This window comes from Microvirga lotononidis (assembly GCF_034627025.1).
Lineage (GTDB): Bacteria > Pseudomonadota > Alphaproteobacteria > Rhizobiales > Beijerinckiaceae > Microvirga > Microvirga lotononidis.
In genome coordinates this window covers 4,230,001-4,286,885 of sequence record NZ_CP141048.1, presented here as the reverse complement: position 1 = coordinate 4,286,885, position 56,885 = coordinate 4,230,001, and the positions used below count along the sequence as shown (strand labels likewise).

Sequence of the window (56,885 nt, the reverse complement as noted above, 5' to 3'; positions counted from 1 at the left end):
GAAGGCCGCGACAGCCTCGGTTCCTCCGGCGAGGTTGCCGGCCGCTCCGCCGTCGCCGACGGGAACCGTCCGCTGCACGGCGCGAAGGGCACGCAGCGCTTCCTCATCGACGACGCTGGCGTCGAACGGGATGGTCAGGTCGGGTTGCTGGGTCATGATGCGCGCTCAGCGTTCGTGGAAGGATGCGGCCATGGCCGAATAGATCGGCTTCAGCAGGTATTGCAGCACCGTCTTGGTGCCGGTCGTGATGTCGGCCTGGACGGTCATGCCGGCCACGAGCTGCGCGTGGCGCGGATCGTGACCGACATAGGGCTGTTTGAGCGCGATGCGCGCGCGGTAATGCGGCTGCCGCTGCTCGTCGAGGAAGGTGCCGGCCGACACGCGCTCAACCCTGCCCTCCACGGATCCGAAGCGGGCGTAGTCGAAGGCCTGCACTTTTACGTGCACCTGCTGACCGACCTCGATGAAACCGATATCGCGGGGCAGGAGCCGGACATCGGCCACGAGCTGCGCGTCCTGCGGCATGATTTCGGCCACGAGGCCACCCGGCGGCAGAACCGTTCCGGGTCGATGAACCGCGAGCCCGCGCACGACGCCGTCGATCGGCGCGCGCAGCATGACACGCTCCGCACGATCTTCGAGCTTGCGGACGAGTTCGGTCGTCTCCGCGACATCGAGGGCGACTCGCGCCGCTTCCTGGCGTGCCTCGTCCACCGCGGCCGATTGCGCCTCCGCGATGCGGGCTTCCGCCTCGGCAAGGCTGCGCTGCGCCGTCACACGCTGGCCGTTGAGCCGCTCATGCTCGGCCTTCGCGCTCATGAAGAGCCGCTGGGCCTCCAGCACGGAAAGGCGGGTCGTGAGGCCGTTGCTGGCGAGGTCTTCCCTGATGCCGAGCTCCTTGGAATGCAGGGTCATCTGCTCCTGAACGGAGGAAATCTGCCCTGCGAGGGTCAAGAGATCGCTCCGACGCTGCGCGACCTGCTCCTGCAGAACCGCGACCCGGTCCGCCAGGGCTCGCAAGCGCGAGTTCAAGGCGGCACGTTGCGGCTCGACGAAGATGCCTGAGGTCAGCGGCGCCACGGCCTGCGCGTCTCCTCCGGCGCTGGCAACGATTCCGGCCGAAGGCGATTGGCGTCCGCGAAGGTCGAGCGCCACGATGTGACCGTCTGCAGCGGCCGCAAGGCGCTGCGCCTGAAGCTGCAGGGATTCCAGCCGGTGCCGGGCCTGCGACAGCTCCGATTGCGCCACGGCGTCGTTCATGCGCAAGAGCGGCTGTCCCGCCTCGACCGCCTCGCCCTCGTTCACCAGCACCTCGGCGACGATGCCGCCTTCGAGATGCTGGACCGGCGCGGCTGCAACCATCGGGGCGATTTCACCCGTGCCGACTGCCACTTCGGGCACACGGGTCAGGGCAGCCCAGGACATGCCGGCAGCCACGAGAATTCCGGTGCCAAGCACGACCGCCCGTTCCAGCCCCTTCACGCGCAGCTCTTCGAGGGCCAGCACATGACCATCGGGACGTGGTTGGCGGCTGGCCCGGGGTAGAATGCCCCTGTCGATGCTTGCTGGCAGGATCTCGCCGTTGATGGCAGGTGTCGCGGTCTTGCTCATCATGCAACTTTCGGACTGTTGGCGGCCGACATGTTCGCGAAGGCGGCATTCGCCAGCGATGGGCCGATAGGGGCTCTCGTCGGGCGCGGGCCGACGGGTGCCGTCTGCTGTTCGAGTTCTTCGACCTGTCCATCGCGCAGGCGCAGGACCCGGTCGGCCAGCCGGATATGGCTCGGCCGGTGCGTCGCCATGAGGATGGTGCAGCGGCCGCGACGCGAGGCGATGACGTCGGTGAAGGCCTTGGCGCAGGCATCGTCGAGACCGGCGACCGGCTCGTCGAGGAGCAGGATGGGCGCATCACGCAGCAGAGCCGCCGCCAGTGCGATCCGCTGCAGGATGCTGCGCGGGAGACGTCCGCTCTGGTTGTCGCCGACGCGCGTGTGGAAGCCCTGCGGAAGAGCCTCGATGGCGTCCAGCACACCCGCCTCCTCGGCCGCCGCGCGCAGGTCCGCATCGGACGCGCTGGGACGGGCGAGACGCAGATTCTGGGCCACGGTGCCGTAGAGAAGACCGGGTGATTGCGGCACCCAGCCGATGCTCCGCCGGAGAACCGCCGGGTTGAAGGACCGGACGTCATGGCTGTCGATCCGCACAAGGCCGCCCTGCGGCCGATAGAGGCCTGCCGTCAGCAGCAGTAGGGTCGACTTGCCGCTCCCTTCCGCGCCGGTGACCGCCACGACCTGACCCGGCTGAATGGAGAAGCTGGCGCCGGCGAGAACCGGTTCGGCTTGCGGGAGATAGCGGAGAGTCACGCGCTGAAACACGATGGCGCCCTGCTCCGGCGGAGCCATCCGCGCTTCGAGCGGTGGAGGCCGCTCGGTTTCCAGGGACATCATCCCGTCGACCTGCCGGATCGAGGCCTGCGTCTGCTCCCAACGGGACAGCATGACGAAGCAGGTCTGCATGGGACCGAGAATACGCCAGATCAGCATCATGCCGGCGATGAGTGCGCCGGCCGTCATCGCGCCACCCAGAACCGACAGCACGCCCATCACCACGGCAGCCAGCCCCGACAGCGTCACCAGAGCCTGACTTGCGGCAAGAACGGATCCTGCGAGCGTGCTGACCCGCGCAGAAGAGACGGCTGCGGCCGCCGCCGCAGACGTGTAGCGATCGATCCAACGCTCCTCAGCTCCGACGAGCTTCAGGGTCCGCACAGTTTCGAGCGCCTCCACGGCCAGCGCTTCCCGCATCTGGTTGGCGCGGGCCGCCTGCTCGATAGCGAGCCGCATCGAACCGCGGGAGATCAGGAACAGGATCACGAATCCGACCGCGGTGCCGACAGGTACGACCGCGATCCAGCCTCCCAGCAGCACCATGAGGACGATGACGATCAGCGTGAACGGCATGTCGAGAAACGCGACGGCGAAACTGCCCGTGAGGAACTCCCGGATCGCCGCGAAATCCCGCAGGCGCGACACCTGCGAGGCCGTTCCGGCGCGTTCCACGAGCGCCGTGGGCAAGGACATGAGCTGCGTGAAGACGGCACTGGGGACTAACCGGTCGAGCCGCTCGGCAATGCTGAGGAGGGCACGCTGGCGAACGGCACGAAAAGCTACCTCCAGAAGGACCGCCGCGACCGCGCCGGCCACGAGCATCGGCAAGGTCTCGGGGCTGTAGCCTGCGATGACCGTGTCGAAGACGGACATGGTGAAGAGCGGCACGGCAAGCCCGAGCACGGCCATCAATCCGCTGATGCCGAGAAGCGCCGGCAGATCCCCCCGGAAGCGCCGGGCGATGCCGCTGAACCAGCTCTTGCGCGGAGCCCCGGCCTCCATGTCGATGACCAGCATCAACGTGCCGCGCAGCGTCTTCGGATCGCACGGCTCCACGGTGCCGGTCGCGCCGTCGAGGAGCAGGACGCGCCCCTCCTCATCGCGATACACGATGGCGGCAGGCTCCCCCACCGGGAGCAGGATCGCCGGAAGGCGTCTCGGATCCAGGGCGCCTTGCGACACCCGCTCCATCCGGGTTGGATAACCCAGGATGGCGAGCGTGTTGCGGACATCCGTGAGATCGATATCCGGCTTGACGTGAGGCAGGGCCGACAGGAGATCGTCCGCGCTGCCGGGCCATTCGAGCAGCCAGAGCATCGCAGAGAGACAGCGGGCGAGATCGGACGGGGCCAGAAGATCCTCCGGCAGCTCCAGCGGCGCGCTCGCGCGGTCTTCTCTTGTGAGCCTCATGCCACACGCTCCAGTCGGCCTTCGCGGATCGCATAGACCCGGTCGGCGATGTTCAAGGTGGATGGCCGGTGGGTGACGTTGACCACCGTCACCTTGCCCCTCAGGTCCGCCAGAAGCCTGGCGAGACGTGCGTCGCTGTCCCCGTCGATCTGCGAGGTGATGTCGTCGAGGAGGAGAATGCGTGGCTCTTCGACGAGAGCGCGGACGACGCCGATGCGCTGGGCGGCACCGCGCGGCAGCGGCGTGGCGGCCACGCCGACCTGGGTGTGCCATCCGCCCGGAAGTGCGCTGGCGACCTGATCGAGACCGAGCTCCGTCGCAAGGCGAAGGGCGAGGGCCTCGCGCTGGGGTTGATGCATCGTCAGATTCTGCAGGAGCGTGCCGCGCACCAGCGCAGGATCCGGGGGAACCAGCGCGACCAGCCTGCGGGCCGGCCCGACATCGACTTGGCCGAGGTCCTGTCCGTCGATCAGGACCTGCCCGTCGGAGGCCTTCAGGTCACCGGCGATGAGGCGCAGCAGGGCAGAACGGCCCGATCCGTTGGAGCCGGTGATGCCGACGATCTCGCCGGGTTGCACCTCGAGGTCGGCTCCGTCGAAGAGCCAGTCGGAATAGCGCGGCGTGCGGAACCGGACGTCCCGAAGAAGAATGTGTCCGGACGAAATCTGCAGCAATGGCCTGTCCGGGCTGCGCTCCTGCGGCAGCGCGCCGATTTCGGCGACGCGCCTTTTGCTCTCCCTGAGCGATTGCAGCCGCGACCAGAGGGCGACGCCCCCGAGAAGAGGCTGCATCGTCCGGCCGACCAACATGGTGCATGCGCTGAGGCCGCCGACGCTGAGCTGTCCTTCGAGCACCATCAGGCATCCGAAGGCTGCAACGCTGATCGTTGCGATCTGGGACAGCAGCATGCCGCCCTCCTGCCCTGTCGAAATCGCATGCGACAGCTTGCGGCGCAGCTGGGCGGAGCCGTTCTGGAGGCGTTCATAGCGCCGTTCCAGCAGGGGCTCGGCACCCAGCACCTTCATGGAATGGATGCAGTTCAGAGTGTCGAACAGAAAGTTGAAGCGGCGCTCCTCGGCCAGGGCAAGGTTCTGGGCCGCATGGCGCACGCGACGCCCCGTCAGCACGGCGAGAAGCCCCACGCCCGCGAGAAGCGTCAGGGGCACCAGCACGAGCGGGCCCGCGAGATACCAGATGCCGATGAGATAGAGGAGCGCGAAGGGCAGATCGAGCATCGCCTGCAGGGCGGGACCGGACCACGCCTCGCGCAGCGTCCCGATTGCGGAAAGGCGCTCCGCGTAATAGCCGTTGCCGTGGGCCTCCAGCGCCGAGAGCGGCGCATTGAGCAGACATTGCATGGCCTGACGATGCGCCTGGGCTTCTGACGTCGCGGCGACTCGGGCAAGCACCCGGCCGCGCACATGGCGGAGCAGCGCCTCCAACAGGATAGCCAGCGTCACGGTCGTGGCGAGCACCGTCAGGGTACCGACCGCCTTGTTCGGGAGGATCCGGTCATAGACCTGGAGCAGGGCGACGGGGAGAGCGAGCGCCAGAAGGGTAATCAGCAGGGTCGCTTCGACAACGGGAATCAGGAAACCGATTCCGAAGCGGCCGATCAGGCCTCTGAACGGGCGTGTCAGCCAGGGGCCGGCGGACACCAGCGATGGTGCCGCGGATGAAACGGCGGACCGATCCATAACGCTACCAATGGCCTCGCGGCCTATAAAAGACAGACGATGAAGCTGGTGAAAAAATACCGGGCTCTCACCGGTATGACGGGGCGGCATCATGCCTTTGAAACGGCCTCACCTCTGTGAGCGCTCAACCCGTCATGAGTATCAACATTGTGATATATAGAATTCGGAAATATTTTCTTATTAGTCAACGTAACGTCATATCAGATTTGGCATTAATGATCTGGTAAAGTTAATGCTGCCGGCGAGGCTCTTCCTATAATCTCCGTTTGACCGTCTTGAGAATGGTGGAGAGCGAATACTTGAAGCAGCCGGGACAGCGTCATGGCGGATATGTCAGATCGGCAGCCCGGTATAGTTCTCCGCCAGGGAGCGGGCGGCGGCGTCAGAGCTCCTGAGATAATCGAACTCCGCCCGTTGGATCCGGCGACTGAATGAATCCGTGCCCGGAAACGTGTGAAGGATGGAGGTCATCCACCAGGAAAACCGCTCTGCCTTCCAGATTCTCGACAGCACGCGGGCCGAATAGCCGTCGATCCCAGCGGACGATCGCTCGGCATAGAATTCGATGAATGCCTCCGCCAATGCGCAGACATCGCTTGCGGCGAGGTTTAGGCCCTTGGCGCCGGTCGGCGGCACGATGTGGGCCGCATCGCCCGCGAGAAAGAGCCACCCGAACCGCAGAGGCTCTGCCACGAAGCTCCTCAAAGGTGCGATGGATTTTTCGATAGATGGTCCCGTCACCAAGTTGTTGGCGGTTTTCTCGTCGAGCCTGCGGCGCAACTCGTCCCAGAACCGGTCATCCGACCATTCCTCGACCCTCTCGTCCGCCGGAACCTGAACGTAATACCGGCTGCGGGTGTGGGAGCGCATGGAGCAGAGCGCGAAGCCGCGCTCGTGATGGGCATAGATCAGTTCCTCGGCGACAGGCGGCCTGTCGACCAGAATGCCAAGCCAGCCGAAGGGATAGACCCGTTCGAACGTGCGGATCGCTTCTTCTGGGACGCTGGCGCGGGCCACGCCGTGATAGCCGTCGCATCCGGCGATGAAGTCGCAGGCCAGCTCGTGCTCGACGCCACCCTTGACGTAGCGCACCTTGGGCCTGTCGCCATCGAAATCATGAAGCGAAACGTTCTCCGCCCCATAGATCGTCGTTGCGCCGGAAGCATCGCGGGCCTCCATGAGATCGCGGGTCACCTCGGTCTGGCCATAGACGGTGACCGTTCGTCCGATCAGGGCGTGGAAATCGAACCGGTGCCTGTCGCCGTCGAAGCAGAACTCGACGCCGTCGTGGACGAGGCCATCCGCGTGCAGTCTCCCGCCGACACCGGCCTTGTCGAGGAGTTCCACCGTACCCTGCTCGAGGACACCGGCGCGGATCCGTCCGAGTACATAGTCGCGGCTGCGTCTTTCAAGAATGACGGTCTCGATCCCGGCCATGTCGAGAAGACGCCCGAGGAGGAGCCCGGCCGGGCCGGCGCCAATGATCGCCACCTTCGTGCGCATGTTCACTTCCTCCGCAACGACGGTCTGGGCCGCCTTCTTCACGCCGCTGCAGAATGAACCCGGCCCGTCGAAGGGCCAATAGACAAAGCGAGCAACGGATTGGATATTTCGAACATTCGGCAACGCATGACGGATCGGACCGACTTGGCTCTCAGAGACATCCCTTCTTACGCTCTTTATGGGGAGGCGGCCGAGGATCCGGCAGCGGACTGGATCCATTGCGAGACTATCCAAAGCCGCAGCCGCTTGCACAATTACAGGATTCTGCCGCACCGGCACGAGAAGCTGTTCCAGATCCTCCACCTGGCGCGCGGCACTGCCGACATGGCGCTCGACGGTCAGAGCACAAAAGTAACCGGCCCCGCGATCGTCACCCTGCCCCCGATGACGGTGCACGGCTATAGGTTCTCACCCGACGTGCAGGGAACGGTCCTCACCCTTTTCGACAGCCGATTGGCCCATATCCTCGCCGACATGGATGGGGTGCGTGAGACGTTCCGGTCCGTCCAGTTGATCGGCCTTCAGGATCATGCGGATGCCACGCATGGCTTGGCCGACGATATCCGGTCCCTGACGGCAGAGTTCGCCGGCCGCGCTTCCGGGCGCTCGGAGGCCATTCAGGCGCGCCTGCTGCTCGTCCTGATCACGCTCCACCGGATTAGAGGCTCGGGACAGAAGTCCGGTGCTCACATCCCCGGACGCCGGGCGCTTCAGCATGCCCTCCGCTTTCGAGAACTCGTGGACCAGGATTTCCGCAAGCATCACCCGATCGAAGCCTATGCTCGCAGGCTCGGCCTGACGCCGCCGCACCTCAACCGGATCTGCCGTGAGCATCTCGGCGACACGGCATTGGGCGTCGTTCATCAAAGGATCATCCTCGAGGCCAAGCGCTACCTCACCTTCACCGGCCTGAGCGCCAAGGAGATCGCCTTGGCGCTCGCCTTCGACGATCCGGCTTACTTCGCCCGCTTCTTCAAGCAGAAGACCGGCCTCCCGCCGCTCGCCTTCCGGGCCGTGCAGCAGAGCACGCTCGCTTGAGGCAAGACCCGCGCTCATTGCGACCGGAAGCTGATCCACTTTTGGAATTGATCACACGCCTGATCCCTTGAAGAATGCTCTCCGATAGGGATCGCTGCAACCGGCAGGAGACGGGATGATGAGTGCCGATATGTTCGAGACATCTCTTCGCCACCACAGGCCTCCCGAGGATTGGAGTCATGCGCTGCAGGCGCTCTGGTGGGACGCTCGCGGTGATTGGGAGAGAGCTCACAGCCTTGTTCAGATCGACGAAGCGGACCGTGAATGCGCCTGGGTTCACGCCTATCTGCACCGCAAAGAAGGCGACCTCTCCAATGCGGCTTACTGGTACAGGCGAGCAGGCCATCCGATGGTGACCTGCTCCTTCGACGAGGAGTCTCGGGCGATAGCGGCCGTTCTTCTGGAGCGCTCGCGCGCTGAATAGGCGTCGTTCAAACCCGCTCGCTGGTGTGCCGGAGACATGACCACGTCATGGACATCCCTGACGGGCCTTCTTCATGACGGTGGTGAAGCCTTTGAGAGGAAAAGTATAGGTCGTCTTGTTTCCACGCTTCGAAGTCGCCTCCACGACCGCCACGCGCCCCTTCTCGAGAGCGCGCACGAATTCGATCTCGCGCTCGGTGCGCCGCAGCCACGCATGGTTCCCGCGTGGGATCATGGTGAAGGAACGACCGTCCACCACGACGCGGATCGCCGTCGGTGCGAAGTCGTAACCTGCCTGAAGGCTGGCTTCGGTTCGAACCTTGCCGTGATTGAGCCTGCGCACGAACAGGGTCACGCGCCCATGGTCGAGATGCTCGGGCTTCATGGATGAAGCATCGGAATAGACATAGCAGGCAGCAGACTTGTTCTCGTAGTCTCTCCACGCGCTCCAGCTTTCGCTTGTTCCGATCGCTCGCGGGGTCTGTGCAAGGGCATAGGTGCTCGAGAGGACGAGGATTGCGGCGGCTGCGCTTGTGACCTTCATCTACGGGATACTCGCTTTGGCGGTTGCGGAGCCCGCAACCTTCCAAGGCGAGGTTACCTGAGGGTTAATCGCGCTGCTCTAGGAGCAGGACCGAAACAAGCGCGGCGAATTCCGATAGAAGGCGCAGGGTCTTAGGCGGTGTTCAAGAAAATGTGAGCGCACGGCGAATGATGCGGTCCCTAAACTCAGCAGGGCTGCATCCTATCGTGAGCGCTCGTTCTGATCTTAGAATTACTCGGTGCGCTCGTTCTGTGCGGCCACGACCTTCGCGGATCGCATGAGGGATTGGAGTGTCTGTGCATGAAGCTGGCCGGTTACGGTAAGTCCGACGAGGCGCTGATACTCTTCGATTGCCTGTCGCGTCGTCGGACCGACGACGCCATCGGCTTCGAGTTTTCCGAAGCCGAGATCCGTGAGGGCTTTCTGAGCGGACATCACATCCTGCTTCGTGGGCAGCGGAGCAACGCCACGCAGGGCAGGCGCGCCGTCGAGGGCCGGAGGGGCATTGATCTCCTGGAGCGATGCCAATTGCTCCTTCGCGGCAGCGAGGTTCGCTTCGGTCTCGGTATGCTTCGCCGTGAGGCGCTCGATTTCACTCTGCGCCGATGCGAGTTGTTCCCGAAGTTTCGCGGCCTCCTGAGCGCCGTTTTCGGCCTTCATGCGTTCCGACAGAAACTGCGACTGATATTCTCGCAGGGCAGCTGTCTGGCCGCTCACCTGCTGTTCGAGTTGCATCGATGAGAGAGACGAATAGGAATAAGCTCCCCATCCTGTGACGGCTGCGATGGCGATGCCGGAGATCGTGAGGCGGCTGATGGACGAGCCCCTGCGTTCTGGCGTCCGGTTCACGTTGTTCCTTTCGACGGTCAAAGCCTCAATGGCTCGATGAAAGATCCGGCCAAGGTGACCAGGAACGTGGTCAAAGAATGACCGCCCCCGTGAAGAACAACAAACTGTGATCACGCTTTCTGCGGCATACGCGACTGCGGATCGATTAAGTTCTCACTCGGTTGCATTCGAGCGGAAGGCCATGATGAAGGCGGGAGCCGCGTCCGATACGGCCGCGAGCGAGTAGCCGCCCTCCTGAACGATCAGGGTCGGCAGATCGATCTTGCCCCAGATCTCGCCGATCCGCGCGAACGCGTCCGTCGTAACGTTGAGTTTGGACAAGGGATCATCCCGATGCGCGTCCCAGCCGGCGGACAGGACGAGCGCCTCGGCGCCGTGGGCTTGCACGGCCAATGCCAGCCGTTGATTGGCGTCGATGAAGGCCTCGTCGTCGGCCCCGGGCGCAAGCGGGAGGTTGTGGTTTGCCCCTTCGCCGGGCCCTGCCCCGGTCTCATCGACGTAACCGGCATAATGCGGGTAGTAGGACGAGGGATCGGTGTGGACCGAGCCGTAGAAAATATCGTCGCGGGTGTAGAAGATCGCCTGCGTGCCGTCGCCGTGGTGCGTATCGAAATCCACGATGGCGACCTTTGGAAAGTGGTTCCTCAGCACAGTGGCCGCAATCGCGGCATTGTTGAAGAAGCAGAAGCCTGAGGCTCTATCGGCATAGGCGTGATGGCCGGGCGGGCGGCAAAGCGCATAGGTGGCCCGTTCGCCCGCAAGCACTGCCTCGGCTCCGGCAATCGCCGTCTGTGCCGAGGCATAGGCTGCCTGGAAAGTCCCTGCCATGATCGCGCAGGACATGTCGCCGATATACCAGCCCGCCTGACCGAGAATTCCGGTCGTGCGCGGCTTGCCGCGTTCCTCGAGGTCGATCCCGGCCCCGCGATAGGGGTGGACGTTCGGCAGAACTTCCGGGCCGTGATGGGGGAGTTCCATGAACCGCGCATAAGCGTGTTCGAGGAATTCCACGTAATGCGCCGCATGAACCGCCAGCAGCGGGTCGGGCCCGAAATCGCCTGGATCGGTCCTCGTCAATCCTTGCGTCTTGAGGACCTGAAGGAGCGTCGTGGCCCGATCCGGGTTTTCGAAGGGATCCACGATCCGCCCATGCACCATGTATTGCGTAGGCCGATGGACCAGTTGCGCTTCGGAGAAGAACAGCTTCATGAACGTGGATCCCAGCTGCGGATGTATCAGGAGGAGACGGCTTCCGCCTCCTCGGCCTCGTCGACGGCCGTCCAAGAATGGGTGATCTTGGCCACGGCTCCGAGCATGATCGAAGCGGAACAGTACTTTTCCTTGGACAGATCGATGGCTCGTTCGACCTTGGCCGGTGCGAGGCCCCGGCCTTTGACCGTGTAGTCGAGGTGGATCGCGGTGAAGACCTTCGGGTCCGTTTCCGCGCGCTCGGCGGAGACCTCGACCTCGCAATCGGTCACCTTCTCGCGGCCCTTCCTGAGAATCTGAACCACATCGAAGGCCGTGCAGCCTCCGAGGCCGATCAGCAGCATCTCCATGGGGCGGATGCCAAGATTGCGGCCGCCATATTCGGGCGCTCCGTCCATGACGATGGAATGGCCGCTGCCGGACTCTCCCACGAACATCATGCCGTCGACCAGTTTCACCCGTGCTTTCATATGACCCTATCCTCGTTATGGCTGAAGCCTTCGTCCTTCCTTATAGCGCTAACGCAGGGAAATGGCGCAAATCCAGCTAGCCGGATGTTTTGTCCTCACGCTATGACACGGGCTGATCGACCAGGGATTCCATCATGAAGCCTTCCACGGACATTACGCGGCTTATCGAGATCATGGCGGCCCTGCGGACGCCTGGAACCGGCTGCCCATGGGATCTGGAGCAGGATTTCGCATCGATCGCGCCATATACGCTCGAGGAGGCCTACGAAGTCGTCGACGCCATCGAGCGGGGCGATCTGGCCGACCTGCGGGACGAACTCGGTGATCTGCTGCTTCAGGTGGTTTTTCACGCCCGCATGGCGGAGGAGCAGGGCGCCTTCGCCTTCCATGACGTGGTCGAGGCGATCACGAGAAAGCTCATCAGACGCCATCCCCATGTCTTCGGGGACATCAAGGATCTGTCGACCGAGCAGGTGAAGCATCTCTGGGATACGATCAAAGCCGAGGAAAGGGCCGAACGCCGTGAGGCCCGCGAGACGATGGGGCACATGCCCGAGCCCCACGAAGCGGGCTTCCTCGGGGGTATCCCGACCGCCCTTCCCGCTCTGACCCGAGCCCAGAAGCTGACGGCGAAGGCTGCGAAAGTCGGCTTCGACTGGCCGGAGGCCGCGCAGGTGATCGACAAGATTCACGAGGAGCTGGAAGAGGTTAAGGAGGCATCCTCATCCGGACAGCCGGACAGGATCGAGGACGAGATCGGAGACCTCCTATTCTCGGTGACCAACCTTGCCCGGCATTTCGGCATCGATCCCGAGCGGGCCCTGCGACGGACGAACGCCAAGTTCGAACGGCGGTTCAAGTCCGTCGAGAAGGTGCTCGGAGAGCGTAACCGGAGCCTTGACGAGGCCTCGCTCGAAGAAATGGAAGAGCTTTGGGTCGCGGCGAAGCTCGCCGAGCGGGAGCCCGGCTCGTCCTCATAGGACGCGAGCGTCGGGAAAGCGGTTGAGAAACCGGGGTTCCTTGCCGGCAACGAGGCGGATCTGGAGGATGGTATGCCCATTCTCCCGGGTCGTGCGATCCAGGATCTCCGTATTCTCGTGCAGCCAGGCGAGCCCCTGCCCGTCCTCCGGCGCGACATCGACCTCGTAGGTCGGCCGCCCCAGGGACAGGTGGTGCTCGATAGTGGCCAGAAGCTCGGAAATGCCATCTCCCGTCAGGGCCGAGATGAGGATCGGCCGTCTCTCCTCGCCGGTACGATGGGAGGCGGTCGAAAGCCGCTCGCGGTCGTCAGCGGACAGAAGGTCCGCCTTGTTCCAGACCTCGACGACCCGCCTCGTATCGTCCGGATCGATGCCGAGTTCCCGCAGGACGACAGCGACGTCACCGGCCTGGGCTTCGGTTTCCCCATGCGACACGTCGCGGACGTGCAGCAGGACATCGGCCTCGACCACATCCTCGAGGGTGGCCCTGAAAGCCGCCACCAGCATGGTCGGCAGATCGGAGATGAAGCCGACCGTATCCGACAGGATCGCCTTCTCGCCATGGGGGAGTTCGATGGCGCGGGAGGTCGGATCGAGGGTCGCGAACAGCATGTTCTCCGCCAGAACGTCGGCCTGGGTCATGCGATTGAACAGGGTAGATTTGCCGGCATTGGTGTAGCCGACGAGGGCGATGATCGGATAGGGCACCCGCCTGCGGCTGGTCCGGTGCAGGGAGCGCGTCTTCACCACGCTCTCCAGATCCCGCTCGATGCGGTTCATCCGCTCCTGAATGAGGCGGCGATCCGCTTCGATCTGCGTCTCGCCCGGCCCACCCAGGAAGCCGAAACCGCCGCGCTGGCGCTCGAGGTGTGTCCAGGAGCGGACCAGTCGGCCCTTCTGATAGGACAGGTGAGCCAGTTCGACCTGAAGGGTACCTTCCCTGGTCCGGGCCCGCCGCCCGAAGATTTCGAGGATGAGGCCGGTCCGGTCGATGACCTTGGCGCCCCAGGCCTTTTCCAGGTTGCGCTGCTGCACGGGGCTGAGGGCGCAATCCATGACCACGAGGCCGATGTCTTCGGCCCGGATCAGCCCCGCCAGCTCCTCGACCTTGCCGCTGCCGATGAAGGTGGCAGGACGCGGGGAAGCCAAGGGCGCGATCAGCGATTGTATGATGGTCAGATCGATCGCGAGCGCGAGCCCGGTGATCTCGTCGAGCCGAGCTTCCGGAGGGCGCGGATTGGCCCCCTGCCCGTCTGTCTCGACTGCACCGCGCCGCCGGCGCGTCCGATAAGGACCGATGACGAGCGTCCTCGTCCCTGCCGCAACCTCTTTCTCCGGTTCGGCAAGCTGAGCGAGACGTTCTTCCCCCGGACTGCGTGGTTCCGTCACCTCAAGCCTTCTCGCCAGCCTCGTCGATCTGGTCGAACAACTGCACGGGCTGTCCTGGCATGATGGTGGAAATGGCGTGTTTGTAAACCAGCTGCGAATGACCATCCCTGCGCAGCAGAACGCAGAAATTGTCGAACCAGGTGACGACGCCCTGAAGCTTCACCCCGTTCACGAGAAAGATCGTCAGGGGAATTTTTTGCTTCCGGACATAATTCAGAAAAGTGTCCTGAAGATTCTGCGCGCGATCGCCCGCCATTGAAGTTGCCTCGCCAGCCCATCGCCGCCGGTCTTGGCTATGGGGCCGCCTGGATATGATTGTCCGCTTTCGTGCGGTCGGTGACCGGCAGATCTATTACAGGGCGAACGGCAGCGTTCGGCAAGAGGCAGCCAATACTTCTACCACCCTCGGGTTATATTTTCCCGTGGATTGTAGATTTTCGGCCTTCATCGCGGACGGGGGACGCGTCGGTGACGCAACCTCATCCGCCGATTCCGAGGGATTTCAGCTTCCGGTGGAGCGCCGAGCGCTCCATGCCGATGAACTCCGCCGTCCTTGAGATATTGCCGCTGAATCGGGCAATCTGCGCCAGGAGATACTCCCGTTCGAAGATCTCGCGGGCTTCGCGGAGGGGGAGGCTCATGAGCTTCTCGCCGCCCGCCCCTCCCGGGGTACTCGGAACGAGAGCGCCGATCTCGGTGGGCAACATGTCGGCCGTGATCTCGGCATCGGGGTCACCCGAGGTGAGAATCATCAGCCGTTCGACATTGTTGCGAAGCTGGCGGACGTTGCCGGGCCAGTCATGCGATTGCAGGACCGCCATGGCATCTTCCGCGATGCGCCGCTTCGGCAGGCCCGTCGTCGACGAAATCTGCTCCATGAAGAATTCGATCAGCTCCGGCACGTCCTCGCGCCGCTCGGCGAGGGACGGTACCCGGATCGGGATCACGCCGAGCCGGTGGAACAGGTCCTCCCGAAACTGGCCCGCCGCAATGGCGGCGGGAAGGTCACGGCTTGAGGACGAGACGATTCGGACATCCACATGGACCCGCGTCGTCCCGCCGACCCGCTGAAAGTTCTGGTCGACCAGGACGCGCAGAATCCTGTTCTGGGTCTCCCGAGGCATGTCGGCGATCTCGTCGATGTAGAGGGTCCCGCCATGGGCCTCTTCGAGAGCGCCGACCCGGCGCCCTCCGCCCTCGCCGCCTTCGGTGCCGAAAAGCTCCGCCTCCATGGTGTCAGGCGTGATCGTCGCGGCCGAGAGGACGACGAAGGGGCCGTTCGCGCGCGTCGAGAGACTGTGGATGGTCCGGGCCGTCAGCTCCTTGCCGGAGCCGGGCGCGCCGGTGATCAGGATGCGGGCATTGGTGGGCGCGGCCCGCTCGACCGCCTGCCTGAGCTGGTTGATGATGATCGACCGACCGGCGATGCGGCTGGCCTGAACCGAGCGTGAGCGCAGATCGCGGACCTCGCGCTTCAGGCGGGAGGCCTCCAGCGCGCGTTCCGCCACCAGAACGAGACGATCGGCCTTGAACGGCTTCTCGATGAAATCGTAAGCGCCCGCCTTGATGGCGGACACGGCGGTCTCGATGTTGCCGTGGCCCGAGATCATCACGACCGGCAGGTCCGGGTGCTGGGACTTGATGATCTCCAGAACCTGAAGCCCGTCGAGCCGGCTTCCCTGCAGCCAGATGTCGAGGAACACGAGGTGCGGACGCCGGGTTTCGATGGCGGCCAGAGCCTCATCGGACGTGCCGGCGGTGCGGGTGCGGTTGCCCTCATCCTCGAGGATGCCGGCCACCAGCTCACGAATATCGACTTCGTCGTCGACGACGAGAATATCAGCGCTCATAGGCTTGCCCTGCGGGAGTCATTTCGGCTGGAAGCGGCCGATGCCTCTTCCGATACAACGTGCTTTGTCTTTGGGATCCACATGCGAACCTGCCCACCCCTGCCCGTCGGATTGTCGGCAAGTTCCATGCCACCTCCATGGTCTTCCAGAATCTTTGCAACGATCGGCAGCCCCAGTCCGGTTCCGCCCTCGCGCGTCGTCATGTAGGGCTCCAACAGGCGCTGTCGGCCTTCGACCGGGAAGCCCTTGCCGTTATCCGTCACGGCCAGGATCAGATAATCCGGGTGTGTGTCATCGAGCAGCACCGAGATCCGCGCCTGGCCTCTTTCCTCCTCCGGCACCGCCGCAATCGCCTCGGTGGCGTTCTTGACGATGTTCGTCACCGCTTGCGAGACGAGGCGACGGTCGAACGGCGCGATGAGGGATCCCGGCGGAACCTGGTCGACGAACTCGATCTCGGGATGGGCGATCTTCATCATGAAGATCACCTGCCGGATCGTCTCGGCCAGATCCTCGTCGCCGATGGTCGGCTTCGGCATGCGCGCGAAGGACGAGAACTCGTCGACCATCCGCTTGATGTCGTCGACCTGCCGCACGATGGTGTCCGTGCATTGATCGAACACCTCCCGGTCCGTGGTGATCACCTTGCCGTATTTTCGACGGATGCGTTCCGCCGACAGCTGAATGGGCGTCAGGGGGTTCTTGATCTCATGCGCGATTCGTCGCGCCACATCGGCCCAGGCGGAGGTCCGCTGAGCCAGCACGAGATCCGTGATGTCGTCGAGCGTGATGACGAGGTCCCTCTGTCCTCCGCGCGCCTGCTCGCTGGTGACGCGAACATTGATGGTGCGCTCCTTGCCCTTACGGGAAATATGGATCTGCTGCTGCATCAGGCGCTGGCGGCCGTGGCTCATTTCCTCGACGAGTGGCGCGACCTCGGGCAGGATCATTGTGATCGGCTGGCCGAGCAGCTCCTTGTGCGAAGTGCCGAGCAGGGCCTCCGTCGACGGATTGACGATGGTGATCTGTCCCCTCGCATTGACGCCGATGACCCCGGCCGAGACACCCGCCAAAACGGCTTCCGTGAAGCGGCGCCGCCGGTCCATGAGATCGCTGGCCGCCGTCAGGCCGTCGTGCTGGCGACGGAGTTCGGAGGTCATCTTGTTGAAGGTCTCTCCCAGATGCCCGAGATCACCCTCGCCTCGCTTCACGGGCACCTGCACATAGAAGTTGCCTGTCGCCACTTGGTCCGTCGCATGGATGAGGCGCCGAATCGGAGCGACGAGACGGTTGGCGAAGTTCAGTCCGAACCAGACCGCCGAGAGCAGAACGATCAATGCGATCAGCGTGAACATGGACGCGAAGGCGATCTGAATCCCTGCCTTCTTCTGGTCGAGAGCCTCATAGAACGCCACGCCGGCTTCCGCCACCTGCGGGAATTCGAGCGCGCGCGGATCGACCTCCCTGGCCACATAGAGGATGCGACCGCCATGGGCGTCCAGTTTTAGGGCCGAGCGGAAGATGTTCCCGGTCTTCGAGAACAGGCAGAGGGCCTCCCGGTTGCTTGCCTCCTTGAGATCCGTCTCCGTCGGCAGTGGGACGTTCTCGAGCTTCTTGGCATCGATGCGTTCGACCACCGATCCGTCCGCATCCACGATCATGGCGAGCGGAAAGCCGAGGAAGACGGCGCGGGAATTCATGAACTCCCGAAACAGGTTGCGGTCAGCGTCGAAGAGAACTTTCGCGCGGTTGAGGTCGGCCGCCATCAATTGCGTTTCGCGGGCGAGCGTACGGCACTGAACCTCGCGATAGGAGCGTGCAATGGAGACCGTATTTGTCATCAGGTCCTTGAGCGCGCCGGTGAACCAGGGGTCCAGGCCGCGCTCCAGGGTGACGGTCGCAACGGCGGCGACCAGGATGGCGGGCAGCACCGCCACAAGACTGAACAGGCCGACGATCCTCACATGGAGGCCTGCGGCCGCGGCTCCGGCCCGCCGCTCGCGGACGAGCTTTCGGGTCTGCCAAGCCACGATGCCGAGAAGGAGCGCGATCAGAGCGCCGTTCAGCAGGAAGACCCATACGACCACATTGTGAGTCGGCAGAAGCGGGGTCGCACCGGCAAGGATCAGGAACGTGGCCAGGGCTGAGGCCAGAGCGGACAGCACGGCACCGTAGCCCAGCCAGCCGAGGCCGCTCTGGGACGTCTCGGCCGCCTGCCGTTGTGCAATGGTGTCCTGGTCGATCAAGACTGAAGCCCCGCCTGTCGGGTGCTTTCGGTCCAGCACCCCGTCATGGGGTGATGCACCAACACAACACTGTGGTCAAATTATTACAGCGTCCAAGGCTCAGCCCCGGTTGGAGCGGACCACCATGAGCTCCAGGTCCCGCACCTTCTTGCGGAGGGTATTGCGGTTCACGCCCAGAAGCTCGGCCGCGCGAATCTGGTTTCCCCTGGTCGCTGCGAGCGCCGCGCCGATCAACGGGCCTTCGATCTCGCGCAGAACCCGGTGATAAAGGCCGGGAGGCGGCAGCGTGTCCCTGAAGCCCGAGAAATACTCGTTCAAATGCCGCTCGACCGCATCGGACAGCCCCTCCGAGCCCTGCTGGGTGGACTGTGAACCCTTCCCGGCGGGCTGGGGAGGCAGGAGGGGCTGGGAATCGAGTTCCGCGTCGATGATCACGCCTGTAATGGTGTCCTGCGGGTACAGGGCCGCCAGGCGGCGCACCAGATTCTCCAGCTCACGCACATTGCCCGGCCAGCGGTACCGCTTCAGCCGGTCCATGGCCTCCACATCGAGCTGCTTGCGGGCCAGCCCCTCCTTCTCCACCAGCATGAAGAAGTGGCGGGCGAGATCCGGGATGTCCTCCACCCGCTCCCGCAGCGGGGGAAGGCGCAGGGGCACTACGTTGAGCCGGAAATAGAGGTCCTCGCGGAAGAGCCCCTGCTGGATCAGCACGCGCAGATCCTTGTTCGTGGCCGCCACGATCCGGACATTGGTCTTGATCGGCACGCGGCCGCCGACGGTCGTGTACTCTCCCTGCTGGAGAACGCGCAGGAGGCGGGTCTGCGCCTCCATCGGCATGTCCCCGATCTCATCGAGGAAGAGCGTTCCCCCCTCCGCCTGCTCGAAACGGCCCGTATTGCGGGCGGTCGCGCCGGTGAAGGCGCCCTTCTCGTGGCCGAAGAGCTCGGATTCGATGAGTTCGCGCGGGATCGCCGCCATGTTCACGGCCACGAACGGCCCCTGCCGTCGCTTGCCGTAATCGTGCAGGGCCTTTGCCACGAGTTCCTTGCCGGTCCCGGACTCGCCCGTGATCATCACTGTGAGATCGGTCGGCATGAGGCGGGCGAGGGCCCGATAGATCTCCTGCATGGCGTGCGAGCGACCCACAAGGGGGATATCCTCGTTCTCCGGCGACGGGTTGGCCCCGGTGGAAACGTTCCGGGGACGGGACAGCGCCCGGCCGACGACGGCGACGAGCTCCTTCAGGTCGAAGGGCTTCGGCAGGTACTCGTAGGCTCCCCGCTCGGAGGCCTTGATGGCGGTCATGAACGTGTTCTGGGCGCTCATGACGATGATCGGCAGGTCCGGGCGCATCTTCTTGATGCGAGGCAGGAGATCGAAGGCATTTTCGTCCGGCATCATCACATCGGTGATGACCAGGTCGCCCTCCCCTTGCGCGACCCACCGCCAGAGGGTCGCGGCGTTGCTGGTGGAGCGAACCTCGTATCCAGCCCGGGACAGGGCCTGATTCAGGACCGTCCTGATGGCTGCATCGTCGTCGGCGAGAAGAATCTGTCCGCTAGGCATCGCTCAATCTCACAATTCGGCCCCGCGACCGTCATCGGCGCGGTGCATGGGAAGGAGAATTCGGAAAGTGGTCCGCCTGGGCGCCGGCTCGCACTCGACGATGCCGCCGTGATCGCCCACGATCTTCGCCACGAGGGCAAGCCCCAGGCCGCTTCCCTGGACCTTCGTCGTCACGAAAGGATCGAAGAGGTCGGTCATCAGCTCAGGAGGAATGCCGGGGCCGTTGTCGGTGACGCTCAGCTCGATGGGGAGGCTGACGCGCTCCTGGGAGCCGGGAACCTGAAGCCGCACGCCGGTCCGGAAGGCGGTGGAGAGGATGATCTCGCCGTCCGGCGCGTCGATTCCGACGGCTTCCGCCGCGTTCTTGACGAGGTTCAGGATGACCTGGATCAGCTGGTCGCGATTGCCGAGTACGGGTGGCAGCGAAGGATCGTAGTTCTCGACGAAGCGGATATGACGGGCGAAGCCCGACTGCGCGAGGCGCTTCACGTGATCGAGCACGCCGTGGATGTTCACGGGCCCCCGTTCCACCGGCCGTTCCTCGCCGAACAGCTCCATGCGCTCCACGAGCTTCACGATCCGGTCGGTCTCGTCGCAGATGAGACGCGTCAGCAGCCGGTCGTCCTCGTTCGCCGATTGCTCGAGGAGCTGCGCCGCCCCACGGATGCCAGACAGGGGATTCTTGATCTCGTGCGCCAGGAGCGCGCCCAGGGCCGTGATCGACCGGGCCGCGCCACGATGGGTCAGCTGGCGGTTCATCTTGTCGGCGATCGTCCGCTCCTGGAGCATGACGATGACATGATCGCTGTCGTCGCCCAAAGGGCTGGCCGATACGTCGACGATCCGCTCCGCGCCGAGGCGTGGGCTGCCGATATCGACCCGATGCTCGCTGACGCTGGAGCCGCGCTGGCGCACGTCCTCCACCAGGGCCGTCACCGGAGAGCCGAAGGGCAGGAAATCGCTGAGCTTCTGGCGCAGCATCATCCTGAGGCTCATCTCGAAGAAGGATTCCGCCGCCGCATTGGCATGCACGATGCGGTGCTCCGGCCCGACGGTCAGAATCGGGATCGGCAGCGCATTCATGATAAGGTCGTTCATCCCGGTCATGGTCATGCCGCCTCTCGATCCTGGCGGGTGTAGAGGGAGCGCAGCATGGCGATCACGGCCCGGGGCTCCTCGGAGGTGACGAGCACCATGCGGACGCTAGGCGGAACGTGGAAGCCGGAAGCCTTTGCCACGTCGGCATAGGCAGCGAGGTGTTTGCGGGCATGCCGGATTCCTGTCTTTTCCCCGTAGAGCGACAGCAGTCCCTCATAATGTTCGACGGCGATTCCGGTCATCGCTTCCGGCGTTGGATCGGGGATCGTCTCACCTTGCAGCGCCGCCCCGATCTGCCCCACGAGCCAGGGGCGCCCGACGGCGGAGCGTCCGACCATCACGGCCGTGCCCCCCGAGGCCAACAGGCAACGTCTCGCATCGTCGAGCGAGCCGATGTCGCCATTGGCGATCACCGGGATGCTGACGTTCCGGACGATGGCGGCGATGGCGTTCCAGTCGGCCTGGCCCTTGTAGAATTGTTGCCGGGTCCGGCCGTGCACCGTCACGGCGCGCACGCCCAGGCTCTCAGCCCGACGGGCAAGTTCCGGCGCATTGATGTTGTCGTGATCCCAGCCGAGCCGCATCTTGACCGTCACGGGCACGTTGGCGGCCTGCACGGTCGCTTCGATGAGCCGGGCCGCATGGTCGAGATCGCGCATCAGCGCCGACCCGGCATAGCCGCCGATCACGCGCTTTGCCGGGCAGCCCATATTGATGTCGATGATGCGCGCCCCTGCGCCTTCGGCGACCCGTGCGGCCTCTGCCATCCAATGCGGCTCGCAACCGGCCAGCTGGACGACATGCGGCTCGATCCCAGCTCCTTCGGCCCGCAGCTGTGCCTCTTCCGAACCCTGGACCAGTTCGTCCGAAGCCACCATCTCGGACACGACGAGACCGGCTCCCAGGCGCTTGGCGATGCGCCGGAATGCGACATCCGTGACGCCGGACAAAGGTGCAAGAATGGCCGCCGCCTCGACCCGTATAGGACCGATGTCGAAACTGCCCGCGCCTATTTTTTGTTCAAAGTTCATTGTGCCTAATCAATAGCCATTTCGCGTTCGGGCGCAAGTCCCTCCGGCGGGGATTTGCCTTCTCCAGATCTCACGCTTACGAGAGCGTTTGTCACAGAGGCTCGCCTATATGTCAGTTGCTGCTCTCATCGTTGCTGCCGGACGCGGATCGCGAGCGGGCGAAGGGATTCCGAAGCAGTATCGGCTTTTGGGAGAAATGCCCGTTCTGGCGAGAACGCTGTCGACCTTCCTTGCCCATCCCGGAATTAACCACACCGTGGTGGTGATCCATCCCGACGACCGCGCTCTCTATGAAGGCGCCATCGCGGTCCTGCCAGTCCCTTCAGCGACGCTTCTGCCATGCGTCCACGGAGGCGCAACGAGGCAGGATTCGGTGAGGAGCGGGCTGGAAGCCCTGACCGGCCTCAATCCGGAGCTCGTCCTCGTTCATGACGCCGCACGTCCCTTTCCCGGTCCTGACCTGATCGACCGCGCCATCGGGGCATCCGGACGCTGGGGCGCCGCCGTTCCGGGAACGGTCGTCACCGACACGATCAAGGTGATCGGGGAACGATCGGAAGTGATCTCCACGCCGGATCGTTCGACTCTCAGGGCGGTTCAGACACCGCAGGCCTTCCGTTTTCCGCTCCTTCTCGATGCGCACCGCCGGGCCGCCGCCGCAGGCCTGCATGCCTTCACCGATGATGGCGCTCTCGCGGAATGGGCCGGTCTGCCGGTCCATGTCTTCGAAGGAGCCGCCGGCAACATCAAGCTGACGCACCCGGCCGATTTTCAGGAGGCCGACAGGCGTTCGAAAGGAAATACGATGGCTTACCTAACCCGCCTCGGCACGGGATTCGACGTTCACGCGTTCGGCGCTGGCGATCATGTCTGGCTCGGCGGAATCAAGGTTCCCCATGATCGCGGGGTTCTCGCCCATTCGGACGGGGATGTGATCCTGCACGCCCTGACGGATGCCATCCTCGGGGCCCTCGCGGATGGCGATATCGGGACTCATTTCCCGCCGAGCGATCCGCAATGGCGCGGCGCGTCGTCCGACCGGTTCCTGGCCCACGCGGTCGAACGCGTCGCCAAGCGGGGCGGCATCGTCGATCATCTCGACGCCACGCTTCTATGCGAGAAGCCGCGTCTCGGCCCGCATCGGGAGGCGATGCGCCAGCGGATTGCCGGGATCACCGGGCTTCGCTTGGATCAGGTCTCGCTCAAGGCGACGACGACGGAGAAGCTTGGATTCACCGGACGCTCCGAGGGCATCGCCGCCCAGGCGGCCGCAACGATCCGCCTGCCGGAGGTGAACGCATGACGCCCGAGATGACGATGCGCGCCGCAGCGCTCCTCGATGCCTACAAGGCCAAGCGCCTGAAGATCGCCACCGCCGAATCCTGCACCGGCGGTCTCGTGGCGGCCCTGCTGACGGAGATTTCCGGCTCCTCGGCCGTCGTGGAGCGGGGCTTCGTGACCTATTCCAACGAGGCGAAAACGGAGCTGATCGGCGTCCCGGCCGACCTGATCGCCACGTGTGGTGCCGTCAGCGAGCCCGTGGCCCGCGCCATGGCCGAGGGGGCACTTGCCCAATCCCAGGCCGATGTCGCCGTCGGCATAACGGGTGTCGCCGGCCCGACCGGCGGGACGGCAACGAAACCGGTGGGGCTCGTCCATTTCGGGCTCGCCCGCAAAGGTTCTCCGACGGTGCACCTGGAGCGGCGCTACGGCGATCTCGGTCGGGAGAACGTCCGCCGCCGGGCGGTCGAGGATGCGTTGTCCCTGCTGGAGCAGGCTCTTCGCTGATCAGGCGCTCCTCGCCCCAGCCTGCGCCTTCGAAGGAGTACCGTAGATCTCGTCCGCGCGCTCCTCGAAGGCCTCGGTGAATTTGCGAAAGGCCTTGTCGAAGACCGAGCCCATGAGCAGACCCAGGGCGAAGCTCTTGAACTCGTAGTTGATGTAGAACTCCACCTCGCAGCCGCCTCCGGGCGCGTCCCGGAAGGTCCAGCGGTTTTCGAGATACTTGAACGGCCCGTCCACGTACTCGACCGTGATCTTCCGGCGCGGATCGTCCAGGGTCACACGGGTCGTGAAGGTCTCCCTGATGGCCTTGTAGCCGACGGACATGGTGGCTACGAGGGTCTCGATACCCTCCCCGCTCTGGACCCGGCGCATGACCCTCAGATCCTCGCAGAGGGGCACGAATTCCGGGTAACGCTCCACGTCGGCCACGAGAGCGAACATTTGGGCCGGACTATGCTGGACGGAACGCGTGGTGCGAAAGGTCGGCATGATCAGGCGGCCTCTTTGAAGTTTGACAGCGTGGCCTCCAGGGCCGGAATCTCGGAACGGGAATGCAGCACATGGACCTTCTGGTCGGCACGCAGGCGCTCCAGCATGCGCAGCGTCTTCGGTCGCATCTTGTCGGGATAGGTCCAGATCCAGCGCATGAAGGACCAGTCGAAGCGCTCGGGCCCGGCGGAACCGAGGTCAGGCCGCGCCTGACCGTAATTCCTCGCCACCCGCCAGAGCACGCTGGAAGCGCATTGCCAGCGTGGCAGGTCGAGCCAGACGATCGTCGTGGCGCGGGGCACGCGGATGTCGAAGGTGCTGGCATAGTTGCCGTCCATGACCCAGGCGGGCCGCGCCGCGAGCGCTCTCGCGCGCTCGCGCCACTCCTCCCGGGAGGGCATGGTCCAGCCGGGACCGAAATATTCCCGGTCGAGATGGATCAGGGGCAGGTCGAGGCGCCGGGCGAGACGGCTCGCCAGGGTGCTCTTGCCCGCGCCCGGGCTGCCGATGACCAGAATGCGCTCCATGCCTCGTCCGAAAAATGCGTGCCCGAACCTAGCGCATCGGGCGGAAAAGTGGATCCGGTTTTCCGTACAGAACGATGCGCCGCTGTAAGAGTGCAGCATCGGATGGATCCCAAAAGTGCATTCCACCTTTGGGTCCGATGCTTTAGCCGAGCTTCGTCAGACGAGCCGCCTTCAGCTTGGCAAAATCCTCGCCTGCGTGATGCGAGGAACGCGTCAGCGGGGTCGAGGAGACCAGGAGGAACCCCTTGGCATAGGCGGTGGTTTCATAGGCCTTGAACTCGTCCGGCGTCACGAAGCGGATCACCTGATGGTGCTTCTTCGTCGGCTGGAGGTACTGGCCGATGGTCATGAAATCCACATCCGCCGAGCGCAGGTCGTCCATGAGCTGGAGCACCTCGTTCCGCTCCTCGCCCAAGCCGACCATGATGCCGGACTTCGTGAAAATGGTCGGATCCAGCTCCTTCACCTGCTGCAGCAGGCGGATGGAATGGAAATAGCGCGCGCCGGGCCGGACCTTGAGGTACTTGGACGGAACGGTTTCGAGGTTGTGGTTGAACACGTCGGGCTTGGCTGCGACCACGACCTCGAGGGCGCCGGGCTTGCGCAGGAAATCGGGCGTCAGGATCTCGATGGTCGTCTTGGGGCTGCGCGCCCGGATGGCGTGAATCACGTCGGCGAAATGCTGGGCGCCCCCGTCGGCGAGGTCGTCCCGGTCCACCGACGTGATGACCACGTGCTCGAGGCCAAGCTTCTCGACCGCCTTCGCCACGCTCTCGGGTTCGTTCGGGTCGAGCGCCTGCGGCAAGCCGGTCTTCACGTTGCAGAAGGCGCAGGCCCGGGTGCAGGTGTCGCCCATGATCATGAAGGTGGCGTGCTTCTTCTCCCAGCACTCGCCGATATTGGGGCAGCCCGCCTCCTCGCAGACCGTCACGAGCTTGTTCTCGCGCACGATCCGGTTGGTCTCGGCCCATTTGGGCGAGCCCGGAGCCTTCACGCGGATCCATTCGGGCTTGCGCTGCTGAACGGGTTGATCCGGCCGGTGCGCCTTTTCCGGGTGGCGAGGACGCTGATCCTTGTTGAGGAGGTCGAGAACGACGGCCATGAAGCTAAACCCCTGAGGCGAAGGGCCCCGCCCTTCCTTACATGCCGGTGATTTAAGACTTTCGGAGCACAATCGCAAATGCTCAGATGACAAGGCTGCGTTTCGCGGCGGAGCACGCCTCCCGCACGGCACCCAGACGGCCATGACGGCGTAGGTGTCATTCCCGGCCGGAGCGTAGCGGAGGGGAAGGGAATCCATCTGCACGTTCCCAACCCTGGATCCCCTTCCCTCGCTCCGCTCGCCGGGGATGACACCACCGCACGGCCAGGACCACCCGCGACGTCATCACCGGCCTTGTGCCGGTGATCCCGATCCGAATGGCGCCGCGCCTCACCGTATCGGGATGGCCGGGACAGGCCCGGCCATGACAGGGTGGGTGCCTGGTGATGGTTTCCTGTCAAAGAGCAGCACCTTGGGGCCCGCAGCTTGCGCTGCGAGCCTTTCAGGAGATCGAGGGTGGCGCGATGGCAGCCCGGCTCGATGTCTAAGTGTGAATGTGAGAGCCGAACTGCTCGTCACGCACGGTACTTTTAGGCGTTTCGACTTGGGCCAGCACAGGGCTGTCAAGGGCCTCCCGTCGCAGGTGTGCGAGACCTGCGGCAGGACCGTTCCCCACCCCACAACTGCGACGCCTCGCGAGCGCGCCCCTCGTCAGGCGGGGATGGGTAACGATATAGCCAAGGTTCATCCCCCTGTCAAGAACAAAGTGAGAACATAACATCACGCTGTCCGCACCCGCTCCGGCACGGCCGTCCCCGGACTTGATCCGGGGATCAGACCCGGCCACTCACGTCGTCCCCCCACGGCAAAGGCGTGGGGGGACGCACCAAGTGCGGCCATGACGAGGTGAGCTTCGTCCCTCTCGAGGGCAGGACAGGGCGAGACGCCGTGCTGCGCCCTGGGTTCGGCCGGGCGGCTAGGGTCCGGCCGCCTTCGACGGCGCGAAGCTCATGGCGGCCATAAGGCCGTGAGCCTTGCTCAGGGCCGAGGCGGCGGACACGGCCATCTGCGGCAACACCATCCATTCCAGGGTCCAGGCCGCTCCCGAACGCTCGCCCTCATGCACCAGAGCCTGATGCAGGGTTCCGAGCATTCCGGCATTGAAGCGCGCAAGCGTTACCAGCACCTCGGCCGGGACAGGATTGGATTTGTGCGGCATGGCGGATGAGCCTCCGCCCGTTGCAAGACGCACCTCGCCAACCTCGTTCTGCGCCATCAGGGCGATGTCCTGACCGATCTTGCCCAGCGTTCCGGTGATCAGCGACAGGAAGGCCCCGAACTCGCCGATCCTGTCGCGCTGGGAATGCCAGGATGGGGCCAGACCGAGTTCCAGGATCTCGGCCATGGCATCGGCAATTGCATCGCCCTGCCCCTTCAGCTCGCCCCGGGTGCCGATGGGGCCGCCGAGCTGGACGACGAGCAGGCGCGGTGCGAGGTCCTGCAATTGCTCACGGAGCCGGTCCAGCGGCTGGAGCCAGGTGTCGATCTTGTCGGCCGCGCTGAACGGGAGGGCCTGCTGCATCCGGGTATGCGCCATGAGGCGCGTCGCGCCATCCCGTCGCTTCAGCGCGTCGAGCGCATGGATCAGGGCATCGAGGCGTCGACCGAGGATCTCGATGACGCCCTTGAGGCGCAGGATCAGACCCGTATCGATGATGTCCTGGCTGGTCGCTCCCAGGTGCACCGACCGGGCATGAGGTTCACCGACGGCGCCTCGTAGCTGCCTGACGAACTCCGGGACGATCACGCCGTCACGGGCCAGACCTTCAGAAAGCCCGGACCAGTCCGCCTGAAAGGCGCGGCAGCTCTCGGCGATCCGGCGCGCGGTCTCGCCGTCGATCAGCCCGACCTTCGCCTCGGCCTCGGCCAGGGCGGACTCCACGCGCAGCATGGCGGCAAGGTCGGCCTCGTTGGAGAAGTACGCCCCCACCTCCGCGTCGCCGATGAGGGCCTGCAGGATGGGATGCGGGAGCGTCGGTGTCATGGGGAGATCGGCGTCAAACGGCTTCGAGGGCGACGGCGATGCCCTGCCCCACGCCGATGCACATGGTCGCAAGGGCACGCTTCTTGCCCCTGAGCTTCAGCTCCAGCGCCGCCGTGCCGGTGATGCGCGCACCGGACATGCCGAGCGGATGGCCGAGCGCGATGGCGCCGCCGTTCGGGTTGACGTGCTCCGCGTCCTCAGGGATGCCGAGCTCACGCAGCACCGCGATACCCTGGCTGGCGAAAGCCTCATTCAATTCCACGATGTCGAAATCCGTCGGCTTGAGGCCAAGCCGTGCGCAGAGCTTCTTCGTGGCCGGCGCCGGTCCGATGCCCATGATGCGCGGCGCAACGCCGGCAGCGGCTCCGCCGACCACGCGGGCCATCGGTTCGAGCCCGAACTTCCGGACGGCCTCTTCGGACGCTACGATCAGTGCGGCCGAGCCGTCATTGACGCCGGAGGCATTGCCGGCCGTCACCGTTCCGTCCTTGCGGAACGGCGTCGGCAGCTTCGCGAGTTGCTCCAGGGTCGTGTCGCCACGCGGGTGCTCGTCCCTGTCGACGATCACCGGGTCACCCTTTCGCTTCGGGATCGTGACCGGTACGATTTCCTGGGCCAACCGTCCGTTGGCCTGCGCCGCTGCGGCCTTCTTCTGGGAGCGCAGCGCGAACGCGTCTTGATCCTCTCGCGACACGTTGAAATCCGCCGCCACGTTCTCACCGGTTTCCGGCATGGAATCGACGCCGTACTGGCTCTTGATCAGCGGATTGATGAAGCGCCAGCCGATGGTGGTGTCGTAGATCTCCGCGTTGCGCGAGAAAGCCGTCTCCGCTTTCGGCATCACGAAGGGCGCGCGCGACATGGACTCGACGCCGCCCGCGATCATGATCTCCGCTTCGCCGGCCTTGATGGCGCGGGCCGCCGCGATGACCGCATCCATGCCCGAACCGCAGAGGCGGTTCATGGTGGTTCCGGGGATCGAGCCGGGCAATCCTGCCAGCAGCACGGCCATGCGAGCCACGTTGCGGTTGTCCTCGCCGCCCTGGTTGGCGCAGCCGTAGATCACGTCGTCGACGGCCTCGAAGTCGAGGTTCGGGAGGCGTTCCCGCAGCGCTTTCAGCGGCACCGCGGCGAGATCGTCCGCGCGGACGCCGGAGAGGGAGCCGCCGTAACGGCCGATGGGCGTGCGCACATAGGCGCAGATAAAGGCTTCGCGCATGTTCAATGTCCCTTCTTGCCGCCGTGCGCTTTCTCGGTCCTGGCCTGAAGCTCGCGCAGGGTGGTGAGTTCGAGTTCGGTCGGCGGAGGCGTTTCCTCCAGGTGATCCGAGAATCGCACCTTCCAGCCGCAGGTTTCCTGCACCTTATCGCGAGTGACGCCGCGATGCATCGAAACGACGGTGAATTCCTTCGTCTCGGGATCCGGCTTCCAGATCGCCAGATCCGTGATCAGGAGTGTCGGCCCCTTGGTCTTGATGCCGAGACGCTCACGGTGGTTGCCGCCTTCCCCGTGGCCGAAGGAGGTGTAGAAATCGATTTTCTCCACCATGCCGCGGGTCGCCTGCTTCATGGTGATGAAGACCTCCTTGCAGGAGCTGGCGATCTCAGGCGCGCCGCCGCCGCCGGGCAGACGCACCTTGGGCTTGTGATAGTCGCCGATCACCGTGGTGTTGATGTTGCCGAAACGGTCGAGCTGGGCGGCTCCCAGGAAGCCGATGGAAATGCGCCCGCCCTGGAGCCAATAGCGGAACATCTCCGGCACGGACACCGTGGTGACGGCCGTCTCGCACAATTCGCCGTCGCCGATCGAGAGCGGAAGCACGTTCGGCGCCGTTCCGATGGTGCCGCTCTCGTAGATCAGCGTGATGTCGGGCGCATGGGTCAACCGGGCCACGTTGCAGGCCGCCGAGGGCGCCCCGATGCCGACGAAGCAGACATCCTCGTTGGACAGGGCGCGAGCCGCCGCGATGGTCATCATCTCGTTGGGGGTGAAGTCGGAAAGGATCGTCATGCCTGCACTCCCTTCACGCGCTCGGCGAACACCTCGGGCCCCTGGCCGAGCACGTTCTCCTTCATCCAGGCCGAGAACAGGTCACGGTCGGCTGAGATCCTGTCCCATTCCAGATAGGCCGCGTTGTCGCGCTCGTAGTAGCCGTGGGTGTAGGACGGATGCGCGCCGCCCGGAACCTGCACGATCGAGGTCACGGTCCAGTGCGGCAGCACGCAGAGATTCGGGTGCAGGTCGTCGAAATCCTCCACGACTTCCTCGACCGTCACAACGGAGCGCCTGGATGCCAGCACCGCCTCCTTCTGCACGCCGACGATGCCTTCCACCAGAACGTCACCGCGTCGACTGGCCTTCTGCGCGTGAATGACCGCCACATCGGGACGATGCGCCGGCACGGCCGCGAGTTCCTCGCCCGTGAACGGGCACGTGATGCTCCTGATCGCCGGGTTCACGTCCTTGAGGCCAGCGCCGAGATAGCCCCGGAACACGGCGCAGGGCAGGCCGGCGGCGCCCGCCTCGTAGGCATTGGCCATGGCCGCATGGCTGTGCTCCACCGTCTCGATGGACCTGGGCCAGCCGTTCTCGATGGCGTCGCGCATGCGGCGCAGAAGGCCGACGCCGGGATTGCCCGCGTAGGAGAAGATCACCTTCTTCCCGAGGCCCATCCCGATCATCTGATCGTAGATGATGTCGGGTGTCATGCGGATCAGGGTGAGGTCCTTGATCCCCTGCCGGATCACCTCGTGGGCGGCGGCATGGGGGATCAGGTGCGTGAACCCCTCGAAGGCGACCGTGTCACCATCGTGCAGGTTCTCGGCAACGGCCTCTTCGAGGTTTTGAAACTTGGCCATGATATGCTTTCGGAGCGGCAATCAGATATCGAAGAACACGGTTTCCTTCTCACCCTGAAGGTGAATGTCGAAGGTGTAGGTCGGCATTCCGTTCTCCTCGCTCCGCGAGGCGATGAGCGTCGGAAGCCGGTACTGGTGGTCGATGCGCGCGAGAACGGGGCATTCGGCATTGGCCGCCGCCTCGTCGCCGAAATACATCCGCGTGTGCAGGCCGATATTGATGCCGCGCGCCACGATCCAGAACGTGATGTGCGGCGCCATCGGGCGGCCGTCCCTGTAGGGGACGCGGCCCGGCTTGATCGTTTCGAAGCGATACTCGCCGGTGGCCGCGTCCGTCGGCTGGCGGCCCCAGCCGGTGAAGGTCGGATCGGCCTGCCCGCGCATTTCCTCGCGGCTGTTGTAGAGCCCTGCCGCGTCGGCCTGCCAGATCTCGACGAGCGCATCCTTGATCGCGTTTCCGCTGCCATCGAAGATGCGGCCCTTGACGATTATCCGCTCGCCCTTGGTCTCGGGCCCGACGATGACGAGGCCGAGATCCTCCTCCCACACGCCGGTGATCTCGACCCAGTTCGGGGTCGCGCCGATATGGACGTAGGGGCCGGCCGTCTGGGAGGGCGATTCCTTGAGTGTCGTCAGCTTCTGGAACATCAATTCCCCTCCATCCTGTTCTCGAACATCGTGGAACGGCGCCCACGCAGGACGATGTCGAACTTGTAGGCGAGCGCGTCCATGGGCAGCGTCGCGTTGCGGTCGAGGACGGCGGTCAGCTGGTCGATGGCGGCCTTGTCGGAAATGGTCGAGACGATCGGGCACTGCCAGATCATCGGATCGCCTTCGAAATACATCTGCGTGATCAGGCGCTGCGCGAAGGCGTGGCCGAAGAGTGAGAAATGGATGTGTGCCGGCCGCCAGTCGTTGACCCCGTTCGGCCACGGATAGGCCCCCGGCTTGATGGTGCGGAACCAGTAGCGCCCCTCCTCGTCCGTGATCGTGCGCCCGCAGCCGCCGAAATTCGGATCGATGGCGGCAAGATACGTCTCCTTCTTGTGCCGGTAGCGTCCGCCCGCATTCGCCTGCCAGAACTCCACCAGAGTGCCCGGAACGGGGCGGGCGTTCTCGTCGAGCACGCGGCCATAGACGATGATGCGCTGGCCGATGGGATCTCCGGTCTTGGCGAAGTTGCTGATCAGGTCGTTGTCGAGCGGTCCGATCTTGTCGTGCCCGAACCTCGGGCCCGTCATCTCGGAGATGGTGTTGTCGAGCGACAGCAGCGGATATTGCGGCGAGCGCAGCACCGAGGTCTTGTATTGCGGCGTGAGGGCGGCCGGATGCCAGCTCCGGTCCCTCTGGTAGTACGATCCCTGATCCGACATCTCGGCTCTCCCTCGCAACCCCGCCGGGGCCGCGCCAACAACCCGCCCTCTTATTTCCGAGGTTCGGGATCTGCTTCCATTTCGGCAAAAGTCTTCTTGACGATCTTGATGGCGTGATTGGCCGCCGGCACACCCGCATAGACGGCCACGTGCAGCAGCGCCTCCTTGATGTCCTCCTTGGTCGCGCCCGTGTTGCGGGTGGCGCGGACATGCATGGCGACCTCGTCGTCCTGCCCGAGCGCCGCCAGCAGCGCGATGGTCACGATGGAGCGCTCGCGCCTGGTGAAGCCTGGACGAGACCAGACCGAGCCCCAGGCGCCCTCGGTGATGAAGGTCTGGAAGTCGGCATCGAACTCCGTCATCTGGGCGCTCGCCCGGTCCACATGGGCATCGCCGAGCACTTGGCGGCGCACCGCCATGCCGGCCTTGTAGCGTTCGCTGCGTTCGTTCTCAGACAAGTCCCGCCTCCTGGAGATGCCGGTTGATGAGGGCCGACAGAACGGACGGCTTCTCGACGCAGGGGATGTGTCCCGCCCCCTCGATCAGCGCGAAACCTGCGCCGGGAATGAGATCCGCCGTGCCCTTCACCACATCCGCGGGCGTCGAGCCGTCCTGATCGCCCGCGACGCACAGCGTCGGAACCCCGATCCGGCCGGCGTCGGACCGCAGATCCGCGTCGCGGATCGCCGCGCAGGTTCCGGCATAGCCATGGGCCGGCGTGCGGACCAGCATGTTGCGCCAGCCCGCCACCTCGTCCGGATGGGTTTCGCGGAACAGCGGTGTGAACCAGCGCTGCAGGACATTGTCGGCAAGCGGCTCGATGCCGCTGTTCTCGACCCCGGCGATGCGCTCCGCCCAGAGGTCCGGCGTCCCGATTTTCGCCGCCGTGCAGCAGAGCGCGAGAGCCTGCACGCGCTTGGGAGACCGCACGGCCAGACGCTGTGCGATCATCCCCCCGACCGACAAGCCAACGAACGCTGCCTTGTCGATCTTCAGATGATCCAGGAGTGCGATCAGATCGTCCGTGTGATCATCGATCGTGTACGGTGCGGCGGGCGCGTCCGAGAGGCCGTGTCCGCGCTTGTCGTAGAGAACGACCCGGAACCGATCCGCGAAATCGGGCACAACCTCCTGCCAGATGCGAAAATCGCTTCCGAGCGAATTGATGAAGACAAGCGTCGGCCCATCGGCCCGACCGAGCACCTGATGGTGCAGAACGATTCTGTTGACCCGTGTGAATGCCATGCCCCACCTCAATGCAGCGAGCCGACGCCGATGTAGTGCTCGACCAACCCCTGGTCGGCACGCAGAGCCTCGCTCGTTCCCTGCCAGGCGATCCGCCCGCGCTCCAGGATCAGGACGGATTCCGCGAAATCGAGAGCGCTTTCCAGCCGCTGCTCCACGAGAAGGATCGTCATCGCGCCGCTGGAAGCGAGCCGCGTGAAGGCCCCCATGAGCTCCTCGCAGATGACGGGCGCCAATCCTTCGAGCGGCTCGTCGAGAAGCAGCACCGAGGGTCGACCGAGAATGGTCCGGGCGGTGGAGAGCATCTGCTGCTCGCCACCGGACAATTGCCAACCGAGGTTGGTGCGCCGCTCACGGAGGCGCGGAAACATCTCGTAGGCCTCCTGGATGACGCTGCGCGGCCGGTCCTTCACGCCGACGATCAGGTTCTCCTCGACGGTGAGCGAGCGGAAGATGTCGCGCGTCTGCGGCACGAGCCCGACGCCACGACGGGCCCGCTCGGAACTCTTGAGAGACGCGATGTCCGCACCGCCGACCAGAATCTCGCCGCCGTAGCGACGGTTCAGGCCCATGAGGCTCGACAGCAGCGTCGTCTTGCCCATTCCGTTCCGGCCGAGGATGGACAGGCGCGCGCCGGACGGCACGGAGAACGACACGTCCTCCAGGACCATCGTCGGGCCGTAGCCCGCGCTCAATCCGCGAACTTCAAGCGATGCTGCGGGCATGGGCATAGTTCCCCAGATAGGCCTCACGGACCTTCTCATTGGCGGCGACGTCGGCGGGCAGCCCCTCGAAGATGATCTCGCCCGCCGCCAGCACGACCACGCGCTTGGCGAAGCGGAAGACGAGATCCATGTCGTGCTCGATCATGAGCACGGCCAGACTCGGCGGCAGGCGCTCCAAAGCCTGTTCGATCCTCGGCGTGTCGCTCGAGGGCACGCCGGCCGCCGGCTCGTCGAGAAGCAGCACCTTCGGCCGAAGCGCCAGGGCGATGCCGATCTCGAGCAGACGCTGTTGGCCGTAGGCGATCTCGCCGACCTTCCGGCGAGCCACGTCCAGCAAACCGAGGGCGGACAGGATGCTCTCGACCTCCCCCGACACTTCCGAATTTCCTGTGAAGCGGCTCAGGATCCGAGCAGCCCTTCCCTCGCGCTGAAGCACGGTCAGCGTCACGTGCTCTTCCGGGGTTATCTGCGAGAACAATCGCGTGACCTGGAATGTCCTGATCAGCCCCTTGCGAACCCGCGGCACGGCGCCGAGGCGCGTGATGTCCTCGCCGTTGAGGACGACACGCCCAGAGCTCGGGCGGATCTGCCCGGTCACGAGATTGACGAAAGTGGTCTTGCCGGCGCCGTTCGGCCCGATGAGGGCAAGCCGCTCGCCCGCCGACATCGACAGCGAGATGTTCCGGCTGACGGCGAGGCCGCCGAAATTCTTGGTCAGGCCTTCGACGCGGAAGAGGTCGCTCATGTCCGGCCTCCCTTGACGCGCTTTCCGGCCCCGAGGAAAGTTTCGTAGAGGCCGGTCAGGCCACCGGGCGCCGCGAGTACGACGGCGATCAGCAGAGCCCCGACCATCGTCATCCAGTGGAACGGGTTGATGGCAGAGACCACGTGCTCGAACCCCATGAAGATGACGGTTCCGACGAGGGCGCCGTAAAGGGTGCCGAGCCCGCCGAGCACCAGCATGACCAGCGCGTTGGCGGACAACTCGAAGCTGACGCTGTCGAGGCCGACCACCTGGGTAGAAATCGCAGCCAATGCGCCGCCCGTCCCGGCCACCGCTCCCGAGATCACGAACATCTTCAAGAGCACCGGAAACACGTAGGATCCCATGGCGCGGATGCGGACCGGGTCCTGCTTGATGCCCCGGCACAGCATGCCGAACGGCGATGAGACGACGAACTTCAGAACGACGACCACGACCACGAGCAGGGCGAGCCCGAAAAGATAGGCGGTGCGACCCCAAAGGTCGAACTCGAATACGCCGAAGAGCGGGCTGACCATGAGCCCTGCGAGCCCGTCGCTGCCGCCTGTATAGGCGGATGCCTTGTTGGCCGCCTCGTGGAAGAGCTGGACGATGGCGATGGACAGGACGAGCTGGGCGAGCCCGTGGGCGCGCAGCATGATCGTGCCCATGAGAAGTCCTGCCGTGGCTCCCGCAACCGCCCCGATGGCGACGAGCGTCACGGGTTCGGTGACGCCGTTCACGCAGGCGATGCCGGCCGCATAGGCGCCAGCCCCGAAAAGGGATGCCTGCCCGAGGGAGGCCACGCCGCAATAGCCGGTGATGAGATCCAGCGAGAGGACGAGAAGCGCCACCGCGATGACACGGGTCAGAAGCGCGAGGTTGTCCGGGAACAGCCAGTACCCCACAACACCGGCGGCGATGATCAGGATCACACCCGCCATGTCCCGCAGCCACCGGGCCCCCATCGAAGGAGCGGCAGCGACTCTCTCTGCTTGCGTGAGGACCTGCACGTTACTGAGCCCTTCCGAAGAAGCCGCGCGGGAACACGCAGACAATGGCGACGACGGCCGCATAGAAGAAGAAGTTGCCGAACTCGGGCATCAGGTAGCGTCCCGTGGTATCGATGGCACCGAGCAGGAGACAGGCAACCACGGCGCCAGGGATCGACCCTGCCCCGCCGACGGACACGACGACGAGGAACGTCACCATGTAGCGCAGCGCGTAATAGGGCTCGATCGGCAGGAACTCGGCCCCGACCACGCCGCCGAGCGCCGCCAGACCGATGGCGATGGCGAAGCTGATCGCATAGATCACCTGCGTGCGCACGCCGAGCGCATCGGCCATGGCCGCGTTGTCGACGGTCGCCCGCAGCTTGATGCCGAAATCGGTTTTCTCGATCAGGTACCAGAGGCCGCCGGCCACGACGAGGCCGCAGGCCATGACGAACAGGCGATGCCCGGCAATGGTCCGGATCCCCACATCGACAGGCTGGCTCAGGCTGCCCGGCAAAGGGATGGTCTTGAGGGTCGGGCCGAAGAAATAGTTGGTAATGCCGATGATGCAGAACGTGATGCCGATGGTCATCAGCACCTGGGTGAGTTCGGGGCTGCCATAGATCCGGCGGTAGAGAAGACGTTCCAAGGGAATGGAGATGATGACCGTGCCTATGATCGCCAGGAAGATGGCAACCGCATAGCCCAGCCCAAGATCGCGGGCCGCGTAGGAGGCGATGTATCCGGCGATCATCGCGAAGGCGCCATGCGCCAGGTTCACCACTCGCATCAGCCCCATCGTGAGCGACAGGCCGATGCAGATGATGAACAGAGCCATGCCGTAAGCAAAGGCGTCGATCGCGATGCTGAGGATGGTCTGCATGGAGGTTCCCAGGCGCTTGGCTGTCCTGCCGATGAGAAGACGCGGCGGCGGATGGCTGCGTCTCCCGAATTGCTGATGTCAGGCCGTCACTGGGTCGCGAGGCCCGGGTCCTTCTGGTTCGGGAAGGTCTGGATTTCCTTGTTGTAGGTCTTGCCGTCCGCGCCTTTCGCGACCTCGCGGAGATAGATGTTCTCCGTAATGTGGCGGGTTTCGGCATCGATGCTGACCGGCCCACGCGGGCTCGTCCAGGACAGCCCCTTCACGGCATCCACGGCCTTCTGGGCATCCTGCTTGCCGTCCGTCGCCTCGATCATCTTGTAGATTACATGCATGCCGTCATAGGCGCCGACCGACGGGAACGAGAGCTGATCGGCGCCGCCGATGGCCTTGGTCGCCGCTTCGACGAACTTCTTGTTTTCCGGCGAGTCGTGCGACACGGCATAATGGAAAGTGGTCAGGAGACCGAGCGCGCCGTCGCCGAGAGCCGGCAGGTCGGATTCCTGCGTCAGGTCGCCGGGCGCGAAGAACTTGATCCCCGCCTGCTTCAGGCCGGTTTCATTGTAGGCCTTCACGAAGCCCAGCGTCGTCGGACCGGACGGAAGGAAGGCGAAGACCGCCTCGGCACCGGAATCCCGGATGCGCTGCATGATCGGGCTGAAATCATTGGTGTTCAGCGGCATGCGAATGGCTTCGACCACCTGCCCGCCAGCCGACTCGAAGGCCTTCTTGAACGCCGCTTCCGCGTCGACGCCCGGGCCGTAGTCGCTGACGGCGGAGATGACCTTCTTCACGCCGCGATCGACGGCGATCTTGCCGAGAGGCGATGTCGTCTGCGCCGTCGTGAAGGACGTGCGCACGACGAGCGGCGACTGCGTCATGATGGCAGAGGTCGCGGCATTGAAGATCACGAGCGGCACGTTCGCCTGCTTGAGCAGCGGCGTGATGGCCATGGCGTCCGGCGTGAAATAGACGCCGCCGAGATACTGGACCTTGTCCTTCACCACCAGTTCCTGCGCCAGGGCGCGCGACTGCGCGGGATTGGCAGTCGGAAGGTCGCGGTAAATCACCTCGATGTCGTGACCCTTCACCGACTTGCCGTTCAGGGCCATGTAGGCTTCGACACCGGCCTGAAAGTTCTTGCCCTGCAGCGCGAAAGGACCCGAGAACGGGCCGATGATCCCGACCTTGATCGTATCGGCATAGGCCGAGACCGTCCCGGCCAGCAGGGCGCCGATGGCAGCGCCGAGAACCTTCTTTGAAACTTTCATTCCGTTCCTCCCTCCGAGCTGCCTCGATCTCATTGCGCTGGATCGCGGTTTTCTCATCCTATCGTCTAGCCATTTGTGCGCATCGCGTACATTGAAAGCTATATCGCACATGTAGTACGATTTGAGAAGGTGGTGTCAAGGCTACCAAAGTTCACCATACTCTTTCGGGGACCGTGATGCAGAGCGACGAGGTCGAAGAGCAGGGCAACGATCGGGACTTCGTGGCAAGTCTCGAAAAGGGACTCCTCGTCATCGAGGCCTTCGACGCCAGCAGGCCGCGCCTGACCTTGTCCGACGTGGCGAAGCTGACAGGGATCACCCGGGCGGCCGCCCGCCGTTATCTTCTGACGCTCGCGAAGCTCAACTATGCGGATTTCGACGGGCGCTACTTTTCCTTGAGCCCGCGCATCCTCAGGCTTGGCTACGCCTATCTCTCGTCCGCCTCGCTCTCGACCCGGGTGCAGCCCTTTCTCGAGCAGATCTCGGAAGCGACGGGCGAATCGAGCTCGGCGGCGATCCTCGACGGCGACGACATCGTCTACGTTGCCCGCTCCGCGACCCGGCGGATCATGTCCATCGGCCTCGGGGTCGGAAGCCGCCTCCCCGCCTATTGCACGTCCCTGGGACGGGCGATCCTGGCCTATCAGTCGGAGGACATGATCGAGGCTTATCTCCGGCGCGTGCGCCTGGAGGCCCGGACGCCGAAGACGATCATCGACAAGACGGAGCTCCGCAACGTCCTCAAAGCAACGCGCGACCAAGGCTTTGCCATCGTCAACGAAGAACTCGAATTCGGCCTGCGCTCCATTGCCGTGCCGGTGATCCAGAAGAGCGGCCAGGTGACGATCGCCCTCAATCTCAGCGCCCAGGCCGGGCGCGTCTCGGCGGACGACATGCGGGAGCGCTTCCTGCCGTCCTTGACGGCGGCGAGCGAGTCGCTGCGGTATTTGCTCTAGGTTCGGGGGCGGCCTGCCCGCAGATGGGGCCTTTGATTCAGATCAAGGCTCCTGAACGCGCCGTGATGCAAGGCTCTCGGCATGACACCAGAGCTCATTGCCCGCTACGACCAGCGTGTCCCACGCTACACGAGCTATCCGACAGCGCCCCATTTCAAGCCGGACGTCACGGCCGGGACCTATGCGTCCTGGCTAGCCGAACTGGCGCCGGACAGGCCTCTGTCGCTTTATCTGCACGTGCCGTTCTGCGCGGAGCTATGCCTCTATTGCGGCTGCAACACCGCCGTGACCCGGAGCTACAAGGCCGTCGCCGCCTATGTGGCCTGCCTCGAACATGAGATCGATCTCGTGGCGAGCCACCTGCCCGGACGCATGGCCGTCTCCCATGTCCATTGGGGCGGCGGAACGCCGACCATTCTGTCTCCCGACGATCTTCGACGCATATCGCGTCGTCTCGCTCTAGCCTTCTCGATCAGGCCGGAGGCCGAGATCGCCGTCGAGATCGATCCAAGGACCATCACACCCGAACACGTGGAGGCCCTTGCCGCATCCGGCCTCAACCGGGCGAGCCTCGGCGTCCAGGATTTCGACCCGAAGGTCCAGGAGACCATCGGGCGGGTTCAAACCTTCGAGCAGACGGCGCGGGTCGCGTCGTGGCTCAGGGATGCGGGCGTGAATGGGCTGAACCTCGACCTGATGTACGGTCTGCCGCACCAGAGCATCGAGAGCGTGAATCACTCCGTCGACCTCGCCCTGAAGCTCGATCCGGACCGGATCGCGTTGTTCGGCTATGCCCATGTTCCATGGATGAAACGTCATCAGGCTCTCCTGCCCGAGACCTCCCTTCCCGATTCCGTCGCGCGCGTGGAGCAGCGCGAGGCCGCGACCGAGGCCTTCATCCGCGCAGGGTATGTCCAGATCGGCCTCGACCACTTCGCCAAGCCCGACGATCCCATGGCGGTTCGCCAGAAGGACGGACGCCTTCATCGCAATTTCCAGGGCTACACCACCGACGAGGCGACGGCGCTGATCGGGTTCGGCACATCCGCCATCGGATCCCTGCCCCAGGGCTACATCCAGAACGCACCGACGACGGTCGCCTACCGCGAGGCGATTCTGAAAGATCGTCTCCCCGTCGTGCGCGGCGTCACCCTCTCGCAGGACGATCGCCTGCGCCGCGCGATCATCGAGCGTCTGATGTGCGACTTCTCGGTCGACCTCGATGAGATTGCGTCATCATTCGGCGCCGGCATCGGTGGATTCGCGCCTGAAATCACGACCATCGACGCGCTGGCACGGGACGGTCTCGTCGTTCGCCACGGGCTGACGCTCACGATACCGGACGAGGGCCGTGCCCTGGTCCGGAACGTCTGCGCCGTCTTCGACCGCTATCTCGAAAGCGGCGCCGAGCGGCATTCCCGCGCCCTGTGATGCGCCGGGCCGGCCGGAGCGTTTGATCTGGGTCAATGCCCCTTCCCATCCCGGCACGTAAACGAATCTGCTGACGGCGAAGCTCACCGCATCGTCGAATTTCTCAAAAGGTTGAAGCCTATGGCTCAAGCGGCAGCACCCTCAAAGGGCATGACATTCGGCGAGATGGGCTCAGCCCTTGCCCTCGCCGGGCTGGCATTGCTCAGCATCATCATCGCGGCGAAGGCCTATACGCCCGAATACGCCTTCCACGCCTATCTCTTCGCCGCAGCCAGTGTGGCTGCCGTGTTCGCCATCGTGAACCGGTATTACGAACGCCCCGCGCAACTGCCTCCGCTGGTGATCGGCGGCAAGCCGAACTACAATATGGATCCGGTCAAGTTCGGAACCATCGCGTCCATTTTCTGGGGCATCGCCGGCTTCACCATCGGGTTGCTGATCGCCCTCCAGCTCGCCTTTCCCGCGCTCAACTTCGATACCGCATGGCTGTCCTTCGGCCGGATGCGCCCGCTGCACACGTCGGCGGTGATCTTCGCCTTCGGCGGCAACGTGCTCATCGCCAGCTCGTTCTACGTGGTGCAGCGCACCTGTCGCGCGCGGCTCGCCGGCGACATCGCTCCCTGGTTCGTGGTGCTGGGCTACAACTTCTTCATCGTCATCGCCGGCACGGGCTACCTTCTGGGCATCACTCAGGGCAAGGAATATGCCGAGCCGGAATGGTACGCGGACCTTTTCCTGACCATCGTGTGGGTGACCTATTTCCTGGTCTTCCTCGGCACCGTCATGCGCCGCAGGGAGCCGCACATCTACGTGGCGAACTGGTTCTATCTCGCCTTCATCCTCACCATCGCGGTCCTGCATCTCGGCAACAACGCGTCGATCCCCGTCTCGATCTTCTCGCCCAAGAGCTACATCGTGTGGTCGGGCGTGCAGGATGCGCTGGTACAGTGGTGGTACGGCCATAACGCGGTCGGCTTCTTCCTCACCGCGGGCTTCCTTGCCATCATGTACTACTTCATCCCGAAGCGGGCCGAGCGGCCGGTCTATTCCTACCGCCTCTCGATCATCCACTTCTGGTCGCTGATCTTCATGTACATCTGGGCGGGTCCCCACCACCTGCATTACACCGCCCTGCCCGACTGGGCGCAGACGCTCGGCATGGTGTTCTCGGTCATGCTCTGGATGCCCTCCTGGGGCGGCATGATCAACGGCCTCATGACCCTCTCGGGCGCCTGGGACAAGCTGCGCATCGATCCGGTGCTGCGTCTCATGGTCGTGTCCGTCGCATTCTATGGCATGGCGACCTTCGAAGGCCCGCTCATGTCCGTGAAGGCCGTGAACTCCCTGTCGCATTACACCGACTGGACCATCGGCCACGTCCATGCCGGCGCCCTCGGCTGGGTCGCGTATATCTCCTTCGGGGCGATCTACTGCCTCGTGCCGTGGCTGTGGAACAAGAAGTCGCTCTATTCCATGAAGGCCGTGTCCTGGCACTTCTGGATCTCCACCCTCGGCATCGTCCTGTACATCTCGTCCATGTGGGTCGCGGGCATCCTCCAGGGCCTCATGTGGCGCGCCTATACCAGCCTCGGCTTCCTCGAATACTCGTTCATCGAGACCGTCGAGGCGATGAACCCCTTCTATGTCATCCGTGCGCTCGGCGGTGCGTTCTTCGTGGCCGGAAGCCTGATCATGGCCTGGAACGTCTGGAAGACGATCACGGTGGGAGAGGCGGCCGAGGAAGCTCCTCAGGCCATGCAGCCCGCGCTCATCGCCGCGGAATAAAGGAAACGATCATGTCTTTCTGGTCCCGTCACAAGATTTTCGAGACCAACTCGATCATCCTCATCATCGGCGTGCTGATCGTCATATCCATCGGCGGCCTGGTGGAGATCGTGCCGCTCTTCTACCTGAAGAGCACCATCGAGAAGGTGGAGGGCGTCAGGCCTTACACCCCGCTCGAACTCGCCGGCCGCAACATCTACGTGCGCGAGGGCTGCTACAACTGCCACAGCCAGATGATCCGTCCCCTGCGGGACGAGGTCGAGCGCTACGGCCATTACTCGCTGGCCGCCGAGAGCATGTACGACCGGCCGTTCCAATGGGGATCCAAGCGCACGGGCCCGGATCTCGCCCGCGTCGGCAACAAGTATTCCGACGACTGGCACCGGGATCACCTGAAAGATCCCCGCGCCGTCGTGCCGGGATCGATCATGCCCGGCTATCCCTGGCTCGAGACGACCGAGCTCGACACGTCGACGATCGCGCAGGACCTGCAGGTGCAGGCGACCCTCGGCGTTCCCTATAACGAGGAGATGGTGAAGCACGCCGAGAGCGACATCCGAATCCAGGCCGCCGCCGACGATCCGAATGCTCTCGACCTCGCCAAGCGCTATCCGAACGCCCAGTCGCGATCCTTCGACGGCAACCCGCAGAAGGTCACGGAAGCCGACGCCCTGATCGCCTATCTGCAGATGCTGGGCACCCAGGTCGACTTCAAGCTCTACGACAACAAGGCCAACGTGCGCTGAGGACCGACAACAATGCCATCCGCATACAAATTCTTCGCTGAATTCGCCCAGACCTGGGGGCTTCTCTACTTCGTCGTCGTCTTCCTGGCGATGCTGATCTACGCCCTCGCCCCCTCGCGGAAGGAACGCTTCGACGCGGCCGCCCGCATGCCTCTCCAGGAGGACTGATCCCATGGCCCATGACAACCACGAACAGGTCGACGCCGTCTCGGGCGTCACCACCACAGGGCATAGCTGGGACTACATCCAGGAGCTGAACAACCCGCTTCCGCGCTGGTGGCTATGGACCTTCTACGCCTGCATCGCCTGGGCCATCGGCTATTGCATTGCCTATCCGGCATGGCCGATGGTCTCGTCCTATACAAAGGGCGTCCTCGGCTGGCAGTCGCGGGACGCGGTGGTGGCCGATCTGGAGGCTCTCAAGCAGCAGCGCTCCGGCATGACGGCGAAACTCGCCGAGAGTTCCCTGGACGGGATCCGGCAGAACCCTGAGATGTTCGCCTTTGCGCGCGCCCAGGGAAAGGCCGCCTTCGGCGACAACTGCGCCCCATGTCACGGCGCCGGTGGTGCCGGTGCCAAGGGGTATCCGAACCTCAATGACGACGATTGGCTCTGGGGTGGCTCCCTCGCTCAGATCGAGCAGACCATCCGCTACGGCGCCCGCTCCACCAGCGACCAGGGTCATTCAGGCTCCATGCCGGCATTCGGCCGCGACGGGATGCTCAAGCGGGAGGAGATCGTGCAGGCGGCGGATTACGTCCGCTCCCTTTCGGGTCTTTCCACCGACAAGGGCGCCGATCTTGCGGCCGGCGCCAAGGTCTTCGCAGATAACTGCGCCGCCTGCCACGGCGAGAAGGGCCTCGGGAACCAGGAACTCGGGGCTCCCAACCTGACGGACCAAATCTGGCTCTTCGGCTCCGACAAGGCGACCATCGTGGAGGGCCTGATGAACGGACGCGGCGGCGTCATGCCCACATGGCACGGGCGCCTGGACGACACGACCATCAAGTCGCTGACCCTCTATGTCCACTCCCTGGGCGGCGACCAGCGGCGTTGAGGAAACCGTGAATGCGTGATGAAAAGGCCGGAGGGAAACCTCCGGCCTTCGCTTGATGTGGATCAAGGCCATTTGGACGGCCCCGTCGTATCCCATCGTCATACCTGATTGAGACGAACCGACGGATTCGATGGCCGACGCCCCTCTCCCCCATGCTCTCGGAGCAACTTCCCCGACAACGGCCGAGGACGCTCCGCTTTATGCGCCCCGCAAGCAGATCCATCCTCAGGCCGTGAAGGGACGTTACCGCACGATCAAGTGGATCGTGCTCGCCGTCACTCTCGGCGTCTATTATTTTCTGCCGTTCATCCGCTGGGATCGCGGCCCCAATGCGCCCGACCAGGCCATCCTGGTCGATCTCGCCAACAGCCGCTTCTATTTCTTCTTCATCGAGATCTGGCCGCAGGAGGTCTATTACATTACCGGCCTGCTCGTGCTGGCGGCTCTCACCCTCTTCCTCATGAACGCGGTCGCTGGCCGTATCTGGTGCGGATATCTCTGCCCGCAGACGGTCTGGACCGACCTGTTCTACGCGGTCGAGCGCATCATCGAGGGGGATCGGCGCGAACGGATGCGCCATGCCAAGGAAAAGCTCACCCTACCGGTTCTCGGGCGGAAATCCCTGAAGCACTTCGTCTGGCTCATGATCGCCTGGTGGACCGGGGGCGCCTGGGTGCTCTACTTCGCCGATGCTCCGACGCTGGTCTATCAGTTGGCGACGTTCCAGGCGCCGTTCGTCGCCTATTTCTGGATCGGCATCCTCACCTTCACGACCTACACGCTCGCCGGCTTCATGCGCGAACAGGTCTGCACCTATATGTGCCCGTGGCCTCGGATTCAGGCTGCGCTGACGGACGAATTCGCGCTGAACGTCACCTATCGCTATGACCGTGGCGAGCCGCGCGGTTCGATGAAGAAGAACCAGGCTCTGAAGCTGCAGGGCTTGCCCGCGGGGGACTGCATCGATTGCGACCAATGCGTCGCCGTGTGCCCGACGGGCGTCGATATCCGCAAGGGCCTGCAGCTCGATTGCATCCAGTGCGGCCTGTGCATGGACGCCTGCGACAACGTCATGGACAAGATCGGCCGCCCCAAGGGCCTGATTGCCTACGACACCGACATGAACGTCCAGGCCCGGATCGAAGTCCGGCCCGAGATGCGCCGCATCGTGCGGCCGCGCACCCTCTTCTATGCCGGCCTCATCGTCCTCGTCGGTTCGATCATGATCGCCTCGCTCGCCATGCGCCAGAGCCTTTACCTGAGCGTCATGCATGACCGGAATCCGCTCTTCGTGCGTCTCTCGGACGGTTCTATCCGCAACGGGTTCACCATCCGTATCGCCAACAAGAACCTGGACGAGCGCCGTTACGCGCTTTCCGTGGAAGGATTGCGCGGGGCCAAAGTCGACATGGTCGGCGGCGAAGTCGACCAGCAGTGCCGCCCCATCGTGTCCGTCGGGCCTGATCAGACCCTCGAAGCCCGCGTGCTGGTAACGGAGACGGCGTCCCCGATCGAAGAATCGGCGGTTCTTCGCTTCGTTCTGACCGATCTCGCCACCGGCAATACCGTCAGCACGAGCGATCACTTCAAAGCTCCCTAAGGATCGATTCATGTCCACCACAGCAATTCCTGGACGCTCGCCCCGCCCCCTCACCGGACGCATGGTCCTCCTCTACTTCGTGACGTTCTTCGGCGTGATCTTCGCCGTGAACTTCTACATGGTGCGGGTCGCCATATCGAGTTTCAGCGGTGTCGAGACGGAGAGTGTCTACAAGGCGGGACTTTCGTTCAAGAACGATGTCGAGGCGGCCCATACCCAGGACGCGCTTCGCTGGAAGATCGAGGCGGACCTGCATCACGGAGCGGCTCCGGAGATCGTCGTCGCGGCGCGCGACGCCCAGGGACAGGCTCTCGCAGGCCTCCTGCCCGAGATCCGTCTCGCCCATCCGACGGACAAGCGTCGCGATGTTCCTCTGGAATTCGTCGAGCAGTCACCCGGTCGCTTCAGGAGCGTCACGCCAATGCCGGAAGGCCAGTGGGATCTCGTCATCGGGCTGAAGCGCAACGAGGAAACCGTCTTCCGCTCCAAGAGCCGCATCGTGCTCTGAGGATCCGCTCAGCATGTCAGAAACCCTTGACCTCTCCATCTATGTGACGCGGCCGGGCGACGGAACGGCTCACCTCGACCTCGCCGTCGAGGGCATCGATTGCGCCGCCTGCATCGAGGACATCGAGGGCGGATTGTGCCGCCTGCCCGGAATCGTCGACGCAAGGTTGAACTACACGAACCATCGCCTGGCCGTCGAATGGCGGGACGGCGCATTTTCGCCCTCGCAGGTGGTCGAGGAGCTGGGGCGGCTCGGCTACCGGGCCCATCCCTTCCGCGCCAGGCTGGTGGAGGAAGAGGAGGCGCGTCGTGCCCAATGGCTTCTGAGATGCCTCGCGGTGGCGGGCTTCGCCTCCATGAACATCATGCTGCTGGCGGTCTCGGTCTGGTCCGGCAATGTCACGGACATCACGCCCGAGACCCGCGACTTCTTCCATTGGCTCGCGGCGCTCATCGCCCTCCCGGCAGTCGCCTATGCGGGCCGGCCCTTCTTCCAGAGCGCCATGAGCGCGCTACGCAACCGCCGCACCAACATGGACGTGCCCATCGTCATCGGCATCCTGCTGGCGCTGAGCGTGTCGGTGTTCGAGACGATCAGTTCCGCCGAGCACACCTATTTCGACTCGGTCGTGATGCTGCTCTTCTTCCTCCTCTGCGGCCGCTACCTCGATCAGGCCATGCGCCGGAAGACCCGCGCCGTTGCGAGCAATCTGGCCTCGCTCCGCGCCGAGGTGGTGCACAGGATCGAGGACAACGGCGAGATCGTCCTGTTGCCGACCGCTGCGGTGAAGACCGGCGACCGGGTGCTTGTCCGCCCGGGAGAGCGCATCGCGGTCGATGGAATCGTGCTGTCCGGATCGTCGGACGTGGACGAGAGCCTCGTCACCGGCGAGACGGCTCACCGCTCTGTCAGCGCCAATTCTCAGATCTATGCCGGAAGCATGAACCACAGCGGCACTCTGACCCTCCGAGTCACCGCAGCCGGCAAGGGTACCCTGCTCGACGAGGTCGAGCGGCTCCTGGAGAACGCGGCCGCGGCGAAATCCCGCTATGTCCAACTGGCCGACCGGGTGGCGCGGATCTACGCGCCGGTCGTGCACACGGCCGCCGCCGTCACCGCCCTGACCTGGATCGCGACCGGCGCCTCCGTTCATGATGCACTCCTCACCGCCATAGCAGTGCTCATCATCACTTGCCCCTGCGCGTTGGCCCTCGCAGTGCCGGTCGTGCAGGTGGTCGCGTCCGGCGCACTCTTCCGGGCGGGCGTGTTCCTCAATGCGGGCGATGCCTTCGAGCGGCTGGCCAAGGTGGACACCATCGTGTTCGACAAGACCGGGACGCTGACCCTGCCGACCATGAGCGTCACCAACGCCGGCGATGTTGAGCCTGCGCTGCTCGCGGCCGCAAGCCGGCTTGCGCTGTCGAGCCATCATCCGCTCGCCGCCGCTGTCGCGCGGATGGCTCAGGATCGCCGTCCTTACCACGATGTGGCTGAGGAGCCGGGCCAAGGCGTCCGTGCCGTCGTGAACGGCATGGAGATGCGCCTCGGGAGCGCGGCCTTCTGTGGCGCTGAGGATACGGCGGAAAAAGCCGCTTCAACCGATCCGAATGCCTCCGTGATCGCCTTCTCCTGGGGCGAAGAGCGGGCTGCCCTTCTGGTGCGCCAAGCCCTGCGCCCCGATGCGGCCGCCATCGTTCGGAACCTGCGCGGGCGCGGCTTCGACTGCCGCATTCTCTCCGGTGACAGGCCTGAGGCTGTGGCTCCCATCGCCGCGGCGCTCGGCATCGCGACATGGCGCGGCGGCTGCAAGCCTACCGACAAGATCCGCGCGCTCGATGCTCTCAAGTCCGAAGGCCGCAAGGTCCTGATGGTCGGCGACGGGCTGAACGACGCACCCGCGCTCGCGGCCGCGCATGTATCGCTCTCTCCTATCAGCGCCGCCGACCTCACCCAGGCCCATGCCGATGCCGTCTTCCTGGGCGACCGGTTGCAGCCCGTTCAGGACACGATCGACATTGCGCGCCGGGCCCACCGCCTTATGCGGCAGAACCTGGGGATCGCGCTCGTCTACAACCTGATCGCCGTCCCCCTCGCCTTCCTGGGTTTCGTCACGCCTCTCGTCGCGGCCCTCGCCATGTCGGGCTCTTCCACCCTGGTGACCCTCAACGCTCTCCGGGCCCGCGGGCGCGCATCGGAGCCCCAGCCCGAGGCGGCGCAATCCGCCATCGTTCCCGTCACGCAAGGAGCCTGAAAGATGGACGTTCTGATCTATCTCGTTCCGATGGCTCTCATGCTCGGCCTGTCCGGTCTCGCGGCCTTCCTGTGGTCGTTGAAGAACGGCCAGTATGACGACGTGCAGGGAGCGGCCGTGCGCGTCCTGTCCGACGACGACTTGCGGACATGACGTCCTCGGCCGAAATCCCCAGGGCAGGTCAGCTCGAGTGCATTTGCGAGCCGGGTGCGCTCGGCGACCCCGTCGCGGGTAGTCGCGGCGCGGTGCTGCTTGCCGCCAGCTTCGCCCTCTCGGTGCTGGCCCAGGTCCTGACCCTCAGCATTCTGCCGCTCGCGGGATTGGCCCTCGCGCCGAGCCGTGGCCTCGCCACGCTCCCCTATACGTCCTTCTACATCGGGGCGGCCCTTGCAAGCCTGCCCGCCTCGCTCCTCCTCGACTCGTTCGGCCGCCGCGCGGCCTTTTCCCTCGGTGCGAGCCTCGGAGCCGCCGGTGGTCTCGTGCTCGTCTGGGCGCTCGTGTCGATGCACTTCAACGCTTTGGTACTTGGGGCATTCTGGCTCGGGATCGCCGGCGGCTTCAGCCTGTTCTACCGCCACGCGGCCGTTCCGGTCGGCGACAAGGGAACCGGTGCCGTCCTGATCGTTTTCGGCGCCGCCACCCTGGCAAGTCTCGCGGCCCCTACGATCTCCAGCCTCGCCGAAACGCTCGCGTCGCCCCGGGTCTTTGCAGGCACCGCCGCGGCTGCCGCCCTCGCCCATGTGGCGTCGCTCGTCGCGACCGCCTCGCTGCCCTATCGGCGCTCCCGTGAACCGGACGCGAAAGCAACAGGTCTGCATGGATGGCGCTCCATCCTCGCCCCGACCGCGCTCGGAACCCTGGGATGGCTCGCCATGACGGCCCTGATGGGCGCAACCCCGATGGCCGTCATCGGCTGCGCGCCGTCGGAAGCCGTCGTGGGCGCCATCTCATGGCATATCATGGCCATGTATGCCCCGTCGCTTCTGCTCGCGTTCTTCCCGCGCCTGGCGCTTCCCGCTCCCCTGACCGTGTCGGGATGTATCCTGCTGGCGGCCGGAGCGGCGGCTTTCATGGTCTCCGGGAGCGTTGGCGGCTTCTCGGCCGCGGCGGCCCTGGTGGGCTCGGGTTGGTCGCTGACCATGCTTGGAACGACGCTCTGGATCCACCGAAGCCCGGTCTCGCGATGGCTCCTGGGCCTCCATGACTCGACCCTTCTGACGGGAGCGATCTTGGGCACCTTCGCGGCAGGACTTTTCGGTTAGTTTTTCCCGGCCCGGAAAGCTCTCCAATCTCGTCCGGGAGGACCTAAGGAAAACCCCTTAGGTATCAGACCTGAATTTTAGCCCAGCCCCTGCAGCTGTACCCATGAACTGCAACGTCAATACCAAAGGTTCACGAGGGTTCGATGCACACTGCGCTCCTCACCCAAGCCACCTCTTCGGCCCTCTTTCCATCGGACCTGAATGTACCCCCACTCCGCAAGTTTGCGGATGCGGCAACTCCGACGATAGGCTCCGTGCAATCCTTCGCCAAGGATGAGGAGATCTTTGCCGAGGGCGACAGGGCGGCTTTCATCTACAAGGTTCTCTCGGGCGTGGTGCGCACCTCCAAGCTTCTGAGCGATGGACGCCGCCAGATCGACGCCTTTCATCTGGCAGGCGACATTTTCGGCATCGAAGCCGGCGACGAGTATCGGTTCTGCGCCGAATCCGTCGGCGATTGCGTCGTCGGAGCCTATCGCCGCAGCCATCTTGCCTCCCTCACCGGCAAGGACGCCCAGCTCGCCCAGGACATGACGATGGGCATGATGCGGTCCCTGGTGCGGGCCCAGAACCACATGCTTCTCCTGGGCCGCAAGTCGGCCGTGGAGAAGATCGCGTCCTTTCTTCTCGACATGGCCGAGCGGAACGAGGACGATCGCGCCCTGGACCTCCCCATGTCGCGGACGGATATCGCAGATCATCTCGGGCTGACGATCGAGACGGTTTCCCGCTCCTTCACGCAGCTCGAACGGCAGGGCATCATCGCACTCCCCTCCGCCCGCCATGTCCTGCTGACGAACCGGGCGGCTCTGGAGCGCCTGAACGCTTAGAGCCTTTTTCGGCGACGTGGATCCGGTTCGCCGTCAAAAAATGCGGCAAAGCAAAGAACGAAGCCGCATCCGGCACCCTAGAAGCATCGTCAGCCCTGCCGTGACCGACGGCGGGGCTGATCGTTTTCCGGAAGAGATCGGTAGGAGGTCGGCGCGCAGATGCGCGTATCCCGAGATCGTTTCCGGACGGCCTCAGGCCAGGGCCGCATGGATGCTGTCGAGCAGCTCGCTGTCGTGCAGGGGTTTCTCGAGAACGTTCCGGAATCCCGACTGTTCCGCGCGAGCATAGAGTTCGCCGCTGATGCGGGACGCGATGAGGATCGCCCGGCAATCGCTCCGACTTTGCCGCAGCCTGTTCACCAGCTCGATCCCTGTCATGCCCGGCATGTTGTAGTCGATGACGAAGCAACCATTCTGCGGGAGATCGTGCTCGGACAGGAGCTCGGCCCCGTCCTTGAACACGCGCACGGTCAGGCCCTCGAGCTCCAGGGCAAACTTCAACGAATTCCTGACCGCTTCGTCATCGTCCACCACGATGACCGGTCCCAGGGGCTGAGACATCCGAAAGCCTGCATCATCCTTAGTTCCGGCTGAAAGAAAGTCTGCCGGCCAGTCTTGCGGATTATGCACGATGACGCCTTCTTCCCTATTCAGGAATAGTCCTTAGAACATCGGACGTGAAAAGTGGGTCTGCACGTCCGTGCTTCATGCGACGCTCCCTTTCGATGAACCCGTCGTTGAACGCGGACCCTTCATGTCCTCACGATGGGTCAAGGAGCTACCTGGTCGCGATCATGAGGGCGAGACGGACGAGTTCCGACAGGCTTTTGGCGTGCATCTTGGCCATGACGTTCGCCCGGTAGATCTCCACGGTCCGCGGGCTGATCCCAAGGTCGTAGGCAATCACCTTGTTGGCCTTGCCGGCCACGAGCCCGTCGAGGACCTGTCTCTCCCGTTGCGACAGGGCATCGAACCGGCCCTGGATTTCGGCGACCTGCTGCCCGTGATGGCTGTTCCGCTCCTGGCGGGCCAAGGCGGATCGGACCGCCGCGATGAACACCTCGTCCCCGAACGGCTTCTCGAGGAAATCGACCGCCCCTTCCTTCATGGCCTCCACCGCCATCGGAACATCCGCGTGGCCGGTCATGACGATCACCGGGAGCATGATGCTGCGCGCCTTCAGCCGACGGATCAGCTCGATGCCGTCGATGCCGGGCATGCGCACGTCCGTGACGATGCAGCCCTCCTCTTGGCCCAGTGCGCCGTCGAGAAAGGCCGAGGCGGATTCGTGCAGGCGGACCGGCAATCCTTCGGAGGCGAGCAGAAACGCCAGCGATTTGCGGACCGCCACGTCATCGTCAACCACATGCACGGCAGCGTCACTCTGCATGAGCCATCTCCTCCCGTCCGACTGTCCTCAATGTGAAGCGAAATGCGGTTCCCTCGCCCTGCTTGGAATCCGCCCAGATCTTCCCGCCATGAGCCTCCACGATCGTACGGCAGATCGACAGGCCGACGCCCATGCCGTGTTTCTTCGTGGTCACGAAGGGCTGGAAGAGCTGGGCTGCTACTTCGGGAGCAAGGCCGGGGCCGGTATCCTGCACGGTCAGTTCCACATGGCCGTCGTCCAGGCTGCGGGTCGCGACCTTCAGCTCCCGGCGCTCCGTCTCCTGCATGGCCTCGATCGCGTTGCGGATCAGGTTCAGCAGCACCTGTTGGATCTGGATGCGGTCGGCAAGCACGAAGGGTGCATTCGGATCGAAGTCGAAGTCGACCCGGACGCCCTGCTCCTTCGCGCCGACGAGGGAAAGTGCGCTCGCCTCCTCGATCAGCTTGGGCAGATTTTCGATATGGCGCTCGCTCTCGCCACGAGCGACGAACTCGCGCAGGTGCCGGATCACCTGCCCGGCCCGCAGCGCCTGCTCTCCCGCCTCGTTGACCGCATCCCTCAGCATGGGGACCGTCTCCCCTTCCATGCGCTCCAGAATCCTCCGGCATCCTTTGAGGTAGTTGGTGATGGCCGTCAGCGGCTGGTTGATCTCGTGAGCGAGCGTCGAGGCCATCTCGCCCAGGGCTGTAAAGCGCGACATGTGAACGAGTTCGGCCTGAAGCTCCTGGAGGCGGGTTTCCGTCCTCTGTCGCTCGGTCAGATCGCGGATGAAGCCGGTGAAGTAGCGGATGCCGCCGGAATGCATCTCGCCGACGGCGAGTTCCATCGGAAAGGTCGAACCGTCTTTGCGCCGACCGACGACCACGCGCCCGACGCCGATGATCCGCCTTTCCCCCGTCGTGCGATAGCGCAGCATGTAGTTGTCATGCTGTTCCCGGTACGGAGGCGGCATGAGGATCTTGACGTTCTCCCCGATTATCTCGTTCGGCTCGAAGCCGAAGAGCCGTACGGCTGCCGCGCTGAAGGACTGGATCCGCGCATCCTCGTCGATGACCACCATCGCATCCGGAACGGTTTCCAGGATGGAGCGAAGGTGAGCCTCTCGCGTTCTCAAGGCCTCTTCGGCCATGACCCATTCGGTGACGTCCCGCGTGACCATCGCGATTCCGCCTTGGCCGCCATCCTGGCTGTCGATCAGCGTTGTTGTGACCTGCGCCATGAAGGTGGAGCCGCTCTTGCGGACTCGAAGGCCCTGCGTCTGGTGGCGCCCTCTCTCATGGGTGGATTGAATGTCGCGGCGAAAAACATCCGCGCCCTGCTCCGGCATGTAAAGAAACGAAGCGGAGCGTCCGATCACCTCGTCGGCGCTCCATCCGTGGATCTGCTCTGCACCACGGCTCCAGCTGGTGATCGTGCCGTCCGCATCCAATACAACGAACGCGGTATCGGTCACGCTGTCGATGAGACGCTCGGCATAGGTATAATGGACGACGGTCTGACCACTTGCGGAACCTGACTGCGACACGAAGACCTCTCTGCAATGGGCGGAACATAGCAATCGCGAGCATCAATCCACCAGTGGTTAAACAGCACAATACACCACGACGCAAAATCGATTGTCGTCGCCGTATTGTTGGCGCACTTGAAAAACGCGCGCGCGGAACGATATTACTCTGAACCTCCCGAAAAGCCGCATCAAGCGAACGCAGGCGCAGATTTCATCCGCCGCCCGTCACATCCCTCTTGCCAAACGGTGTGGAGGGTTTATAGGAGCGCCTCCCTGGCGGGGCGTGTTCGCGAGAGCGTGGCCTTGGCGGGGGTGATTTCCACCAGGATGGCGGCTGCTGCGGATCCGGGCCCTTTGTCGGGGCCGGGGCGGCGGGCTGCCGGGTGGGGCGGAGCGGGCGCGGCCCGGTCCGGGTCACGAGCGTCGGCGGTTCGAGGGATCGGGCCGGCCGGGCGGCTCCTCTGACGCCGATCTTATCCAGCAACGGCTGGGATGTGTTGCAGCATTCCGGTGCGGCGGCGCAGAAACGACAGCGTTTCTGCGGGGGCTGTTGCTTGGCCTTTACTTCGGTAGGGCCATGGAAGATCTCTGCCGATCGCGACGAAAGCTTGCAAAAACTTTCAGGAAGGCGGTTGACAGGGCGGCGGCCAGGGACTAGATCAGCGTCATCGGCGGCGCGGTTCGAACGAACCCTTCGCCAGGCCCTTTCGGGGTTCTGTTCTTTGACATTGTTGAGAGGGAAGAGAAGCGTAGGCGGCGGTGTCCTTGCGCCGGACCTTTTGGGGTTCGGGTGGATAGACATCGACCAGTTCTATGCTTTGGTGAGTACACCGCTTCAGGGCGACCTGGAGTGAGATGGACTCTGTCAATTTGCGTAGTGACTATAGTCGAGATCAAATTCTTCAACTTGAGAGTTTGATCCTGGCTCAGAACGAACGCTGGCGGCAGGCTTAACACATGCAAGTCGAACGGGCCCTTCGGGGTCAGTGGCAGACGGGTGAGTAACGCGTGGGAACGTGCCCTTCAGTTTGGAATAACCCAGGGAAACTTGGGCTAATACCGGATACGCCCGCAAGGGGAAAGATTTATCGCTGAAGGATCGGCCCGCGTCTGATTAGCTGGTTGGTGAGGTAATGGCTCACCAAGGCGACGATCAGTAGCTGGTCTGAGAGGATGATCAGCCACATTGGGACTGAGACACGGCCCAAACTCCTACGGGAGGCAGCAGTGGGGAATATTGGACAATGGGCGCAAGCCTGATCCAGCCATGCCGCGTGAGTGATGACGGCCTTAGGGTTGTAAAGCTCTTTCGCACGCGACGATAATGACGGTAGCGTGAGAAGAAGCCCCGGCTAACTTCGTGCCAGCAGCCGCGGTAATACGAAGGGGGCTAGCGTTGTTCGGAATCACTGGGCGTAAAGGGCGCGTAGGCGGCTTTGTAAGTCGGGGGTGAAAGCCTGTGGCTCAACCACAGAATTGCCTTCGATACTGCATGGCTTGAGACCGGAAGAGGTTAGTGGAACTGCGAGTGTAGAGGTGAAATTCGTAGATATTCGCAAGAACACCAGTGGCGAAGGCGGCTGACTGGTCCGGATCTGACGCTGAGGCGCGAAAGCGTGGGGAGCAAACAGGATTAGATACCCTGGTAGTCCACGCCGTAAACGATGAATGCCAGCCGTTGGCGAGCTTGCTCGTCAGTGGCGCAGCTAACGCTTTAAGCATTCCGCCTGGGGAGTACGGTCGCAAGATTAAAACTCAAAGGAATTGACGGGGGCCCGCACAAGCGGTGGAGCATGTGGTTTAATTCGAAGCAACGCGCAGAACCTTACCAGCCTTTGACATGTCCCGTATGAGGAGTGGAGACACGCCTCTTCAGTTCGGCTGGCGGGAACACAGGTGCTGCATGGCTGTCGTCAGCTCGTGTCGTGAGATGTTGGGTTAAGTCCCGCAACGAGCGCAACCCTCGCCCCTAGTTGCCATCATTGAGTTGGGCACTCTAGGGGGACTGCCGGTGATAAGCCGCGAGGAAGGTGGGGATGACGTCAAGTCCTCATGGCCCTTACGGGCTGGGCTACACACGTGCTACAATGGCGGTGACAAAGGGCAGCGAACCCGCGAGGGGGAGCTAATCCTCAAAAGCCGTCTCAGTTCGGATTGCACTCTGCAACTCGAGTGCATGAAGGCGGAATCGCTAGTAATCGTGGATCAGAACGCCACGGTGAATACGTTCCCGGGCCTTGTACACACCGCCCGTCACACCATGGGAGTTGGTCTTACCCGACGGCGCTGCGCCAACCGCAAGGAGGCAGGCGACCACGGTAGGGTCAGCGACTGGGGTGAAGTCGTAACAAGGTAGCCGTAGGGGAACCTGCGGCTGGATCACCTCCTTTCTAAGGATGTTCTCTTACGAGGTGGCGTCATGCCGCTTCTATCGGAACACTTGGAACACTAGGGTCAGTCAGACCCTGCTATGCGGGACGCTGCCGTCTTCGCTTCTCTTCTCAATCCGGATACATCGACCGGGGCGTTGGCGCTGCTTCAGCGCGCGCTTTGGTTGGGGCCTGTAGCTCAGGTGGTTAGAGCGCACCCCTGATAAGGGTGAGGTCGGACGTTCGAGTCGTCCCAGGCCCACCATTGTCGTGTCGCCTCGTGACGAGGCTCAGGGGCCTTAGCTCAGCTGGGAGAGCGGTAGCTTTGCAAGCTTCAGGTCGTCGGTTCGATCCCGACAGGCTCCACCACGATGCTTCGTGGCCATGATCCGGAGGTCAAAGGAATTCGCCTCCCCTTATCTTGAGGGTGAGCGCGGATGTTTGAAATCGTAAAGAGGCAGCATCTTCGGCCAGCAGGACGACCTAGTTCCTGCGAACCAGCCCCGGCCCGCAGCCGGGAGCGCCGGAGATGCTTGGCAAGCAAAACATGTTTTTGGCGCAAGCCAAGAACAGGTCTTTCTTTTGGATTCGTGTCCGGCTTTTGCCGGGCGGACATGGATCATGAGAGTAATCAAGTGTCGTAAGAGCATCTGGTGGATGCCTTGGCGCTGAGAGGCGATGAAGGACGTGGTACGCTGCGATAAGCCTTGGGGAGCTGCGAACGAGCTTTGATCCAAGGATCTCCGAATGGGGAAACCCCCCTTCGACCCTTTGTATTGTCAGGTCAGGAGCGATCCTGGTCTGGCACTACGGAGGGTCCGATGAAGGGATTAGATCCTGAATACATAGGGGTTTAAGGCGAACCCGGGGAACTGAAACATCTAAGTACCCGGAGGAAAGGACATCAAACGAGACTCCGTTAGTAGTGGCGAGCGAACGCGGACCAGGCCAATGCCGACCTGATCTTCACCGGAACTGTTTGGAAAAGCAGGCTCAAGCGGGTGACAGCCCCGTACGGATAAGGGAGAGGGTCGGATTTGAGTAGGGCGGGACACGTGAAATCCTGTCTGAACATGGGGGGACCACCCTCCAAGCCTAAGTACTCCTCAGCGACCGATAGTGAACCAGTACCGTGAGGGAAAGGTGAAAAGCACCCCGACGAGGGGAGTGAAACAGTTCCTGAAACCGGATGCTTACAAACAGTCGGAGCCCAAGGTTCGTCCTGGGTGACGGCGTACCTTTTGTATAATGGGTCAGCGACTTAAAGTAACGAGCAAGCTTAAGCCGATAGGTGGAGGCGCAGCGAAAGCGAGTCTGAACAGGGCGTTTTGAGTTCGTTGCTTTAGACCCGAAACCGGGTGATCTAGCCATGAGCAGGTTGAAGGTGCGGTAACACGCACTGGAGGACCGAACCGGTGCCTGTTGAAAAAGTCTCGGATGACTTGTGGCTAGGGGTGAAAGGCCAATCAAACTCGGAAATAGCTGGTTCTCCGCGAAAGCTATTTAGGTAGCGCCTCGTATGAATCC

General features: G+C 64.0%; 52 protein-coding genes, 2 tRNA genes and 2 rRNA genes (2 of these 56 only partly in view). 21 read left to right on the top strand and 35 right to left on the bottom strand.

Annotated features, from left to right (window positions below):
- From U0023_RS20235 to pobA, 5 genes are all read right to left on the bottom strand, one after another.
- On the bottom strand, positions 1-156 hold the 5' end (the start) of the coding sequence (locus U0023_RS20235; RefSeq protein ID WP_009491209.1) for a DUF4429 domain-containing protein. 9,015 nt of this gene lie to the left of the window's left edge; 156 of the gene's 9,171 nt are visible here — the first part of the coding sequence; its start codon is at positions 154-156; its stop codon lies beyond the left edge, outside the window.
- Positions 157-165: 9 nt separating this feature from the next.
- On the bottom strand, positions 166-1,614 hold the full coding sequence (locus U0023_RS20230) for an HlyD family type I secretion periplasmic adaptor subunit (protein ID WP_009491210.1): 1,449 nt from the start codon (positions 1,612-1,614) through the stop codon (positions 166-168).
- The gene (locus tag U0023_RS20225; RefSeq protein WP_009491211.1) at positions 1,611-3,797 is read right to left on the bottom strand and encodes a peptidase domain-containing ABC transporter; all 2,187 of its coding nucleotides are present in this window, start codon (positions 3,795-3,797) and stop codon (positions 1,611-1,613) included. Before U0023_RS20225 ends, U0023_RS20230 begins: the two co-directional genes overlap by 4 nt.
- A complete protein-coding gene (locus tag U0023_RS20220) occupies positions 3,794-5,494 on the bottom strand; it encodes a peptidase domain-containing ABC transporter (RefSeq protein ID WP_009491212.1) in 1,701 nt (566 codons plus the stop codon). Before U0023_RS20220 ends, U0023_RS20225 begins: the two co-directional genes overlap by 4 nt.
- Positions 5,495-5,827: 333 nt before the next feature.
- Positions 5,828-6,997, bottom strand: coding sequence for a 4-hydroxybenzoate 3-monooxygenase (gene pobA / locus U0023_RS20215; RefSeq protein ID WP_009491213.1), 1,170 nt, complete (start codon positions 6,995-6,997; stop codon positions 5,828-5,830).
- A gap of 126 nt (positions 6,998-7,123) precedes the next feature.
- Between pobA and U0023_RS20210 the strand changes: the two genes are divergently transcribed.
- A complete protein-coding gene (locus U0023_RS20210; RefSeq protein WP_009491214.1) occupies positions 7,124-8,035 on the top strand; it encodes a helix-turn-helix domain-containing protein in 912 nt (303 codons plus the stop codon).
- A 115-nt stretch (positions 8,036-8,150) separates the two neighbouring features.
- On the top strand, positions 8,151-8,459 hold the full coding sequence (locus U0023_RS20205; protein WP_009491215.1) for a hypothetical protein: 309 nt from the start codon (positions 8,151-8,153) through the stop codon (positions 8,457-8,459).
- Between the two features lie 45 nt (positions 8,460-8,504).
- Here the strand turns inward: U0023_RS20205 and U0023_RS20200 are convergent, their stop codons facing one another.
- The 4 genes from U0023_RS20200 to U0023_RS20185 all read right to left on the bottom strand — a co-directional run bounded on the left by U0023_RS20200 (position 8,505) and on the right by U0023_RS20185 (position 11,530).
- The gene (locus U0023_RS20200) at positions 8,505-9,002 is read right to left on the bottom strand and encodes an invasion associated locus B family protein (protein WP_009491216.1); all 498 of its coding nucleotides are present in this window, start codon (positions 9,000-9,002) and stop codon (positions 8,505-8,507) included.
- 231 nt (positions 9,003-9,233) lie between these two features.
- A complete protein-coding gene (locus U0023_RS20195; protein ID WP_009491217.1) occupies positions 9,234-9,851 on the bottom strand; it encodes a peptidoglycan-binding domain-containing protein in 618 nt (205 codons plus the stop codon).
- A gap of 153 nt (positions 9,852-10,004) precedes the next feature.
- Positions 10,005-11,060, bottom strand: coding sequence for a histone deacetylase family protein (locus tag U0023_RS20190; protein ID WP_009491218.1), 1,056 nt, complete (start codon positions 11,058-11,060; stop codon positions 10,005-10,007).
- 26 nt (positions 11,061-11,086) lie between these two features.
- Positions 11,087-11,530, bottom strand: a complete 444-nt coding sequence (locus U0023_RS20185; protein WP_009491219.1) for an OsmC family protein — start codon at positions 11,528-11,530, stop codon at positions 11,087-11,089.
- Positions 11,531-11,664: 134 nt separating this feature from the next.
- On the opposite strand from U0023_RS20185, the gene mazG reads away from it, so the two are divergent.
- Entirely contained in the window at positions 11,665-12,510 is an 846-nt protein-coding gene (mazG, locus tag U0023_RS20180) for a nucleoside triphosphate pyrophosphohydrolase (protein ID WP_009491220.1), read from the top strand.
- On the opposite strand, the gene hflX is transcribed toward mazG, so the two are convergent.
- The 7 genes from hflX to dusB all read right to left on the bottom strand — a co-directional run bounded on the left by hflX (position 12,505) and on the right by dusB (position 21,690).
- Entirely contained in the window at positions 12,505-13,899 is a 1,395-nt protein-coding gene (hflX, locus tag U0023_RS20175) for a GTPase HflX (protein ID WP_009491221.1), read from the bottom strand. The two genes, mazG and hflX, sit on opposite strands and share 6 nt — an antisense overlap.
- A gap of 1 nt (position 13,900) precedes the next feature.
- Entirely contained in the window at positions 13,901-14,155 is a 255-nt protein-coding gene (gene hfq, locus U0023_RS20170) for an RNA chaperone Hfq (RefSeq protein ID WP_009491222.1), read from the bottom strand.
- Between the two features lie 223 nt (positions 14,156-14,378).
- Positions 14,379-15,749: a nitrogen assimilation response regulator NtrX gene (gene ntrX / locus U0023_RS20165; RefSeq protein WP_009491223.1), complete on the bottom strand. Its 1,371-nt coding sequence runs from the start codon at positions 15,747-15,749 to the stop codon at positions 14,379-14,381.
- Positions 15,746-17,995, bottom strand: coding sequence for a sensor histidine kinase NtrY-like (locus U0023_RS20160; protein WP_009491224.1), 2,250 nt, complete (start codon positions 17,993-17,995; stop codon positions 15,746-15,748). The genes ntrX and U0023_RS20160 overlap by 4 nt, the downstream gene beginning before the upstream one ends.
- A 99-nt stretch (positions 17,996-18,094) precedes the next feature.
- Positions 18,095-19,561 (bottom strand): nitrogen regulation protein NR(I), encoded by a 1,467-nt coding sequence (ntrC, locus tag U0023_RS20155; RefSeq protein ID WP_009491225.1) that lies wholly within the window; start codon positions 19,559-19,561, stop codon positions 18,095-18,097.
- Positions 19,562-19,570: 9 nt separating this feature from the next.
- A complete protein-coding gene (locus U0023_RS20150; RefSeq protein WP_009491226.1) occupies positions 19,571-20,668 on the bottom strand; it encodes a two-component system sensor histidine kinase NtrB in 1,098 nt (365 codons plus the stop codon).
- 2 nt (positions 20,669-20,670) lie between these two features.
- Positions 20,671-21,690, bottom strand: a complete 1,020-nt coding sequence (gene dusB / locus U0023_RS20145; RefSeq protein ID WP_009491227.1) for a tRNA dihydrouridine synthase DusB — start codon at positions 21,688-21,690, stop codon at positions 20,671-20,673.
- 109 nt (positions 21,691-21,799) lie between these two features.
- Between dusB and U0023_RS20140 the strand changes: the two genes are divergently transcribed.
- Both U0023_RS20140 and U0023_RS20135 read left to right on the top strand, forming a co-directional pair.
- A complete protein-coding gene (locus U0023_RS20140; RefSeq protein WP_009491228.1) occupies positions 21,800-22,993 on the top strand; it encodes a bifunctional 2-C-methyl-D-erythritol 4-phosphate cytidylyltransferase/2-C-methyl-D-erythritol 2,4-cyclodiphosphate synthase in 1,194 nt (397 codons plus the stop codon).
- Positions 22,990-23,478, top strand: a complete 489-nt coding sequence (locus U0023_RS20135) for a CinA family protein (RefSeq protein WP_009491229.1) — start codon at positions 22,990-22,992, stop codon at positions 23,476-23,478. The genes U0023_RS20140 and U0023_RS20135 overlap by 4 nt, the downstream gene beginning before the upstream one ends.
- Here the strand turns inward: U0023_RS20135 and U0023_RS20130 are convergent, their stop codons facing one another.
- The 16 genes from U0023_RS20130 to U0023_RS20055 form a co-directional block, all read right to left on the bottom strand.
- The gene (locus tag U0023_RS20130) at positions 23,479-23,964 is read right to left on the bottom strand and encodes a type II toxin-antitoxin system RatA family toxin (RefSeq protein WP_009491230.1); all 486 of its coding nucleotides are present in this window, start codon (positions 23,962-23,964) and stop codon (positions 23,479-23,481) included.
- Positions 23,965-23,966: 2 nt separating this feature from the next.
- A complete protein-coding gene (locus U0023_RS20125) occupies positions 23,967-24,491 on the bottom strand; it encodes a P-loop NTPase family protein (protein ID WP_009491231.1) in 525 nt (174 codons plus the stop codon).
- A 142-nt stretch (positions 24,492-24,633) separates the two neighbouring features.
- Complete coding sequence (gene lipA / locus U0023_RS20120) at positions 24,634-25,593, bottom strand: lipoyl synthase (protein ID WP_009491232.1); 960 nt, start codon at positions 25,591-25,593, stop codon at positions 24,634-24,636.
- A 916-nt stretch (positions 25,594-26,509) separates the two neighbouring features.
- Positions 26,510-27,577 carry a 3-carboxy-cis,cis-muconate cycloisomerase gene (locus U0023_RS20115; protein ID WP_009491233.1) on the bottom strand — a complete coding sequence of 356 codons (1,068 nt, stop codon included), beginning with the start codon at positions 27,575-27,577 and terminating at the stop codon, positions 26,510-26,512.
- A 13-nt stretch (positions 27,578-27,590) separates the two neighbouring features.
- Positions 27,591-28,796 carry a 3-oxoadipyl-CoA thiolase gene (gene pcaF / locus U0023_RS20110; RefSeq protein ID WP_009491234.1) on the bottom strand — a complete coding sequence of 402 codons (1,206 nt, stop codon included), beginning with the start codon at positions 28,794-28,796 and terminating at the stop codon, positions 27,591-27,593.
- A 2-nt stretch (positions 28,797-28,798) separates the two neighbouring features.
- Positions 28,799-29,587: a CoA-transferase subunit beta gene (locus tag U0023_RS20105; protein WP_009491235.1), complete on the bottom strand. Its 789-nt coding sequence runs from the start codon at positions 29,585-29,587 to the stop codon at positions 28,799-28,801.
- Positions 29,584-30,435, bottom strand: a complete 852-nt coding sequence (locus U0023_RS20100; RefSeq protein ID WP_009491236.1) for a CoA transferase subunit A — start codon at positions 30,433-30,435, stop codon at positions 29,584-29,586. The genes U0023_RS20105 and U0023_RS20100 overlap by 4 nt, the downstream gene beginning before the upstream one ends.
- Positions 30,436-30,456: 21 nt before the next feature.
- Positions 30,457-31,083: a protocatechuate 3,4-dioxygenase subunit alpha gene (pcaG, locus tag U0023_RS20095; RefSeq protein ID WP_009491237.1), complete on the bottom strand. Its 627-nt coding sequence runs from the start codon at positions 31,081-31,083 to the stop codon at positions 30,457-30,459.
- Positions 31,083-31,808, bottom strand: a complete 726-nt coding sequence (gene pcaH, locus U0023_RS20090; RefSeq protein ID WP_009491238.1) for a protocatechuate 3,4-dioxygenase subunit beta — start codon at positions 31,806-31,808, stop codon at positions 31,083-31,085. Before pcaH ends, pcaG begins: the two co-directional genes overlap by 1 nt.
- A 50-nt stretch (positions 31,809-31,858) precedes the next feature.
- Positions 31,859-32,266, bottom strand: coding sequence for a 4-carboxymuconolactone decarboxylase (gene pcaC / locus U0023_RS20085; RefSeq protein WP_009491239.1), 408 nt, complete (start codon positions 32,264-32,266; stop codon positions 31,859-31,861).
- Positions 32,259-33,053: a 3-oxoadipate enol-lactonase gene (gene pcaD, locus U0023_RS20080; protein WP_009491240.1), complete on the bottom strand. Its 795-nt coding sequence runs from the start codon at positions 33,051-33,053 to the stop codon at positions 32,259-32,261. Before pcaD ends, pcaC begins: the two co-directional genes overlap by 8 nt.
- An 8-nt stretch (positions 33,054-33,061) precedes the next feature.
- Positions 33,062-33,778, bottom strand: coding sequence for an ABC transporter ATP-binding protein (locus tag U0023_RS20075; RefSeq protein ID WP_009491241.1), 717 nt, complete (start codon positions 33,776-33,778; stop codon positions 33,062-33,064).
- Positions 33,759-34,523 (bottom strand): ABC transporter ATP-binding protein, encoded by a 765-nt coding sequence (locus U0023_RS20070; RefSeq protein ID WP_009491242.1) that lies wholly within the window; start codon positions 34,521-34,523, stop codon positions 33,759-33,761. The genes U0023_RS20075 and U0023_RS20070 overlap by 20 nt, the downstream gene beginning before the upstream one ends.
- The gene (locus tag U0023_RS20065) at positions 34,520-35,488 is read right to left on the bottom strand and encodes a branched-chain amino acid ABC transporter permease (protein WP_009491243.1); all 969 of its coding nucleotides are present in this window, start codon (positions 35,486-35,488) and stop codon (positions 34,520-34,522) included. Before U0023_RS20065 ends, U0023_RS20070 begins: the two co-directional genes overlap by 4 nt.
- Before the next feature lie 46 nt (positions 35,489-35,534).
- Entirely contained in the window at positions 35,535-36,398 is an 864-nt protein-coding gene (locus U0023_RS20060; protein WP_009491244.1) for a branched-chain amino acid ABC transporter permease, read from the bottom strand.
- An 86-nt stretch (positions 36,399-36,484) separates the two neighbouring features.
- The gene (locus tag U0023_RS20055) at positions 36,485-37,666 is read right to left on the bottom strand and encodes an ABC transporter substrate-binding protein (RefSeq protein WP_009491245.1); all 1,182 of its coding nucleotides are present in this window, start codon (positions 37,664-37,666) and stop codon (positions 36,485-36,487) included.
- Positions 37,667-37,842: 176 nt separating this feature from the next.
- On the opposite strand from U0023_RS20055, the gene U0023_RS20050 reads away from it, so the two are divergent.
- From U0023_RS20050 to U0023_RS19995, 12 genes are all read left to right on the top strand, one after another.
- Positions 37,843-38,622 (top strand): IclR family transcriptional regulator domain-containing protein, encoded by a 780-nt coding sequence (locus U0023_RS20050; protein WP_009491246.1) that lies wholly within the window; start codon positions 37,843-37,845, stop codon positions 38,620-38,622.
- Between the two features lie 81 nt (positions 38,623-38,703).
- Positions 38,704-40,053, top strand: a complete 1,350-nt coding sequence (hemN, locus tag U0023_RS20045) for an oxygen-independent coproporphyrinogen III oxidase (RefSeq protein ID WP_009491247.1) — start codon at positions 38,704-38,706, stop codon at positions 40,051-40,053.
- A 120-nt stretch (positions 40,054-40,173) separates the two neighbouring features.
- Positions 40,174-41,838, top strand: coding sequence for a cytochrome-c oxidase, cbb3-type subunit I (gene ccoN / locus U0023_RS20040; protein ID WP_009491248.1), 1,665 nt, complete (start codon positions 40,174-40,176; stop codon positions 41,836-41,838).
- An 11-nt stretch (positions 41,839-41,849) separates the two neighbouring features.
- A complete protein-coding gene (gene ccoO, locus U0023_RS20035; protein WP_009491249.1) occupies positions 41,850-42,584 on the top strand; it encodes a cytochrome-c oxidase, cbb3-type subunit II in 735 nt (244 codons plus the stop codon).
- Between the two features lie 12 nt (positions 42,585-42,596).
- Entirely contained in the window at positions 42,597-42,752 is a 156-nt protein-coding gene (locus tag U0023_RS20030) for a cbb3-type cytochrome c oxidase subunit 3 (RefSeq protein ID WP_009491250.1), read from the top strand.
- Positions 42,753-42,756: 4 nt separating this feature from the next.
- Positions 42,757-43,641 carry a cytochrome-c oxidase, cbb3-type subunit III gene (gene ccoP, locus U0023_RS20025; protein WP_009491251.1) on the top strand — a complete coding sequence of 295 codons (885 nt, stop codon included), beginning with the start codon at positions 42,757-42,759 and terminating at the stop codon, positions 43,639-43,641.
- A 130-nt stretch (positions 43,642-43,771) separates the two neighbouring features.
- A complete protein-coding gene (gene ccoG, locus U0023_RS20020; RefSeq protein WP_009491252.1) occupies positions 43,772-45,241 on the top strand; it encodes a cytochrome c oxidase accessory protein CcoG in 1,470 nt (489 codons plus the stop codon).
- Between the two features lie 10 nt (positions 45,242-45,251).
- Positions 45,252-45,749, top strand: a complete 498-nt coding sequence (locus U0023_RS20015; RefSeq protein ID WP_009491253.1) for a FixH family protein — start codon at positions 45,252-45,254, stop codon at positions 45,747-45,749.
- 13 nt (positions 45,750-45,762) lie between these two features.
- Positions 45,763-48,000: a heavy metal translocating P-type ATPase gene (locus U0023_RS20010; RefSeq protein WP_009491254.1), complete on the top strand. Its 2,238-nt coding sequence runs from the start codon at positions 45,763-45,765 to the stop codon at positions 47,998-48,000.
- Positions 48,001-48,003: 3 nt separating this feature from the next.
- Positions 48,004-48,153, top strand: a complete 150-nt coding sequence (ccoS, locus tag U0023_RS20005) for a cbb3-type cytochrome oxidase assembly protein CcoS (protein ID WP_009491255.1) — start codon at positions 48,004-48,006, stop codon at positions 48,151-48,153.
- Entirely contained in the window at positions 48,150-49,262 is a 1,113-nt protein-coding gene (locus tag U0023_RS20000) for a hypothetical protein (protein WP_009491256.1), read from the top strand. Before ccoS ends, U0023_RS20000 begins: the two co-directional genes overlap by 4 nt.
- A gap of 143 nt (positions 49,263-49,405) precedes the next feature.
- Positions 49,406-50,092, top strand: a complete 687-nt coding sequence (locus tag U0023_RS19995) for a helix-turn-helix domain-containing protein (protein ID WP_009491257.1) — start codon at positions 49,406-49,408, stop codon at positions 50,090-50,092.
- 192 nt (positions 50,093-50,284) lie between these two features.
- Here U0023_RS19995 and U0023_RS19990 read toward each other — a convergent pair whose 3' ends face one another.
- From U0023_RS19990 to U0023_RS19980, 3 genes are all read right to left on the bottom strand, one after another.
- Positions 50,285-50,653, bottom strand: a complete 369-nt coding sequence (locus U0023_RS19990) for a response regulator transcription factor (RefSeq protein ID WP_009491258.1) — start codon at positions 50,651-50,653, stop codon at positions 50,285-50,287.
- Positions 50,654-50,870: 217 nt separating this feature from the next.
- Positions 50,871-51,482: a response regulator FixJ gene (gene fixJ / locus U0023_RS19985; RefSeq protein WP_009491259.1), complete on the bottom strand. Its 612-nt coding sequence runs from the start codon at positions 51,480-51,482 to the stop codon at positions 50,871-50,873.
- On the bottom strand, positions 51,472-53,007 hold the full coding sequence (locus U0023_RS19980; RefSeq protein ID WP_009491260.1) for a PAS domain-containing sensor histidine kinase: 1,536 nt from the start codon (positions 53,005-53,007) through the stop codon (positions 51,472-51,474). The genes fixJ and U0023_RS19980 overlap by 11 nt, the downstream gene beginning before the upstream one ends.
- Positions 53,008-53,892: 885 nt before the next feature.
- Between U0023_RS19980 and U0023_RS19975 the strand changes: the two genes are divergently transcribed.
- The 4 genes from U0023_RS19975 to U0023_RS19960 form a co-directional block, all read left to right on the top strand.
- Positions 53,893-55,379, top strand: a 16S ribosomal RNA gene (locus U0023_RS19975).
- A 167-nt stretch (positions 55,380-55,546) separates the two neighbouring features.
- Positions 55,547-55,623 (top strand) — tRNA-Ile (locus U0023_RS19970).
- A gap of 28 nt (positions 55,624-55,651) precedes the next feature.
- A tRNA-Ala gene (locus U0023_RS19965) sits at positions 55,652-55,727 on the top strand.
- A gap of 260 nt (positions 55,728-55,987) precedes the next feature.
- A 23S ribosomal RNA gene (locus U0023_RS19960) occupies positions 55,988-56,885 on the top strand; it runs 1,914 nt beyond the window's last position.
- Together the 16S and 23S rRNA genes with 2 tRNA genes alongside form the textbook arrangement of a ribosomal RNA operon.

Bases quoted from the DNA above. Each gene is read 5' to 3' on its own strand.
- pcaD (WP_009491240.1), bottom strand. From the start codon at position 33,053: ATGGCATTCACACGGGTCAACAGAATCGTTCTGCACCATCAGGTGCTC.
- U0023_RS20065 (WP_009491243.1), bottom strand. From the start codon at position 35,488: ATGGGGGCCCGGTGGCTGCGGGACATGGCGGGTGTGATCCTGATCATC.
- U0023_RS20075 (WP_009491241.1), bottom strand. From the start codon at position 33,778: ATGCCCGCAGCATCGCTTGAAGTTCGCGGATTGAGCGCGGGCTACGGC.
- U0023_RS20115 (WP_009491233.1), bottom strand. From the start codon at position 27,577: ATGACACCGACGCTCCCGCATCCCATCCTGCAGGCCCTCATCGGCGAC.
- ccoS (WP_009491255.1), top strand. From the start codon at position 48,004: ATGGACGTTCTGATCTATCTCGTTCCGATGGCTCTCATGCTCGGCCTG.
- mazG (WP_009491220.1), top strand. From the start codon at position 11,665: ATGAAGCCTTCCACGGACATTACGCGGCTTATCGAGATCATGGCGGCC.
- U0023_RS20230 (WP_009491210.1), bottom strand. From the start codon at position 1,614: ATGATGAGCAAGACCGCGACACCTGCCATCAACGGCGAGATCCTGCCA.
- U0023_RS20010 (WP_009491254.1), top strand. From the start codon at position 45,763: ATGTCAGAAACCCTTGACCTCTCCATCTATGTGACGCGGCCGGGCGAC.
- U0023_RS20140 (WP_009491228.1), top strand. From the start codon at position 21,800: ATGTCAGTTGCTGCTCTCATCGTTGCTGCCGGACGCGGATCGCGAGCG.
- pcaH (WP_009491238.1), bottom strand. From the start codon at position 31,808: ATGTCGGATCAGGGATCGTACTACCAGAGGGACCGGAGCTGGCATCCG.
- U0023_RS20185 (WP_009491219.1), bottom strand. From the start codon at position 11,530: ATGAAAGCACGGGTGAAACTGGTCGACGGCATGATGTTCGTGGGAGAG.
- dusB (WP_009491227.1), bottom strand. From the start codon at position 21,690: ATGAACTTTGAACAAAAAATAGGCGCGGGCAGTTTCGACATCGGTCCT.
- U0023_RS20050 (WP_009491246.1), top strand. From the start codon at position 37,843: ATGCAGAGCGACGAGGTCGAAGAGCAGGGCAACGATCGGGACTTCGTG.
- U0023_RS20030 (WP_009491250.1), top strand. From the start codon at position 42,597: ATGCCATCCGCATACAAATTCTTCGCTGAATTCGCCCAGACCTGGGGG.
- U0023_RS20015 (WP_009491253.1), top strand. From the start codon at position 45,252: ATGTCCACCACAGCAATTCCTGGACGCTCGCCCCGCCCCCTCACCGGA.
- U0023_RS20190 (WP_009491218.1), bottom strand. From the start codon at position 11,060: ATGAAGCTGTTCTTCTCCGAAGCGCAACTGGTCCATCGGCCTACGCAA.
- U0023_RS20055 (WP_009491245.1), bottom strand. From the start codon at position 37,666: ATGAAAGTTTCAAAGAAGGTTCTCGGCGCTGCCATCGGCGCCCTGCTG.
- hfq (WP_009491222.1), bottom strand. From the start codon at position 14,155: ATGGCGGGCGATCGCGCGCAGAATCTTCAGGACACTTTTCTGAATTAT.
- U0023_RS20060 (WP_009491244.1), bottom strand. From the start codon at position 36,398: ATGCAGACCATCCTCAGCATCGCGATCGACGCCTTTGCTTACGGCATG.
- U0023_RS20210 (WP_009491214.1), top strand. From the start codon at position 7,124: ATGACGGATCGGACCGACTTGGCTCTCAGAGACATCCCTTCTTACGCT.
- ccoN (WP_009491248.1), top strand. From the start codon at position 40,174: ATGGCTCAAGCGGCAGCACCCTCAAAGGGCATGACATTCGGCGAGATG.
- U0023_RS20150 (WP_009491226.1), bottom strand. From the start codon at position 20,668: ATGACCGGGATGAACGACCTTATCATGAATGCGCTGCCGATCCCGATT.
- pcaF (WP_009491234.1), bottom strand. From the start codon at position 28,796: ATGCGCGAAGCCTTTATCTGCGCCTATGTGCGCACGCCCATCGGCCGT.
- U0023_RS20000 (WP_009491256.1), top strand. From the start codon at position 48,150: ATGACGTCCTCGGCCGAAATCCCCAGGGCAGGTCAGCTCGAGTGCATT.
- ccoO (WP_009491249.1), top strand. From the start codon at position 41,850: ATGTCTTTCTGGTCCCGTCACAAGATTTTCGAGACCAACTCGATCATC.
- U0023_RS20125 (WP_009491231.1), bottom strand. From the start codon at position 24,491: ATGGAGCGCATTCTGGTCATCGGCAGCCCGGGCGCGGGCAAGAGCACC.
- fixJ (WP_009491259.1), bottom strand. From the start codon at position 51,482: ATGCAGAGTGACGCTGCCGTGCATGTGGTTGACGATGACGTGGCGGTC.
- pobA (WP_009491213.1), bottom strand. From the start codon at position 6,997: ATGCGCACGAAGGTGGCGATCATTGGCGCCGGCCCGGCCGGGCTCCTC.
- U0023_RS20130 (WP_009491230.1), bottom strand. From the start codon at position 23,964: ATGCCGACCTTTCGCACCACGCGTTCCGTCCAGCATAGTCCGGCCCAA.
- U0023_RS20135 (WP_009491229.1), top strand. From the start codon at position 22,990: ATGACGCCCGAGATGACGATGCGCGCCGCAGCGCTCCTCGATGCCTAC.
- U0023_RS20220 (WP_009491212.1), bottom strand. From the start codon at position 5,494: ATGGATCGGTCCGCCGTTTCATCCGCGGCACCATCGCTGGTGTCCGCC.
- U0023_RS20225 (WP_009491211.1), bottom strand. From the start codon at position 3,797: ATGAGGCTCACAAGAGAAGACCGCGCGAGCGCGCCGCTGGAGCTGCCG.
- pcaG (WP_009491237.1), bottom strand. From the start codon at position 31,083: ATGTTCCAGAAGCTGACGACACTCAAGGAATCGCCCTCCCAGACGGCC.
- U0023_RS20205 (WP_009491215.1), top strand. From the start codon at position 8,151: ATGATGAGTGCCGATATGTTCGAGACATCTCTTCGCCACCACAGGCCT.
- hemN (WP_009491247.1), top strand. From the start codon at position 38,704: ATGACACCAGAGCTCATTGCCCGCTACGACCAGCGTGTCCCACGCTAC.
- U0023_RS20100 (WP_009491236.1), bottom strand. From the start codon at position 30,435: ATGGCCAAGTTTCAAAACCTCGAAGAGGCCGTTGCCGAGAACCTGCAC.
- U0023_RS20200 (WP_009491216.1), bottom strand. From the start codon at position 9,002: ATGAAGGTCACAAGCGCAGCCGCCGCAATCCTCGTCCTCTCGAGCACC.
- ntrX (WP_009491223.1), bottom strand. From the start codon at position 15,749: ATGAGCGCTGATATTCTCGTCGTCGACGACGAAGTCGATATTCGTGAG.
- lipA (WP_009491232.1), bottom strand. From the start codon at position 25,593: ATGGCCGTCGTTCTCGACCTCCTCAACAAGGATCAGCGTCCTCGCCAC.
- ccoP (WP_009491251.1), top strand. From the start codon at position 42,757: ATGGCCCATGACAACCACGAACAGGTCGACGCCGTCTCGGGCGTCACC.
- ntrC (WP_009491225.1), bottom strand. From the start codon at position 19,561: ATGCCTAGCGGACAGATTCTTCTCGCCGACGACGATGCAGCCATCAGG.
- U0023_RS19990 (WP_009491258.1), bottom strand. From the start codon at position 50,653: ATGTCTCAGCCCCTGGGACCGGTCATCGTGGTGGACGATGACGAAGCG.
- ccoG (WP_009491252.1), top strand. From the start codon at position 43,772: ATGGCCGACGCCCCTCTCCCCCATGCTCTCGGAGCAACTTCCCCGACA.
- U0023_RS19995 (WP_009491257.1), top strand. From the start codon at position 49,406: ATGCACACTGCGCTCCTCACCCAAGCCACCTCTTCGGCCCTCTTTCCA.
- U0023_RS20070 (WP_009491242.1), bottom strand. From the start codon at position 34,523: ATGAGCGACCTCTTCCGCGTCGAAGGCCTGACCAAGAATTTCGGCGGC.
- U0023_RS20105 (WP_009491235.1), bottom strand. From the start codon at position 29,587: ATGACGATCCTTTCCGACTTCACCCCCAACGAGATGATGACCATCGCG.